Source organism: Methylocystis iwaonis (assembly GCF_027925385.1).
GTDB classification, from domain to species: domain Bacteria; phylum Pseudomonadota; class Alphaproteobacteria; order Rhizobiales; family Beijerinckiaceae; genus Methylocystis; species Methylocystis iwaonis.
Window position 1 is genome coordinate 57,672 of sequence record NZ_AP027144.1, and the last position, 57,671, is coordinate 115,342.

Annotated in this window: 31 protein-coding genes and 5 pseudogenes (2 of these 36 cut by a window edge); 16 read left to right on the top strand and 20 right to left on the bottom strand. The window is 60.0% G+C overall.

Annotation, left to right across the window (positions count from 1 at the left end):
- Together QMG84_RS19540 and QMG84_RS19545 are read right to left on the bottom strand one after the other, a co-directional pair.
- Positions 1 to 485 (bottom strand): annotated as a pseudogene (locus QMG84_RS19540) (Tn3 family transposase) (its annotated part extends 403 nt beyond the left edge of the window); the annotation flags it as partial.
- A gap of 22 nt (positions 486 to 507) precedes the next feature.
- The gene (locus QMG84_RS19545) at positions 508 to 1,122 is read right to left on the bottom strand and encodes a recombinase family protein (protein ID WP_281932671.1); all 615 of its coding nucleotides are present in this window, start codon (positions 1,120 to 1,122) and stop codon (positions 508 to 510) included.
- Between the two features lie 125 nt (positions 1,123 to 1,247).
- Here QMG84_RS19545 and QMG84_RS19550 point away from each other — a divergent pair.
- The 9 genes and pseudogenes from QMG84_RS19550 (at position 1,248) to QMG84_RS19590 (ending at position 15,331) form a co-directional block, all read left to right on the top strand.
- Positions 1,248 to 4,105 (top strand): annotated as a pseudogene (locus QMG84_RS19550) (Tn3 family transposase).
- Positions 4,106 to 4,715: 610 nt separating this feature from the next.
- Positions 4,716 to 5,732, top strand: coding sequence for a 2,3-diaminopropionate biosynthesis protein SbnA (gene sbnA / locus QMG84_RS19555; RefSeq protein WP_281932672.1), 1,017 nt, complete (start codon positions 4,716 to 4,718; stop codon positions 5,730 to 5,732).
- 39 nt (positions 5,733 to 5,771) lie between these two features.
- Positions 5,772 to 6,815: a 2,3-diaminopropionate biosynthesis protein SbnB gene (gene sbnB, locus QMG84_RS19560; protein ID WP_281932673.1), complete on the top strand. Its 1,044-nt coding sequence runs from the start codon at positions 5,772 to 5,774 to the stop codon at positions 6,813 to 6,815.
- 8 nt (positions 6,816 to 6,823) lie between these two features.
- Positions 6,824 to 8,599 carry an IucA/IucC family protein gene (locus tag QMG84_RS19565; protein WP_281932674.1) on the top strand — a complete coding sequence of 592 codons (1,776 nt, stop codon included), beginning with the start codon at positions 6,824 to 6,826 and terminating at the stop codon, positions 8,597 to 8,599.
- Complete coding sequence (locus QMG84_RS19570; RefSeq protein WP_281932675.1) at positions 8,596 to 9,762, top strand: MFS transporter; 1,167 nt, start codon at positions 8,596 to 8,598, stop codon at positions 9,760 to 9,762. The genes QMG84_RS19565 and QMG84_RS19570 overlap by 4 nt, the downstream gene beginning before the upstream one ends.
- Positions 9,759 to 11,480, top strand: coding sequence for an IucA/IucC family protein (locus QMG84_RS19575; RefSeq protein ID WP_281932676.1), 1,722 nt, complete (start codon positions 9,759 to 9,761; stop codon positions 11,478 to 11,480). Before QMG84_RS19570 ends, QMG84_RS19575 begins: the two co-directional genes overlap by 4 nt.
- Positions 11,477 to 13,306 (top strand): IucA/IucC family protein, encoded by a 1,830-nt coding sequence (locus QMG84_RS19580; RefSeq protein WP_281932677.1) that lies wholly within the window; start codon positions 11,477 to 11,479, stop codon positions 13,304 to 13,306. Before QMG84_RS19575 ends, QMG84_RS19580 begins: the two co-directional genes overlap by 4 nt.
- Positions 13,303 to 14,100 carry an HpcH/HpaI aldolase family protein gene (locus tag QMG84_RS19585; RefSeq protein ID WP_281932678.1) on the top strand — a complete coding sequence of 266 codons (798 nt, stop codon included), beginning with the start codon at positions 13,303 to 13,305 and terminating at the stop codon, positions 14,098 to 14,100. The genes QMG84_RS19580 and QMG84_RS19585 overlap by 4 nt, the downstream gene beginning before the upstream one ends.
- A 7-nt stretch (positions 14,101 to 14,107) precedes the next feature.
- On the top strand, positions 14,108 to 15,331 hold the full coding sequence (locus QMG84_RS19590) for a type III PLP-dependent enzyme (protein ID WP_281932679.1): 1,224 nt from the start codon (positions 14,108 to 14,110) through the stop codon (positions 15,329 to 15,331).
- A 357-nt stretch (positions 15,332 to 15,688) separates the two neighbouring features.
- Here the strand turns inward: QMG84_RS19590 and QMG84_RS19595 are convergent, their stop codons facing one another.
- Positions 15,689 to 16,870 carry a PepSY-associated TM helix domain-containing protein gene (locus QMG84_RS19595; protein WP_281932680.1) on the bottom strand — a complete coding sequence of 394 codons (1,182 nt, stop codon included), beginning with the start codon at positions 16,868 to 16,870 and terminating at the stop codon, positions 15,689 to 15,691.
- A gap of 66 nt (positions 16,871 to 16,936) precedes the next feature.
- Positions 16,937 to 19,090 carry a TonB-dependent receptor gene (locus QMG84_RS19600; protein WP_281932681.1) on the bottom strand — a complete coding sequence of 718 codons (2,154 nt, stop codon included), beginning with the start codon at positions 19,088 to 19,090 and terminating at the stop codon, positions 16,937 to 16,939.
- 302 nt (positions 19,091 to 19,392) lie between these two features.
- Here QMG84_RS19600 and hemP point away from each other — a divergent pair, with 302 nt between their 5' ends.
- The 5 genes and pseudogenes from hemP to QMG84_RS21605 form a co-directional block, all read left to right on the top strand.
- Positions 19,393 to 19,584, top strand: coding sequence for a hemin uptake protein HemP (gene hemP / locus QMG84_RS19605; protein ID WP_281932682.1), 192 nt, complete (start codon positions 19,393 to 19,395; stop codon positions 19,582 to 19,584).
- 119 nt (positions 19,585 to 19,703) lie between these two features.
- Positions 19,704 to 19,850, top strand: a complete 147-nt coding sequence (locus QMG84_RS19610; RefSeq protein ID WP_281932683.1) for a hypothetical protein — start codon at positions 19,704 to 19,706, stop codon at positions 19,848 to 19,850.
- Between the two features lie 132 nt (positions 19,851 to 19,982).
- Complete coding sequence (locus QMG84_RS19615) at positions 19,983 to 20,180, top strand: MotA/TolQ/ExbB proton channel family protein (protein WP_281932684.1); 198 nt, start codon at positions 19,983 to 19,985, stop codon at positions 20,178 to 20,180.
- A 240-nt stretch (positions 20,181 to 20,420) separates the two neighbouring features.
- Positions 20,421 to 21,216, top strand: a pseudogene (locus QMG84_RS19620) (IS3 family transposase); the annotation flags it as partial.
- A 156-nt stretch (positions 21,217 to 21,372) separates the two neighbouring features.
- Positions 21,373 to 21,499 (top strand): annotated as a pseudogene (locus QMG84_RS21605) (IS256-like element ISCARN68 family transposase); the annotation flags it as partial.
- A gap of 13 nt (positions 21,500 to 21,512) precedes the next feature.
- On the opposite strand, the gene QMG84_RS19625 reads toward QMG84_RS21605, so the two are convergent.
- The 15 genes and pseudogenes from QMG84_RS19625 to QMG84_RS19700 form a co-directional block, all read right to left on the bottom strand.
- Complete coding sequence (locus QMG84_RS19625) at positions 21,513 to 22,223, bottom strand: RNA polymerase sigma factor (protein WP_281932685.1); 711 nt, start codon at positions 22,221 to 22,223, stop codon at positions 21,513 to 21,515.
- A gap of 525 nt (positions 22,224 to 22,748) precedes the next feature.
- Positions 22,749 to 23,111 (bottom strand): site-specific integrase, encoded by a 363-nt coding sequence (locus QMG84_RS19630; protein ID WP_281929612.1) that lies wholly within the window; start codon positions 23,109 to 23,111, stop codon positions 22,749 to 22,751.
- Between the two features lie 303 nt (positions 23,112 to 23,414).
- Entirely contained in the window at positions 23,415 to 24,938 is a 1,524-nt protein-coding gene (locus QMG84_RS19635; RefSeq protein ID WP_281929614.1) for an efflux transporter outer membrane subunit, read from the bottom strand.
- A 3-nt stretch (positions 24,939 to 24,941) separates the two neighbouring features.
- Complete coding sequence (locus QMG84_RS19640) at positions 24,942 to 25,265, bottom strand: ABC transporter permease (RefSeq protein WP_281929615.1); 324 nt, start codon at positions 25,263 to 25,265, stop codon at positions 24,942 to 24,944.
- Positions 25,262 to 26,161 carry an ABC transporter permease gene (locus tag QMG84_RS19645; protein WP_281929617.1) on the bottom strand — a complete coding sequence of 300 codons (900 nt, stop codon included), beginning with the start codon at positions 26,159 to 26,161 and terminating at the stop codon, positions 25,262 to 25,264. The genes QMG84_RS19640 and QMG84_RS19645 overlap by 4 nt, the downstream gene beginning before the upstream one ends.
- A gap of 66 nt (positions 26,162 to 26,227) precedes the next feature.
- Positions 26,228 to 27,448 (bottom strand): ABC transporter permease, encoded by a 1,221-nt coding sequence (locus QMG84_RS19650; RefSeq protein ID WP_281932686.1) that lies wholly within the window; start codon positions 27,446 to 27,448, stop codon positions 26,228 to 26,230.
- Entirely contained in the window at positions 27,445 to 28,185 is a 741-nt protein-coding gene (locus tag QMG84_RS19655; RefSeq protein WP_281932687.1) for an ABC transporter ATP-binding protein, read from the bottom strand. Before QMG84_RS19655 ends, QMG84_RS19650 begins: the two co-directional genes overlap by 4 nt.
- Complete coding sequence (locus tag QMG84_RS19660; protein WP_281932688.1) at positions 28,182 to 29,399, bottom strand: efflux RND transporter periplasmic adaptor subunit; 1,218 nt, start codon at positions 29,397 to 29,399, stop codon at positions 28,182 to 28,184. Before QMG84_RS19660 ends, QMG84_RS19655 begins: the two co-directional genes overlap by 4 nt.
- A 403-nt stretch (positions 29,400 to 29,802) precedes the next feature.
- Complete coding sequence (locus tag QMG84_RS19665) at positions 29,803 to 31,053, bottom strand: PepSY-associated TM helix domain-containing protein (protein WP_281932689.1); 1,251 nt, start codon at positions 31,051 to 31,053, stop codon at positions 29,803 to 29,805.
- 76 nt (positions 31,054 to 31,129) lie between these two features.
- Positions 31,130 to 33,529: a TonB-dependent siderophore receptor gene (locus tag QMG84_RS19670; protein WP_281932690.1), complete on the bottom strand. Its 2,400-nt coding sequence runs from the start codon at positions 33,527 to 33,529 to the stop codon at positions 31,130 to 31,132.
- A gap of 672 nt (positions 33,530 to 34,201) precedes the next feature.
- The gene (locus QMG84_RS19675; protein ID WP_350356535.1) at positions 34,202 to 48,187 is read right to left on the bottom strand and encodes an amino acid adenylation domain-containing protein; all 13,986 of its coding nucleotides are present in this window, start codon (positions 48,185 to 48,187) and stop codon (positions 34,202 to 34,204) included.
- Positions 48,188 to 48,709: 522 nt separating this feature from the next.
- Positions 48,710 to 50,104, bottom strand: a pseudogene (locus QMG84_RS21505) (fatty acyl-AMP ligase); the annotation flags it as partial.
- A 46-nt stretch (positions 50,105 to 50,150) separates the two neighbouring features.
- A complete protein-coding gene (locus tag QMG84_RS19690; RefSeq protein WP_281932691.1) occupies positions 50,151 to 51,101 on the bottom strand; it encodes a cupin-like domain-containing protein in 951 nt (316 codons plus the stop codon).
- Positions 51,098 to 51,325 carry an MbtH family protein gene (locus QMG84_RS19695; protein WP_281932692.1) on the bottom strand — a complete coding sequence of 76 codons (228 nt, stop codon included), beginning with the start codon at positions 51,323 to 51,325 and terminating at the stop codon, positions 51,098 to 51,100. Before QMG84_RS19695 ends, QMG84_RS19690 begins: the two co-directional genes overlap by 4 nt.
- 57 nt (positions 51,326 to 51,382) lie before the next feature.
- Positions 51,383 to 52,867 (bottom strand): diaminobutyrate--2-oxoglutarate transaminase, encoded by a 1,485-nt coding sequence (locus tag QMG84_RS19700; RefSeq protein ID WP_281932693.1) that lies wholly within the window; start codon positions 52,865 to 52,867, stop codon positions 51,383 to 51,385.
- 250 nt (positions 52,868 to 53,117) lie between these two features.
- On the opposite strand from QMG84_RS19700, the gene QMG84_RS19705 reads away from it, so the two are divergent.
- Both QMG84_RS19705 and QMG84_RS19710 read left to right on the top strand, forming a co-directional pair.
- Positions 53,118 to 54,803, top strand: a complete 1,686-nt coding sequence (locus QMG84_RS19705) for a cyclic peptide export ABC transporter (protein ID WP_281932694.1) — start codon at positions 53,118 to 53,120, stop codon at positions 54,801 to 54,803.
- 44 nt (positions 54,804 to 54,847) lie between these two features.
- The gene (locus QMG84_RS19710; RefSeq protein ID WP_281932695.1) at positions 54,848 to 57,220 is read left to right on the top strand and encodes a penicillin acylase family protein; all 2,373 of its coding nucleotides are present in this window, start codon (positions 54,848 to 54,850) and stop codon (positions 57,218 to 57,220) included.
- Between the two features lie 408 nt (positions 57,221 to 57,628).
- On the opposite strand, the gene QMG84_RS19720 is transcribed toward QMG84_RS19710, so the two are convergent.
- Positions 57,629 to 57,671, bottom strand: partial view of an ISL3 family transposase gene (locus QMG84_RS19720; protein ID WP_434086002.1) — the 3' portion only. 1,586 nt of this gene lie beyond the right edge of the window; only the last 43 of its 1,629 coding nucleotides appear in the window; its start codon lies beyond the right edge, outside the window — the gene reads right to left on this strand; it ends in the stop codon at positions 57,629 to 57,631.

A 57,671-nucleotide genomic window follows, 5' to 3' on the forward strand; every position in this document is an offset into this window, starting at 1 on the left:
CGCTCCAGACGACCGATTTCCCGGAGTGCCTTGGCGAGCGCGTTTTGCCGCGGATAGGCGGCGAGCCGGCGCATGAGCGCCGAAGGCGCGACGGTTCCAGCCTTGATCGACGCGCCCGAGCGCAGGATTTCGTCCCAGTTGTCGCCGACGACACGCATGTCAACCGCGCCACCGATGATCGAAGTGAGCGCTTTGTATTCCGCGTGGGTGTCCAGGACATAGAGCCTTCTATCGGCGAGATCGCGGATGCGCGGCGCGAAGCGGAAGCTTAAGAGGCAGCACAGGCCGAACACGTGGTCGATGGCTCCGGCGGTGTCGGTATAGTGCTCGCGAATGTCGAGCGCGCTTTCATGATGCAGCAGGCCGTCGAGAATATGGGCCGCCTCGCTGGCGTTGGCGGCGATGACCTTGGTGTTGAACGGCGCGTAGCGATCGGAGACGTGGGTGTAGAACTTCACGCCCGGCTCCGAGCCGTATTTGGGGTCGTTTGCGGGAGGGGGCGGAATCCTACGCTAAGCCGAGGACGCGCTTTCCGTAATCTCTGAGTTCGCCGTTGGGGCCGACATATCGATAGAGGGTTACACGCTCGATCCCGAGTTCCGCGCAAAGGGCGGAGACCGAGGTGTCGCGTTCGACCATGGCGGCCTGAGCCAGGCGGACCTGGGCTTTGGTGAGGGCAAATTTCCGGCCGCCCTTGCGGCCCCGCGCCCTCGCCGCGGCGAGGCCTGTCAGGGTCCGTTCACGGATCAGATCGCGTTCGAACTCAGCCAGAGTGGCGAAGATGCCGAAGATCATCCGACCAGAGGAAGTGGTCGTATCGATCTGCGCCCCTTTTCCGGTGAGCACTCTCAGACCGACGTCCCGATCCGACAGATCCTGAACGGTGTTGACCAGATGGGTCAGCGTTCGCCCGAGCCGGTCCAGCTTCCAAACGACAAGCACATCGCCCGCCCGCAACGCGCGCAGGCAAGCCTCGAGACCGGGCCGATTATCGCGGCTCCCGGACGCGCGATCCTCGTAAATCTGGTCTTCTAGAACGCCGGCGACACGCAGGGCGTCGTGCTGCAGGTCGAGCGACTGCGAGCCGTCGGCTTTCGAGACGCGGGCATATCCGATCAGCATGTTTCACAAACGATGGTTTGGGGCGCCGGCGGCGCCCGAGCTGTTCTGGCGCCCAAATATGTATCTTAAGACGTATCTTAAACAAGGCGTCTTAAACCGCGAGCAAAATTGAAAAAGGAACACACATGCCGCGCCGGATCGTGCTGACGCCTCGGCAAAGAGAAGCGCTTCTGTGCCTGCCGACCGAGCCGGCGGAACTGCTCATCCATTACACGCTCAGCGACGAGGATATCGCTCACATCAAACGGCGACGGCGGCCCCATAACAAATACGGTTTCACGCTGCAGCTTTGCGCGCTGCGCTATCCAGGGCGCATTCTGGCGCCGGGGGAACTGATCCCGAAAGAGGTTCTGGAGTTTATCGGAGCGCAGCTCGGCCTGCGCGCCGACGATCTCGCCGATTACGCCGTGCGCGAGGAGACACGCCACGAGCATCTTGCCGAGCTGCGCAGGATTTACGGATTCCGTTCCTTTTCAGGGCGCATCGCCCGCGACCTGCGAGACTGGCTTGGCCGCGAAGCCGAGCTCGCGGCGTCGAACGAGGACCTGGTTCGCCGGTTCGTGAACGAATGCCGCCAATCTCGCACGATCCTTCCTGCAATATCGACGATCGAGCGCTTGTCCGTCGATGCGTTGGTCGAAAAGCCGAATAGCCGATCGGTTGAGCCCTGAGGTCCGGGAGCGATTGCTGCGTCTCCTCGAAGAGACGGTCGATGAACGGGTGACGCGCTATGTCTGGCTTCGGCAATTCGAGCCCGGCGCCAATTCGTCAGCCGCCAATCGACTGCTCGACCGTCTGGAATACTTGGAAGGCCTCCCTCTGCCGGACGGCCTTTTGGTCGGCGTGCCAGTCCATCGGGTTACGCGTCTGCGCAGACAAGGGGAGCGCTATTATGCCGATGGCATGCGCGACCTGCCGATGGATAGACGGCTCGCGATTCTCGCCGTCTGTGCGGCGGAATGGCTGTCCATGCTCGCCGACGCCGTTGTCGAAACGCACGATCGCATCGTCGGAAAGCTCTACGATCTTCAGAGCGGCTTTGCGAGGCAAAGGTCTCGGACGAAAAGAGCGCCATCCGCGACACGTTGAAAACCTTCGCAGAAATAGGCGGCGCCTTGGTTGGCGCGCAAGACGATGGCGCGTCGCTCGAAGAGGTCATCGCTGCGAAGCCGGGCTGGGAACGGTTCAGGTCTCTCGTCGCCACAGCGGTCGGGCTGAGCACGACGATGGCCGCCGAGCCGCTCGATCATGTGCTGGACGGCTATGCCCGCTTTCGCCGCTACGCTCCGAGAATGTTGGGCTTGTTGAAGATGGAGGCCGCGCCCGTCGCCGCGCCGCTCTTGGCGGCGGTGGACGTCTTGCGGAATGGGTCGAAACGCGAACGATCGACGGACTTCTTGCGCCGGGCTCAAAATGGCGCCGTCATCTGCGCGTCCAGCCCGACGGGGATTTCCGGCTGTGGGAGGTCGCCGTGCTGTTCCATCTCCGCGACGCCTTCCGATCCGGCGACATCTGGCTCGCGCGTTCACGCCGGTATGGCGACATCAAGCAAACCCTCGTCTCGACGCAAGCGGTCACGCAAGCTCGTCTCGTCGCGCCTTTGCGGCCCGAGGAATGGCTTTCAGACCGGCGATCACGGCTCGGAACGCGCCTGAAAGACCTCGGCCGCGCCGCTCGCGCCGGCGCAATTCCCGGCGGCGCCATTGAGAATGGCGTCCTCCATGTCGAAAGGCTCGAGGCCTCTTCCCCGGAGGGGGTGGATGATCTGGTCCTCGACTTCTACGGCCAAATGCCGCGCGCCCGAATCACCGATCTCTTGTTGGAGGTGGACGCCAGCACCGCATTCTCCGAGGCGTTCAGGCATCTCCGGACCGGAGAGCCCTGCGCCGATCGGATCGGCTTGATGAATGTCCTCCTGGCGGAAGGCGTCAATCTCGGTCTGCGGAAGATGGCCGAGGCCACCAACACTCATAGCCATTGGGAGTTGATCCGCTTGGCGCGTTGGCATGTCGAAGGCGAGGCCTACGATCGCGCATTGGCCATGGTGGTTGAAGCTCAGGCCGGGCTTCCGATGGCCGCCTTTTGGGGGAGGGGCGCATCTGCTTCGAGCGATGGACAGTTCTTTGTCGCCTCTGAACAGGGCGAGGCCATGAACCTGGTCAATGCGAAATACGGCAACACGCCAGGGCTCAAGGCGTACAGCCATGTCTCGGATCAATATGCTCCGTTCGCGACCCAGGTGATCCCTGCCACCGCCAGCGAAGCGCCGTATATCCTCGACGGCCTGCTCATGAACGACGCGGGCCGAGCACTTCGCCGACACCGGCGGATTCACCGATCACGTTTTCGCGGCATGCGCGCTTCTCGGCTACAAGTTCGCCCCTCGCATTCGTGACCTTCCGTCGAAGAGGCTCTATGTCTTTGATCCCGCCGAGGCCCCGGCCGAACTGCGTCCGTTGATCGGCGGCAAAATCAATCAGGCGCTCATCGAGCGCAACTGGCCAGACATACTGCGCATCGCCGCCACCATCGCAGCAGGGACGGTCGCTCCCAGCCAGATATTGCGGAAGCTCGCGTCCTATTCCCGACAGAACGAGCTCTCATGCGCCTTGCGTGAAGTCGGCCGCGTCGAGCGAACCCTTTTCATGATCGACTGGATCATGGACGCCGACATTCGGCGACGAGCGCAAATTGGTCTGAACAAGGGCGAGGCTCACCACGCCTTGAAGCGAGCCGTCAACTTCCATCGGCGCGGCGAAATACGCGACCGCTCTGGCGAAGGCCAGCATTACCGCGTCGCCGGCATGAACCCCTCGCCGCCATCATCATCTTTTGGAACACGATGAAGCTCGGCGAAATCGTGGGCGCGAGAACGCGCGAGGGCGCGCCCGTGTCACCCGATCTCTTGGCCCACGTCTCGCCGCTCGGGTGGGAACACATCAATCTCACGGGCGAATATCGCTGGCCAAAAACCTTAGCGTAGGATTCCGCCCCCTCCCGCAAACGACCCCAAATACGCGGATCGGCCGTATCGCGAGGGACGAGCATCCGCGCAATTCATGCGGAGGAAGGTGGTGCGTCGCGGCGAGTTCCTAAGCCGAAAAAGGTCGTTCATTCGAATGATCGGTGGCTGGCTTCAGGCATAGGGAATGATCCGCTTGGCCGCTTCATCGCCTGTCCGCGCCCCTGGCCAAAAGTCGGGATACTAATCGTTCCTCCCCCGTAATGATTCTATGCACCGTGACGTAAACTCCTTCACGCCACACTACTGGCGTCTGATCGCGAAGCGCATCTAAACTGAAACCCTTCTCAACTACTTCCTGTAAAGCTTCCAATTGAGCGTTTAATGCATTGACGCGCTTCAGCGCGTATTCGATGCTTTGTCGAGATCGATGGCGCTACACAACTGAACGCCCTCGGATCACCTAAATCCGCCCGCAACTGATTTCAGCTTAGAGAACATCAAGATGAATATCGTCTACAGCTCCTCATAAGTACTCATCTCCCTTAAAAAAAAACTCCGCTGAACTAGCGTGCCGGCAGCTCAGCCGAACGCAGCGACATTGTCTTGCGCCTTGCACGGAGCGCAGAAAATGATCCCCAATCTCTGTTCTTTCGTTGGTGACACGCCTCTCGTGGAGCTGGAAGTCCCTTTCCAAAATACGGCCATCAGGCTGTTCGCGAAGTTGGAAATGTTCAACCCCGGAGGCAGCGTCAAGGACCGGCCGGCATTGTTCATGATCCAGCAAGCGATAGCCGAAGGCAAAATCACCAAAGGTAGCCATTTGGTCGAGAGTTCGTCCGGGAATCTCGCCATCGCGATTGCAATGATCGCACGGCAAATGAAGCTGGAGTTTACGGCCGTCATCGATCCCAACATCACGAAAAGCAACCGCGATCTGATCGAGACTTATGGCGCCAAAATCGAACTGGTCGAAGAGAAGGACGAAGAAGGCGGCTATTTGCGATCGCGAATTCGGCGCGTACGCCGACTTTTGGACGAACTGCCTAACGCCGTCTGGCTGAACCAGTACGCCAATCCAAACAACCGACGATCTCATTACGAAGGCGTCGGAGCGGAAATTGTACGAGACATGCCGATCGAGCCGACACACGCCTTTATCGGCGTCAGCACATGCGGAACGATCATGGGGGTGGCTCGTCGACTGCGGGAAGCGTGGCCGACCGTTCGTATCGTGGCTGTCGATGTCGTCGGCTCTGTCATATTCGGCTCTCCAGGTGGAAAGAGACGGCTTCCGGGCATCGGCGCCAGCCGTGTTCCAGAACAACTCGACACGTGCGAGATCGATGAAGTCGTCTATGTGACCGATTGGGAGTCCATGCAGGGTTGCTATCGGCTCGTTCGCGAAGAGGGACTTCTCGCGGGCGGCTCCTCGGGCTCGATTATCGCAGCAATCGAAAAAGCGGCCCCTCGCCTTCCGCGAGGCGCCGTCATCGTCACGATCATGCCAGATCGTGGCGAGCGTTATCTCGACACTGTCTACAGTCGTAACTGGCTACCTGAGAGCGAGCGTGTGCGGCAACCTCTCCGCGAGTCGCACAAAATCCTCGCCAAGATCTCCGAATTGCAAAGCGTCACCCGATCTTAGCCGGCCAAAAATATCTTTCTCTTCCTGAGGTCTTCATCAATGAGCGCTCTCGACATCGCCCGGCATGCGCCGGCGACCACTCATGCATTGCGTTTTCTCTCCCGCACCGACATCGCTTCTCTCGGGGGCGATCGTTCCGGGCTCTACATGCAAGCGGTGGAAGACGGTTTCCGACTTCATGCTGCGGGCGACTATGCTCAGCCGCTGAAGCCCTACTTGCGCAGCCCCCGTTCCTCCCATATCGCCGACCGCATCATCGCCATGCCCGCCTGGATCGGCGGCGACGATCCGATCGCGGGGCTCAAATGGATCGGATCGAAACACGACAACCCCTCGGCCCGGTCAATCGAACGAGCCAGCGCCGTCATCGTCCTGAACGATCCCAGCACGCATTTTCCGATTGCAATTCTGGAGGCGGGTCGGATCAGCGCTCTGCGCACCGCCGCCGTCACGGGCGTGGCCTGTCGTCACCTCGCCAAACCGATATTCCATCGAGTGGCGATCATCGGTTGCGGCCCCATCGGACGCACGCAGATCGAGATGTTCTGCGAGCAATTCCCACATGTTCGAGAGATCCGTCTTCACGACGTCCATGCAGGAAACCTCAGCGAGGGAGTTCAATGGGCGCGGGCTACGTTTCCCGAAGTAAAATTCACGCCTGTCGAGCATCCTCGCGCCGCCATCGAGGGAGCGGAGGTGGTGGTGACCTGTACGGTAACCGATCGGCCATACCTGCAATTCGAATGGCTTTCGCCGGGAACGTTCCTCGCCAATGTCTCCATAATGGACGCAGAAAAGGAAGTTTTCCTGAGGGCGGACAAAGTCGTCGTTGACGACTGGGATCAATCCAACCGGGAAAAAAAGATCATCAATCAGCTCGTCGAGGCGGGCGCCTTCTCGAGGCGGCAGCTCCATGCCGAACTCGGCGAGATCGTCGTCGGCTCCAAGCCGGGCCGCGAGAGCGGCGAAGAAATTATTCTGCTCAACCCGATGGGGATGGCGATCGACGACATCGTCTGCGCGCGCGCGATTCTCCGCCGCGCCGAAGCAGAAGACGTCGGAACAATGCTCGATTTGTTCTGAGGTCGATCATGCGCCAGCCGCTCGTCGCTTCGGCCGACCCTATGCTCGCGGAGCTTCTGGAACTCTTGTGGATGGAGGATATCGCGGGCTTTCGCTCGCGGATTATGGTCGAAGCCCGAGACGGCCGAGCGCCGATCCGGTTGCGTCTCGGCGAGCACGAACTTTCGGCGGAGCTCGCCTGGGACGCCTGGCGCGAGGAGTTTCGCCCGGCGGCGGTCTTCGAGCGCTCGTCGGAGGACGTCCTTCTGCCATTAGACGCGAGAGCTCTGTTGTGGATAGTTCTTTCGAGTTTGCGCGATCTCGATCTCGCCACACTCGATCGCACCATGCGTCAACTCGACGATAGCGTTCGAAATTCCGAGCTTCTGGAGCAAGCCGCAGCTCGTCTCGTGAACGACAGCAAGCTCGCCCTCGCAAAGAACAACAACCCGATCTGGGAGCGGCTGGCCGCATGGCGCGACCGACCCTTCCACCCGCTCGCGCGCGGCAGGGGAGGCTGGGGACGAGATGAAATCGAATCCTATGGAGCGGAGTTTGGACGCTTATTCGCGCTGCGTTGGTGTGCGGTGTCGCGGCACCGTATCCGGATGTCTCCAGCCATGGAGCGAGGAGAGCCCGCGGATTTCGTCCTCGATCCATCCCAAGTGGAAGCATTGACAGAGGAAATGGCTCGAAACGGCCTTGCGGCGAGTCATATCGCGATTCCTGTTCACCCGTGGCATTTGGACACGGCGGTCGCTCTCGAATTCGCCTCCGAATTGGCCTCGGGCGAGATCGTCGCTCTTGCCTTCGTTGGCCCTCTCGTTTCTGCGATGTCTTCTTTGAGAACGGCCGCGATTGCTGCAAATCCTCATCGCCATATAAAGCTTCCCTTGGATGTCTGTACGCTGGGCGTGCGCCGGCTCATGAGCGCCCAGTCGCTTCACAACGGATTGATGGGCGCAGCCCTACTGGAGCAAGCCTGTTCGCGCAGACCGATCATCGCTGCGCGGGTTCTGATCGCCAACGAAACACGCTTCTGGACTTTCGACGAGACGTCACGCGACATATTCGCACCGCGCACGGCCGTTCTCGGATGCGCCATTCGCGACCTTCCTGTCCCCGCCGACGGCGCGGCGCTCGTCGCGCTGGCGAGCTTTGCCGTCGCGCCGTGTGCCGGATTGCCTCCGGCGATCGAACAGGCGCTCGAGATGCGGCCCGGAACAAGTGTGGAAAGCTTCCTCGAGGAGCTCTTTCGGCTCGTCATCGGCGTTGCCATCGAGGCGCTGCATTGCGGCTTCATGCCGGAGATGCACGGCCAGAACGTCTTGATCGAGCTGGTCCGCGGACAGCCTACCAGGATAATCCTGCGCGATCACGACACTGTGCGCTGCCTGCCGGAATGGCTGAGGAGAGCGGGTCTTGAGCCGCCGGCCTATCTGATCAAGGACCCCGGCCGCGCGACCATGCTCCTGGAGCGCGCGGAGAACCTGATCGCCTATGCGCAGACGCTGCTGTTCGATGTCGCCTTGCGGGCGATTTGCGAAGCGGTCGATCGTTCGGGGCGTCTCGAACTTCTCGCTTCGAAGCGCCTGCTCCGGCGCGTCACTGCGCGGGAGATCGAGACGCTCGACGCGCCGCCGGATATTCGCGAGCAACTGAGGATCGCTTTTCTCGATGATCGAGAATGGCCCTTCAAGCAGATTCTGACTCCTCTTCTCGCAACCACGCAACTCGGCCTCGGCATGCCGAGCGCGATCGGCCGGGCGAAAAACCCGCTCGCCAATGTTGAGCAGGTCCCATGAGCGCATCTTTTCAGCGCTCCCGACGCGCCTCGCTTCTCGTCGTGCAATTCGTGACGGCCGCTACGCCGCTCGCGGTCGTTCCCTTTCTGTCTCTGCAATTGGATCTGCTGACGCGAGGACGAACAGCGGAGGCTTCCTTCTGGACCGCGGTGGCTGCCGCCGCGCCCGCAGCGACCGCGGTGGTCGCGACGCCGCTCTGGGGCCGTTTTGCGCGCGGGTGCGGGATGTCTATGCTGCTGTTTTCGACTTGCGCCTTGACCGCCGCGAGCTACTTTACCATGGCCGTCGCCGATGGCGCCGCGACGTTTACGATTGGCCGCGCTCTGCAAGGCGCCGCCGGCAGCGGCATCATCCTGCTGCTGGCGATCGACTGCTCGAGCGCGCGTGCTACGCGCGGTTATGTCGACCTACAGCAAGCGTTCTCCGCAGGCTGCCTCGTCGGACCTATTCTCGGCGGCTGGGCTTTCGCGCATCAGCGTCTCTCGCTTTTGCTGTGCTTTGCGGCCGTCGCTCTGCTCGCGCTCGCGATTGCCTGCGCCTTGCTCTTCAGGACAGCCCGTTTCCATCCGCCCCAAGGGCGAGAAGGCGAGAACGGATTGTCCGAACCGGTCTTTGCACGGCGCGGTCGCAATCGCGTGCTGATCGTCGCCGCGCTGTTCGGGACGGCCGGCGCTTTCGGATTCACTCCCTTTTTTGCGGAATGGGCGGCGAGGCGAGACGCCGCCCATCTGGACCCGAGCACCGCAGGCATGGTCCACGCGTCGGCCTGGTTAGCCGCGATGATCATTCTCCCCATATGGAGTCGGGTTATCGAAAGCGTAGCGGCGACTCGTTCGATTGCGTTTTCATTGGTGGGGACGTCGGCAGCCTGCGCCGCGCTGTCCCTTTCGGCGACCCCGCCCTGGATAATCGCTTTTCGCGTCGCGCACGGAGCCTTTCATTCGGGACTCAATCCGGCCCTCTACGCCGGCGTCAGCCGATCGAACGAACACGCCGGAGAACTCGCCTCCGCCCGCACGGCTGTAACGCTTGGACAGATTCTCGGTCCTGCGTTATGCGGCGCCGTCGTTCCCTTCACCGGCATCGATGGCGCGCTCGCGCTCGCGGCGGGACTTCCCGCCATCGGACTGCTCGTTCTCTTCAGCATGCGAGGCGACCGATGACGACCGTGAACGAAGAACCCGCGGCCCTATGGGACCGTCTGGAACGAAACCGGCTGATCAACACCTGGGTGCGCGAGAGATGCCCCGAGCTCGCCGCGAGGATGGCCGAGAGATCGACCGAGGCTGCGGCGGCCGTCTGGGAAATTCCTGTCGGCAGCCAATCCCTGCTCGCCGTCTGCGGGCGCTACTCGCCCGGCGGATTCCACGACTGGAACGCAATCCGGCTCCATGATTCTCAGACGAGCGCAGACGAGATCGCGCCGTTCGATCTCGCCCGCCTCATGCTCGATTCGCTCCGTCAGGGAACTTCAGACGCGAAGAGCCAGGCCTGCGAACGGATCCTTCAATCGATCGAGTCGAGCCGCAGCCATGCCGCCTTCCTGTCGAAACAGAAACCTGTCTCGTCCGCCGAGCAAGCCGAGCGCAGTCTTTGGTTCGGACATCCTTTCCATCCGCTCGCAAAGAGCATCGTCGGTTTCACCTCCGCCGATTTCGAGAAATACGGGCCCGAACGGCACGCGCAATTTCAACTCTGCTGGCTTCTCGCCGAGCCGGATCGGGTCGAGAGCTACGTCTGCACGCCGGAGTTGATGTCGAGCGCCGACGCTGTGCTGGCCGAGGCGTCCGGATTGAGCAAGAGTGCGATCGCCGGCCGAACGCTCATCCCATGTCATCCCTGGCAAGCGGCGCGCCTGAGGAACATTCCGCATATTCGCGACGATTTGAACTCGGGAGCATTGTCCGTTTTCGGTCCGTCGGGCAACGCCGCCGTTCCGACGTCTTCGGTGCGGACCATCTGGTTCAAGGAGCACGGCCTTTTCGTCAAACTTCCTCTCGAAGCTCGTATCACTAATTTCTCACGCGTGAACACCGCAGAGCATCTGGCCCGCAGCGTAGCTGGCGCACGCGCGATCGCGGCGGCTGCAGAGCAGGTGCGCGCCGCAGGGCTCACCATTCTGCGGGAGGTGGGCGGACGAATCCTGCGCGACCGGCGGGATTCTCGCCGCAGCTACCCCGAGACTGGCTTTCTCTTGCGATTGGCCGACTTCGACGAAGGCGCCGATCCGATCGTCGTCGCCGGTTTCGTGGAGCGAGATCCCCGCACAGGTCGTCCGAACGTGTCGGCCATCGCAGGGCGGCATTTCGACGAACAGCAACGGACCTTCGAGTGGGTCGAAAGATACATGGAGGTCGTTCTGCTTCCACTCATCAGACTGTTCGCCACGACAGGTCTCTGCCTCGAGGCGCATGCGCAAAACAGCCTAGTCGGTTTCGAGAACGGCTGGCCACGGCGCCTTTTCGTGCGCGATCTCGAAGGGGTCGCCGCCGATCGTGAGGTTTTCCAGCGCGCCCGTCCCTCCGCTGTCGCCTGTCTCGACGAAGCCTTGTTCTACGAGCGCGACGTGGTTCGTCGGCGTTTTCTCTATTACGTCATCGTCAATCACGTCGCTCACGTCTTGTCCGCGGTCGCGGAGCTTTCCGGCATGAGCGAGGAAAGCCTATGGACGGCGAGCCGCAGTGTGCTCGAAAAGGAAGCGGGCGCAGCGAGAACAATTATCGAAGAGCTTCTTTCCGCGTCTTTTCTGCCCGCCAAAGCCAATCTCACGAGTTGCGTCGCCGGACGCGGTGAAACGCCAGATTACGTGATGATCGCCAATCCGTTCACCGCCGGATGCGCGAATATTCGTCCTAGAAAAGTTGAAGAGGCTTCGCCATGACCTCCTGCGAACCGAGCAAAGCCAGGACGCCCGGTAAAATCGATCTTTCCGCGTGGGTGGTCGCTGGCCGCCGAGTCGTCTCGCAATTGCTGACGGCGATCGTGAACGAAAACCTCACTCCCGACGGCATGATTTCGATCGATTCAGTCAATTCTCGAGAAGCAGAAATTGTTCTGGACGTCCTTCCGGGATCGCTTCGTTATAGGGCGCGGGCTCACCGTGCGCTCGCCTACGATCGCCTATTGGTGATCGAGAACTCGGTGCGCAGAATATCGGAGACCGAGCAAGGCGTTCAGGATCCGATGCGTCTGCTGGCCGATCTTCTTCCGGCGCTTCCAGGAACCGCAGAAACCCGAGCGCAGTTCATCGATGAAATTCTCCGTACCTGGTCGAATCACGCACAGTCGCTCAGCTTTGGCATAGCCAACGGCGCGAAGTTAGCGACGCTTCCGTTCGGGGAAGCCGAGAGCGCTCTTACGGATGGGCATCGGCTCCATCCATGCTTCAAATCCCGGATCGGCTTCTCGCCGAGCGACAATCTTGCTTATGGACCCGAATTCGCGAACGCCGTCCGGCCGATCTGGCTCGCGGTCCATCGGAAGTTGGTGACGAGCCGTGCTATTGGCGCGGCGAATGCTCAGGATCGCGCAGTTATCGCCGCGTCGATCGACAAGGCGAGCAGGCGAGAATTTTCCGCCGCGCTCGCCAGTATGGTCGACGAGCCAAACGCTTACCACTGGCTACCCGTGCATCCCTGGCAATGGGAAAGGGTCATCGAGCCGCGAACGGTCGCTCCGAGGGCAGATTCTCGCATAATCTTCCTGGGGACGTCACAACGCCGATATCTGCCACAACAATCGATCCGCACGCTGTCGGACATGAGCGAACGTCGCGCGCCTTCTCTGAAACTCTCTTTGTCCATACGCAATACGTCGACCGCGCGAACGCTCGCGCGCCATACTGTCTTGAACGCGCCTATCGTCAGCGAATGGCTCAGAACCATCGCATTCTCGGATTCGTTCCTCGCCCGCACGGGCGTAATTCTTCTCATGGAGCATATGGGCAGCGCCGTCGCTCTGCCAGAGGATGACGATCCGTTCGGAGGACTGACCGGCGCTCTCGCGGCGATCTGGCGCGACCCCATCGACATCTTTCTTACCGAAGGTGAAAGGGCCGCGCCTTTCGCATTGCTCACGCATCTCGATCACGATGGCAGGCCGGCAATCGAGGACTGGATTTGGCGACACGGCGCGGAAGCATGGATTTCGGCGTTGCTCCGTGCGGCGATGCTTCCTGTCGTTCACCTGCTTCTCGCTCGCGGAGTCGCCCTCGAGAGCCATCAACAAAACATGATCTTGGTGCATCGTGACGGATTGCCGATCCGCATTGCGCTGAAGGATTTCCACGATGGCGTTCGGTTCATTCCGAGCCTGCTCGATGCGCCGTGCCCGAGCCTCGCCTCGACGCCTGTCGAGCATGCGCGCGTCAATCCCAACTCCTATGTAGAGGCGAGCGATCCCGAAGACGTACGCGACTTCATGTTCGACGCCCTGTTCGGTGTCAATCTCGCCGAACTCGCATTCTTCCTCGATCGCCACTTCGATTTCGACGAGCATCGATTCTGGCTACTGGCGATCGACGTCCTTCGCGAATATCTGCGAGAAAACGACAGCGCGCGCGCGGGTGTGAAGACGTTTCGCTTTCTCGATCCATCGGTCGCCGTCGAGGATCTCGCGCGGCGCCGTTTGAAGCCCGACGTCACTTCGGGAAGGCTTGCACGCAATCCTCTCGCCAGTCTGGGCGGCGACATCGAGATGTTCTCATGAACGCGCGGCTGAGACTGCGAAGACTGCTCGATCAGGGCCAGCCCGCCGGAGGGCTTTTCCTTTCCCTGCCCGCCCCTGGAGTTATCGAGATCGCCGCCGTCGCGGGATTCGATTTCGTTCTGATCGATCTGGAGCACACGCTGATCGGCGGGAGGGAGCTGGAGGAACTGATCGCCGCGGCCGATCGCTCGGGAATAAGCGCTCTGGTGCGAGTCGCGGATGCACGCTCCGATCGCATTGTTCCGGTCTTGGACGCCGGAGCGGCTGGCGTCGTGGTCGCGCGCGTGTCGAGCATCGAGGACGCCAGAGAAGCGATCCGCCGAGCGCGCTACGCCCCCTTGGGGAACAGGGGATTGAATGCTGGCCGGCTTGGGCGTTTTGGAGATTGCGACCTGCCTGCGTTTCTTCGGCAGCTCGATCAAGAAACGCTCGTGATCGCGCTCATAGAGGATGCGGTCGGCCTCGTCGCCGCTGAAGAAATCGCTTCTCTGCCCGGGCTCGACGGCCTGCTCCTCGGAGCCGCCGACTACTCTCAGTCGATTGGCATCCCCTGGCAGACCACAGCAGAGCCGGTTCGGGCGGCGGACCGACAACTTGCCGCGATCGCCCGTCGAACCGGCCGCTATTTCTTCGCAATTCCGCGGCGCGACGACGACGTCGTCGATTATCTCCGCGACGGCGCGCTCGGGATCATCGCCGGTAATGACCGTGGCGTTCTGCGGCAGGCGCTTTCGTCAAAAGACCGCCTCTGGCGTGAGATCTACCGCAGGCAAGAATTAAAAGCAGGAGAATAGAGGACGAATGACCGCCTTCGCTCCATCCCTCGAAACGATAGAACATCTGGTTAGCCGCGATCGGCCGGTGTCGGCCTTCATCCATGATCTCGACGCGCTCGATCGTCACGCGCGTGGGCTCGTATCCGCTCTGCCGCCCGGGGCCGAGCTTTTCTACGCGATCAAAGCGAACAGCGATCCCGCCATACTCAGAACCTTGGCGCCGATCGTCGCCGGCTTCGAAGTCGCCTCGGCCGGAGAAATCCGCAAAGCGCGCGAGGCGATCGGGGTCGGCGCCCGCATTATCATGGGTGGGCCGGCAAGAACGGCCACGGATTTCGCCGCGGTCATAGACCATATGGTCGAACGTGTGCATATAGAGAGCATTCATCTTCTCCATCTCGCCAACGCCGTGGCCGAGTCGAGGAATGCGACGCTTCCGATTCTTCTTCGCGTCAATCTGTCAGGTCCGGTTCCCGGCGCGACGATCACCATGGGCGGACAGCCGACCCAGTTCGGAATAGACGAAGCCGAGATCGACGAAGCCGTCGCCACGCTGGCGGTCTGTCCGCATCTGCGCTTCGAAGGATTTCATCTTCACACCGTATCCAACAATCTCGACGCCGAGACTCATGCAGATTTTTGCCTCGAGGCTCTATCTCGAGCGAGACGCATCGCCGATCGTCACGGGCTCGATCTCCGCGTCGTGAATCTCGGCGGCGGTTGGGGCGTCGACTATGCGAGGATAGACTCTCTTTTCGATGTCGATTGCCTCGCAGGACGCCTGCGTGACGCGCTGGAGCCGGGTTCACCGCAAATTCAGTTCGAGTGTGGGCGTATCGTCGCTGCGTATTGCGCTGTCTATGTGAGCGAGGTCGTCGACGTCAAAACCAATCATGGGGAGGCCTTTGCGCTCCTGCGCGGTGGTTCTCACCATTTCCGCTTGCCCTCGGCGTGGCGCCACAGGCACCCGTTCGTCGTCATCAATAGGGAGAACTGGATCTGGAAATGGCCAAGGCGCGGCCACACGGATTGCCGGGTCACTGTGACGGGAGAACTCTGCACGCCGAAGGACGTGCTGCTCGAGGCAGAACCTCTTTCCGCTTTGCGCATAGGCGATCTCGTCTGTTTCCTCTTGGCCGGCGCCTATGGCTGGGACATTTCGCATCACGATTTCCTCAGCAATGCTCATCCGGAAAGGATTTTTCTGCCCGCTCGGCAGGTCGGCGCGGACAAGGAAATGAACATATGAGAACACAGCACATTCGCCTCCTCTCGCCCATGGAATTGAAGCCGCACGAGCAGACCGACAGTTGTCGCGTTCGTCATGTGATCGATCTCCTTTTGCGCGAGCAAGCATGGACGCGCCCGATCTGTGTCGAAGCGACAAGCCTTTGTGTCATGGATGGCCACCACCGACGCGTCGCCGCCATTCATTTGGGGCTCGCCGCCGTCCCTGTGATTGCCTTCACCTATGACGAGATCCGGCTTGGCGGCCGACAGCCGGGCATGAGCCTAGAGCCGGAGGAATTGATCGATTGTGCAATGCGAGGGCGTCTCTTCCCGCCCAAGTCCACGCGCCACGTCTTTCCGCCGTTCCAAATGGATGCTATCCCGCTCGAGAAGCTTCTCCCCTCACGGGCTTGCCTTCGAGCGTATCTGGAAGAGAGCCGAAGTCACCGGAGACTTGTCGGTGCGAGTTGGAATTCGTAAGCCTGCGAGCGCGCCTCTTGTTTCGCCACATCACAAAGCCCGTGACGAACAGAACGAGCGGCGCAAAGCCGGATGCGAATACCGCCAGACGACCAATCGCTCCGAAACTTGCGCCGTTGTGCAACCAGAGCTGCTCTGTAACGTATCGATCGCCCGCCGACATAACATCAGAGGTACGAGCGTGAACGATATCACCCGTCCAAGGATCGAGCCAAATCGCCCCCCGTGAACGCAGGGCCGGATCGGCTCCAGCCGGACGGAACAACACTCGCCAAGTGTTACGCGATTCGGTCGGAGGATTGAGGAGCGCGATGTCTGCACCCGGTTGCGCGGCGCGCGCGCGCTCGAGGATTTGATCAGCGGAAAGTTTGCGCGCGTTCTTGTCCAGCGGCGTTGCGACCTTCGGAGAAGGATAGGGCGTGCCGATCGAGAACAGGCTGATCACCGGCCGCATGACGTCGGGAAAAACGATTCCCACGCCGGTAGCTGCAATCATCGCCAGCACAGGCAAGGTCCACGTGCCGGCCGCATTGTGAATGTCCACGACAAAGCGCTGCGGCGAGACGCCCTTGCGGAGAGAGATCGAACGCCAGACGCGCCCCGGCCGCGGCCACCATAAGTATAGCCCCGACAGGGCCGAGCAGAGTAGACAGAGACCCAGGACGCCGACGAGCTCCCTCCCCCACCACTCGCGCAGCAACAGCGAGGAGTGCAATCGGTAGATCGTGAACGCAAACGCGTTCGTGTAGTCGCGCCGCCCGAGGACCGCTCCATTCGAGGGGTCGATCATCGTGGTCCAGAGGTCCGAATGAGACCCTTTGTCGGGCGCATGAATCGCGATCCAAACGGGCCAGGTCTTGTCGGGCGCGATGATGGATGTGATCGGCGCCGGGTCGGCCGCAGCCGCCGCTTGCATCGCTTCGGCGGCCGTAACATTGTGTTCGGAGCCGAGAGGATTGTAGAGCGCCGGATTCAGCGCAGCGTCGATCTCACGGTAGAAGACGTTGAAGCTGCCGGTGAGGCCGATGAGAACGAGCAGAGCGCCGGCGACGAGCCCGACCCATCTGTGCAGCAACATGAACGCCCCGCGTAAACGGGGCGTCCATGCGGCGGGAGGGCCAGCGACCACAGCGAGCTTCCTCTCTCAGAAGTCCACTGTGGTCGAAACCAGGAATGTGCGAGGCGCGCCTGCGGTGAGAAGACCACGTCCGGTCGTCGCCCAATAGTTGGTGTCGAGGACATTCTCGACACCGAGGCGCAGCGTCACCGGACGGCCCTCTATGTCGATAGTGTAGCGCCCACCGAGGTCCAGCCGTGTCCATTCTGGTATGCTCTGCGTGTTGGCCTGATCGTAAAACTGGGACGACGTGTAAATGACGCGACCGGTGAGTGTCGCAGTTCCCGGCGCAGACCAGAACGGCAGGTCGTATTCGCCGTATAGATTGAGCTGTACGTCCGGGACCCCGGCGGCGGTCTTGCCATTATTGGTTCCGCTGGCGGTCTTCGTCAGCACGCCGTCGAGCAGGGTGACGCCGCCGAGAAGCCGCACTCCCGGCAAAGGTTCGCCGAAGACATTGAACTCCAGACCGCGGTTGCGTTGCTCGCCATCGACCGAGAACCGCCGGGTCGTCGGATCGGTGAAGCTGCTCGGCTGAGTGATGTCGAAGGCGGCGAAGGTCAATCCGAGAACTCCGAAGTCGTATTTGGCGCCGACTTCGATCTGCCTCGCTATGAAGGCCGGAAACGCCTCGCCGGCGTTTATCGCATTCACCGGCGCGATGCCGCCCGAGGTCAACCCTTGCATATAGTTCGCGTAGAGCGACAGTTTCTCGAGCGGTTTCACTACCAATCCGGCCGCAGGGCTGAAAGCCTGATTTGTGGTGCTCGACGCGATCAGCCCCGTATTGGCGTTATAATTCTTGACGTCGATCTGCTGCCAGCGTCCGCCCAGGGTGAGGAGCACCCTGTCGTCGAAGGCCGACAATGTATCGGCGAACGCGACGCCGCGATTCATGCGTGCGGCCGTCCGCGGCGCGTCTCGCGGTAAACCGAAATCGCTTCGCGCAGGGACATAGAGAGGAACAAAAACGTTCGAGGTGATCACGCGGCCGACGGTCGAGTTGATAATCCCCGTGTCCTGCCACATACCGACAGCAGAAGCTGCGAGCTGATGCTTGATCGGACCCGTCTCGAAGCGGGTGCGTAGACCAATGTCGGTCGTATTGCTCTGCACGTCCTGCGGCGTGAGAGTGGGCGTCATGCGGAAGTCGCCGCGCGCGTTGAATATCTGCAGCACTCCTCCGAAAAACAGCTCGTCGAACCGGGAGTGGCCGAACGCCGCATAGACGGTGGCGTTTTCCGATACGTCATATTCAGCGCGCAATGCGCCGTGCCAATGGCGGGCGTTATAATATTCCCATGGCTGCTGCGGGTTGATGACCAGCGATGGCGAACTCGGAATCGGAAAGCCAGTCGATACGGTTTTCTGCCGCGTCGGCGCGTCGAGATCGCGCCTTTGGAGTTCGAGATCGGTGGTAACGCGCAATCTTTCGCCACGGTAGTCTAGAGCCAGCGCTGCGACCCCGAACTCTTCGCCTTGGAAGTCGATCGGCGCGCTGCCCTTGCGATAGGCGCCATTGAAGCGAATGCCCCACTCGTTATTCGGACCAAAACGGCGGCCGACGTCTACATGTGTGCCGAGCTGTCCGCGGGACGCGAAGCTCGTCGTAACGCGCGTGATCGGCGCGTCGGTCGCCCGTTTGGGAATGAGGTTGATCGCGCCGCCGATCGTTCCGAGCGGCGGCACGCCGTTCAGAAGAGCGTTCGGCCCCTTGAGAACCTCTATGCGCTCCATAGGCTCGATCGCCTGGCTGCGCCAATCGGCGACGCCATAGAGACCGTCGATTGCAAAATCGCCGGCGAATACGGGAAGGCCGCGGACCAGAAATCCATCGATTCCGCCATATCTGGGCGCGTTTGTGCGGATCGAGGAATCATTGTCGGCCACGTCCGTCATGCTTCGCGCCTGCTGATCGCGAACGAGCTTTTCCGTATAGCTGGTAAGGCTGAGCGGCGTGTTGAAGATATTGCGATTGCCGAGCAGGCCCACGCGAGCGCCGCTGCCAACCAGACCGCCGGCGTATGGCGCGGGCGGTTGCCCGATGACGCCCGTCGGCGGGGTTTTGTCGGCGGACGGACGAGGCGCCTCGCGCGCGCCGGCAGTCTCCGCTTGTATGTCGATGGTCGGAAGGGCTTGTTGCGCATCGGCCGGCAAAGCGCTGCAAGCGGCGACGAACAACAAAGAAGCAGCCCCGCGAGGCGCGTTGTGAGATATGCGACTCATGAAAAGCGAACCCCAGCTCAGTGCAACAATTTCGGCTGGCTGGCTCGGCGCGTCGGCCTGGCTGGCTTGCTACATATGTGCGCCGCCACTGGCGCGCATGTTGGAATGTCCACTCTTGTCTTAGCCGAGGCATGACCATTCGATCAAGGATTATGGCCGGTGACTACTTTGAAAGATTTCCAAGCGGCAAACTGCAATGCTTCCAATGAGACGCTTCGAGCATTGACCGGCGACATTGCTTTGTCGAGATTCTTTGCATGGCCGAATTCAACGATCATCCCACAAAACGGAATTTCGATCCGCAGCAGGCTTCAGAAAGCCGAGCCGTGACTCGCGAGCACCATGCGCGCGACCTCTTGGGCGAGAAAAAGGAAGCCACGATCGTCCACGCCGGAGAACGTTATCGCCTCCGCATTACTGCGAACAATAAGCTCATTCTGACCAAATGAGATGCGTACGGCCGGCCGCCAGTTCCTCGCGTCCGGAGCCGAATGTTTTCGTGGCAATGCGAGTGCAGGCGATCCGCTTTTGACGTCGAGCCTATTAACCCCGAGCACGAGCGCCAGTCATGGAATATACATCGATCTCACCTGTCACCATGTTCTTGAACGCCGGTCCGGTCGGCAAGATCGTGATGTCCATTTTGCTTCTCGCGTCGATTTGGACGTGGGCGCTGATCATCGAAGGCGCAGTCGCCGTCATTCGCATCTCCTGATCGGCGCGCATCGCGCGCAGCGGCGGACAGGCCGCTCTGCTGGCGCCGATCGAAGCGGCCGGCGCGCACGCCGCCTCCTTCGATCTGCCCGGCGAGTCGATCGGCGAGAAGCGCGAGCGCATCGCAGAGATCATGAGCCGCGTCGGCCGCGAGCTGCTCACGAGCGCCGAGGGCGGCCTGCCCAATCTCGCCGTCATTTCCTCGGTCGCGCCCTTCATCGGCCTGTTCGGCACGGTCTGGGGCATCATGAGCAGCTTCGCCGGCGGAATGCCACGCTCCGCACGCGCGGTGCGAACAACCTCCGCGGTAACCTTCCAACCGGACCGTTGAAGCACCCGACGGAGAAATTCGTCTCGCCCTTCCGCGTCCATCTCTGGCGCTCGTCTAACCGATCAATGGCGGTTGATTCATCGCCCTCACGATACGGTCGATTGACCGGTCGATCAATCCCACTTTGAGTGTCCAAAACACCTCTGGGAGTCCCGATTGAAATGCCTCGAGTGACACTTCAGTCTCACCCAAGTAATTGAAATCTAACAATACGGGAGTCCCACATTGAAATGTAAATCGACACGGCAGATGAAGGCGCTGGGGGTCGCCCGGAGCACCGTCTATTACAAGCCGCGGCCGGTTACGGCCGAGGACCTGAAGCTGATGCACCGCCTCAACGAATTGCATCTCGAACATCCTTTCGCCGGCGCGCGGATGCTGCGCGATCTGCTGCGGCGCGAGGGCGTCGCCGTGGGTCGCCGGCATGTCGCGACGCTGATGAAGCGGATGGGGATCGAGGCAATCTATCGTCGTCCGAACACGAGCAAGCCCGCGCCGGGACACAAGGTTTACCCATATCTGCTGCGCGGCGTGAAGATCGAACGGCCGAACCAGGTCTGGGCGACGGACATAAGCTACATCCCGATGCGGCGCGGCTTCGTCTATATCACGGCGGTCGTCGACGTGTTCAGCCGACGCGTGCTGGCGTATCGCGTGTCGATCACGATGGAGGCGGCGTTCTGCGTCGAGGCGCTTGAGGAGGCGCTGGCGAAATACGGCAAGCCGGAGATTTTCAACACGGATCAGGGCAGCCAGTTCACCAGCCTCGACTTCACCGGCGCGCTGCTCGATGCGAAGATCGCCATCAGCATGGACGGGAAAGGCGCCTGGCGCGACAATGTCTTCGTCGAGCGGCTGTGGCGCAGTGTGAAATACGAGGAGGTCTATCTCAAGGCCTACGACAATGTGTCCGAGGCGCGCGCCTCAATCGGCCGGTATCTGGCTTTCTATAATGGACGGGCACCCGCATTCGAGCCGTGACGGGCGCAGGCCCGACGAGGCCTACTTCGGCAAAGAGGAAACGGCGATGGCCGCACGACCGCCGCCGCCGATTTTATCGCAGCTTTGGTCGGGCTACGCCCTCCCGACGCCGCGACAAAATCGAAGAACCCCGCGTTCGGCAAACCCCGGCAGAGATCCACTTAAAATCCGCGGGGAGCTGTCCAAACAACCGGGGCCAGCTCTAAGGGCGAGAAAGCGAATGCGAACCACGAACGCCATCGAACGGGCGGTTCCGCGAAGCGCGCCGAAGAACCCGCCACATGATGGGCGCCTTTCAGGACAAGACCAGCATGGACCGCATCCTTTTCGCGGTCTTCACCAACAAGAAAATCACAAGGCGTCCGCTGCTCTTTCTCGCTGACCCAAACAATTTGACGTTATCCAAGCTTGATCATTTCGTCGTTGTGATCTCGCATACCGCAATGCGCCACACCGATTGCGCCGTTCGATATTTCGATCCCAGTTTCCAATAGCCTCCACTACGAATACGAACTTCTGTTGTAGGATTGGACTGAGATTTGAGTTTTTCTTCTGCGTCGCGGGCCCGTCAAGGACAGAATAGAGGTGTTTAGTCGCCAAACCAATGTCCCTGTTCACCGTCCTGACGGAAATTCCCAGTTTTGCGGCGATTTCGGCATTGTCTAGTTGGTAGACCCGACTGAGAAGAAAAATATCGCGACAACGACCAGAAAGTCGGGACAATTCCGTGAGAACGGCGTTAAGCGCGAGCCAATCGTCGAAGGGTGTGTCGCTCGTCATGTTAATTGTAGAGCATTCGTCAACCCTATCGGCTTCCACCAGAAAAGCGGCGCGTGTTCGCGCCTTGCGCAACCAGTCAACAGCGATATTCAACCCAATACGAAAAAGATAACTACGTGGGTCGGCTATGGTCTCGCGCCGTTCCATTTCGAGTAAGCGGAGGAACGCCTCTTGCGCAACGTCTTCCGAGTCCTGGTGGTTCATTTTCCGCCGAGTTACTCGACACAGAGATTTATGTTCATCTCGAAACAGGGTTTCAATCGCCGCATTAGAGAGCCGCATTCAAGCCTCCCATAAATTTGGAGCGCTAAAAACAGTTAAAAAGCCGATCTTCTGCACCAAGTTCAGTTCCGACTCATCGATCGTCGCCGAGGACCGCTTCAGAACGATGGGCGCAGAACTACATTCGCCAGCACGATCGTGCGGGACAAGCGAATGAAGAACACCACCGGGACACGATGCGCATCGAAAGTCGCGAGTGATCCAAATCAATCGCTTTTTTCACGGCGCTGATGGTGCAGATATGAAAAAATGCAATGTTAGGATTGGACCGGCGGCGCGCGGGGTTGGTGAGGCGATGAACTCGAACAATAGCGCCCAACAGGGAGTGACGCATTTAGCGTATGCGTGCGCGCTTCAACCTGCGTGCGCGTCGTGAACCCGCGCGAGATGGGACGTTGGAAAAGTGATGAGCACGAACAAGAGGTAAGGCAACAAACGCCATCAAATCGGCATGCGTTGCCGGAAGCCAACGGCGGCTCTTTTAAATTGTTGGTAGAGCATATTACGTCCTGAATACCCTGCTCGTTACGAGCTACGAACGGATTGGCAGACCCCAGCCCCAAAAAAGCAGACTGGGCCAATACCAGAAACACAATGAAAATCGTACGAAACATGAGAGAATGCCGCCGCGCAGTCCTCAACCAAATCTTTCCTATCTCCAAATAGGCTAGAACGCAACCGCGGGTCCATTTCACACCACGTCACGCGCCCCTGGCCGCCTTTAACGATCTCGACGTCGATCAACATCCGCGTGCTGTCGATCGAGGCGACCTTCAGACGCGTGATTTCTCTGACACGCAAACCTGCCACATAAGCGGTCGCCCGCGCGACGCGGTTGCGTAGTCCGTCAACCGCTTCCAGGAAGCGCACGACTTCCTCGGCGCTCATGACCGCGGCAAGCCTCTCAGGCTCGCGGCCGAAAACAATCCTTTCGATCGCCTCCTTCGTCCCACGGCGCCGTGTGAAGAACCGCTGGGCGCATGTGACTTGGTTGGCGTGCCTCAGGAATGCTTCTGGGCGACGAGATGAAGGATGAGGCCGATAGGCGGGGACTTTCCTCCATCCGGATCGAGAACCGGCGCGGTCGTTCCCGCAGGCGCCGGTCCGCTCCACAATGCCTGCCAGTTTGGCTTCCTGGCCGCTCGGCGTCCGACACAAGCCTGCCGAGGGTGCGGCGGCGACGAGGAGAGACTACGGCCAGGGTCCCTTTTCGGCTTCGTAGACTGCGTTCGCCTGCGCGATTTCGACGTCGCGGGTTGTTGGCGACCAACCGCCGCCCAGCGCCTGATAGACGCCGGTCGCAGCCCGGAAGCGCGCCAGACGTGCCTGCGCAAGGCGATCCTGGCTCTGGAAGAGCGAGGTCTGCGTTATGGCGAGCGTGACGGTGTCGATGGTCCCCTCGCGCAGCCGCGCCAACGCTGTTGCATAGGCGCGGCGCCAGGCCGTGACTGAATCGGCCTGCAGCATTACCTGACGCTCCGTCTCGCGCGCGGCGACGAGCGCGTTCTCGACATCCGTCAAGGCTGAGAGAATCTGCTTGCGGTAAAGGGTCGCGAGCTCCTGATATCTGCCTTTCTGCAACTCATATTGTCCCTGCAAGGCGTAGCCGTCGAATAGAGGTTGCGCCAGTTCCGACCCGAATTGCCAGGCGACGGCCTCGGGCCGCAGCACGTTTTTCAGAAGCGCGCTTTGCAAGCCATAGAGTCCGGTGAGAGTGATCGAAGGAAAAAACGCGGCGCGCGCGCGAAGCACGGAAAATTCCTGCGAGGCGAGTCTTGCTTCCGCCAGCGCAATATCCGGACGGCGCAGCAACACTTCCGACGGCAAGCCGGGCGCGACAGCCGGAACAGCGAGCTTCGCCAGCGATCCGCCCTCGAGCAGCAAGTCCTCGGGCGCGCGGCCGAGCAGCACCGCAAGGAGGTTTTCCGTCTGCTGCAAATTTTGCTCGAGCGGCGGAATCGAGGCGCGTTGATCCGCGAGGATCGCCTGCTGCTGCGCGACGTCCATCCCCGTCGCCGTGCCGACGCCGAACCGCAGCTTGATCGTCTCGAACACCTCGGTTGCGATCAGGACATTGTCGCGGGCGATGCGGAGACGGTCGCGCGCCGCCAGAGTCTGAAAATAGGCGTTCAGCACCGCGGCGATCGTCGTAATTTCCACGACGTCGCGGTCGAAGCGGCTGGCGTTGGCGAGAAGCCGCGCGGCGCTGGAAGCGTCCTGAATCTTGCCCCAAAAATCGATCTCATAGCTTGCGGTCAGACCAAGCTGAAAGAAGCCGAAGCTGACAGCCTGGAAATCAGAAGTGGCGAGGACGTCGGAACTCGCGGGCGTCAGTCCACCCGCGCCGGATGTGGGGACCAGGACCGTTCCCGGGGTGCGGTTCGTCTGGGCGATGTTATTCACCGATAGAGACGGCCGCAGCGCCGCGCTCGACACCCTCGCCTGCGCGTCGGCCTGCTCTATCCGGGCGACCGCCGCGCCGATGTCGAGATTTTGATCGAGCGCCTGGTCGACGAATCCGGTCAGTTCCCTTGATCGGAAGAGCGCCGCGAAGTCGCGCGCAGCGCGCAGCGGCGGCGCGGAACGTGGTCTGGCTGCGCGAAATCGTTCGGGCGGCGGCGCGCCAAGACCCGGCTTCTCCCAGTCGAGATTGCAGCCGCTTCCGGCGAACGCCGACAGCATCGCGACCAGCAGCGTGGGAAGCCGCAATCTCATAGTCTACTCCCACCTCAGCGCGTCGATCGGATTCAATCCCGCCGCCCGACGCGCCGGGAGATAGCCGAAGAGCACGCCGACGCCGACGGAGACCAACAGAGCCGCCACGACGCTCACCGGAGGGACAATGAGCGGCCAGTCCACCAGGAGCGCGACGAGCGCGCTTCCCGCGAGGCCGATACCAAGACCGATGATCCCCGCGAGGACGCATAGCGTGACGGCCTCGACGAGAAACTGCAGGAGGATATCGCGCTTGCGCGCGCCGATCGCCATGCGCAGCCCGATTTCCTGCGTGCGCTCGGTGACGGAGACAAGCATCATGTTCATGATCCCGACGCCACCGACGAAGAGCGAGATCGCGGCGGCCGCGAGAGAAGCCAGGTTAGAGAGGTTTGCGTCGTGTTCAGCAGCTCGACAAATCGGGTCGAGTCGAAGACGTTGAGCTTGTCCTCCTGAGCGCCGACGAGATGTTTGCGCTCGCGTAATAGCGCAAGAACCTCCTCTTTGACCTTCTCGCGGTCGGCGCCGGGCCTGACTTTCATGTCGATGGAGCTGATTTGCCGGGGGCTCGACAATGCGGAATTCGGCAGATGCGCGCGCGCCGTCGTGATCGGAAGATAGATGTAATTGTCCATATTCTCGCCGCCCATCGAACCGAGCCTCGTCCGCACGCCGATGATGCGAACCGGAGCGGCGCCGAGGCGCACGGTCTGATTCAGCGGCGACTCGTCCCCGAACAATTTTTCTTTGACGGTCGCTCCAAGAACGACCACTTTCGCGCCGGCGCGAACCTCTTCGTCGTCGAAGAATTGGCCCTCGAGGAGTTTGACGCCGAAAACCGTCTGATAGGTCGCCTCGACGGCATAATATTTGGTGTTCCAGCTCTTATCGCCGGCGACCACGGTGACGCCGCCGTTTATTTCTCGCGACAGATATTGCAGGTTGGGGATGACCTCACGAATCGCATTAGCGTCCTGATCGGTTAGAACAACCGCCACGCCGCGCCGGAGCGCATTCTCCACCTTGGTCGTGAATACGAAAAGCACATCCGTGCCCGCGCTGGCGATCTGCCGCTCGACGAGTTTATTCGCGCCCGCATTGGCCGCGCTCATGACGACGAGGCCGCTGACGCCGATGATGACCCCGATCGCCGTCAGGGCGCTGCGCAGCAGATTCGAGCGAAGCGCCGTGGCCGCCTCCTGCAGGAGCGTGCGCGGAGTCATGCCGTCGGCTCCTTTGCGAGCGCGCCGCGCCGTCGCTGCTTGCCGCCGCTGGAAAATCGCAAGGCGTTACTTCCTCCTCAAAGCGTCGATTGGATTCAATCCCGCCCCGCGGCGCGCGGGTAGGTAGCCGAATATGATCCCGACGCTGACAGAAACCAGAGTGGCCGCCGCTGCGCCCAATGGCGGGATAATGAGCGGCCAGTCCACGAGGCGCGCCACGAGAACGCTTCCCGCGAGGCCGATCATGAGACCGATCAGTCCCGCAACAACGGACAGCGTGACGGCTTCGGCCAGAAACTGCCGGAGTATGTCGCGCCGGCGCGCGCCGATCGCCATGCGAAGTCCGATTTCCCGCGTGCGCTCGGTGACCGACACGAGCATGATATTCATGATCCCGACCCCGCCGACGAGAAGCAGGATCGCCGCCGTCGCGAGGAGAAGCCGGTTCAGCGTGGATTGCGTCGTGTTCAGCAACTCAACCATCTGCGTGAGGTCGATCACATCGAGCTTGTCCTCCTGCGCGCCGCGCAAATGCTTGCGCTCGCGCAGAAGCGCGAGAACGTCCTGTTTGACCTTCTCGCGGTTGGCGCCTGGAGAAACTTTCATATCGATCAGGCTGAGTTGCCGAGCGGTCGACATTTCCGAGTTTGGGATATGCGCGCGCGCCGTCTTGATCGGAAGAATGATGAAATTATCCTCATCGACGCCACCGAAGGAGCCGCGCTTCCTGCGCACGCCGATGATGCGGACGGGTATAGTGCCCAGGCGGACTGTCTGATCCAGCGGAGACGCAGTTCCGAACAGCTTTCTTGCGACTGTTGCGCCGATGACGATGACCTTTGCGCCGGAACGCACCTCGGCCTCGTCGAAAAACCGCCCCTCGGAAAGCTTGACGCCCCAAACCTGCTCGTATGACGCGTCGACTCCCCAATATTCGGTGATCCAGCTGGAGTTTCCCGCGACAAGCGTCACTTTACTGTAAACCTCGCGCGACAGATATTGTATGTTCGGGACCAGTTCACGGACCGCATTCGCGTCCTGGTCGGTTAGGACGACCACCGCGCCGCGCCGGAGCGCATTCTCCACCTTGGCCGCGCGAACGGCGAGCGCATCCGTGCCCTGATCGGCGATCTGGCGCTCGACGAGCTTGTTCGCGCCCGAATTCGCCGCGCTCATCACGACGAGACTGCCGACGCCGATGATGACGCCGAACGCCGTCAACGCGCTGCGTAGCAGATTCAGTCGAAGCGCGTTGATCGCTTCTCGAAAAAGCGTCTGAAGCGTCACGCCGTTGGCTCCTTCGCACGCGCGCCGCTGCGACGCTGACACACGTCTTCGACAATTTCGCCGTCGCAAAAGCGCAGCAGCCGGTCGGCATAGGCCGCGATATCAGGCTCGTGCGTGATGACGACCAGCGTCAACCCTTCTTCGTTGAGCGACGAAAGAAGCGACATGATCTCATGCGAATTATGCGTGTCGAGCGCCCCCGTCGGTTCGTCGGCGATGACGATTTTGGGATCATTCACCAGCGCGCGGGCGATCGCGACGCGCTGTTGCTGTCCACCGGAAAGCTGATTGGGCCGATGGCTGAGTCTGTCGCCGAGCCCGACCTGCTGCAAGCGCGCGCGCGCGCACTCGAAGGCGTCGACGCCCGGTCGTGACGAATAGGCGAGCGGCAGCATGACGTTTTCGAGCGCCGACATCCGCGCCATCAGATTGAACTGCTGAAATACAAAGCCGATGCTAAGATTGCGCAAATGCGCAAGATCATCGCCCGTCATCGACGCCACCGCCTGGCCGTGGATCTTCAAGACGCCGGACGTCGGCGTATCGAGCGCCCCGATCAGATTCGCCATCGTCGATTTGCCAGATCCGGACGCGCCCATGATCGCGACAAACTCGCCGCGCGCTACGGAAAAGCTCACCCCGCGCAAAGCCTGCACTTTCTCGTTCCCAAGATTGTAAGTCTTGGTCAGCCCCACGCATTCGATGGCGGGATCTGGCGACGCGGAGGACACTGTCATTTCTCCGGCGTCGCGGCGATTGTCGCCCGCAGGATCGCCGCGTCGCCTGGCTTCAGATCGCCGTCGAGAATCTCGGTCGCCGCGTCACCCTTGACGCCCAGGCGAACGGATCGCGACTTCAGCGAATTTGTCGCGTCGAGAACCCAGAGGCGTGTCTGCCCCTCGCGCGGCGCGGCGTCGTCCCCAACGGCGGCGGAGGGATGAAACCGTAACGCTTCGTTTGGCGTGTTCAGCACATTCTCGCGTCGGGCCGTCACGATCCGAACCGTCGCCGTCATATCCGGAAAAAGCCGCATGTCCGGGTTTTGCGCGCGAACGACGACCGTGTAGGTCACGACGCCGCTCGTTTTCGTCGCCGCCAGCCGTATCTGCTCGACGACGCCGTAAAAGGTCTCGACGGGAAAAGTCTCGACGGTGAACTTCACTTCGTCGCCGACGCGGATGGCCCCGACATCCGCCTCGTCGACCTGCGCCAGAATCTGTATTTGCGACAGGTCCTGCGCGATCTGGAACAATACGGGCGTCTGATACTCCGCCGTCACGGTCTGCCCGCGCTGCATCCTTCGGTCGATCACCACGCCGTTGATTGGCGATCTGATCAAAGTGCGATCGAAATTGATCTGCGCTTGATCGCATTCGGCCTGCCGCAGCGCGACAGTCGCTTTCGCCGACTCGAGGTCAGCTTGCGCCGCGCTGAGTTCATGGCGAGTGGCGCCGCTCTCCGTTTGCGCCTGATCGAGCTGCTGGCGGGAGACGCCAGCGGCCGGCGCCAGCGCGCTGTAGCGCCCGACATTGCGATCGAGCAGACCGAGCTGCTTTTGCAGCTTCGCCATCGCCGCCTCGCGCCGCGAGACGTCCGCCCTGGCGATCGCGAGATTAGCCGAGGCGGCCTGCACTTTCGCGTCGAACGGCGCGCGATCGATCACGGCGATGAGATCGCCCTGTTTCACTTTGCTGTTGAAATCGACCTTCATCTCCGTGATCGGCCCGGAAACTTGCGAACCCACATCGACCGTCACCAGCGCTTTGACCGCGCCAGACGCCGTAACGCTCCGCTCGACGACGCCGCGGCCAAGGAGTTGCGTTTGGTAGAGGCGCGTCGCGTCGGCGTTTCCGCTACCGAAAGACCACCAGAGAGCCAGGCACAAAACCACCGCAGAAAAAACGAGCGCGCCGACGATCGAAATTTTCTTTCCCTTTGCGTCGATCCTCATTGGAAAGAAACTCCAGTAAACGCCAGTATACGACAAATCACGCGCGTGATCCTTGCCGCCGTACCCCGTTCGCGCGCTCCGATCGTTGTCGGTAATCTATTCGAGATTCGCGAGAGCGCATTTGAAAACTGATTGTCCCGGCCTAAAGAGAGCTGGCTCAGCGGCGCGACGAAGGAGCGTCCTTGCCCGTCCTCCTCGATCGTGAAACGGCACATGAGTTCATGATCCGGTCCGCCGTTGATGACGCCCGGAAGCATCAATCGCGGCGACGCCGAAAGGGAAACGAGCCGGTCGCGCAGAAACGCGATAAGCGGCGCGCGCGCATAGGCCAAAACGCGCCGGGCGCGAAATTCTGCGGCGGAGCAGTTGCATATCGATATTGCGGGAGCGCATAAATTCCTCCTTAGCGTAAAAGCCTGAAATACTCAGCGGGTCTCCTGCTCGCCGGCACACCCGCAAGCGTAGCTCCAGTTACGTGGCGCTTCCGCGCGCGCCGCTTCCGCCACCAGATGTAAACGCCCGTGCCGGACAGCATCGTTATGACGAGGCCGAGGGCGCAGACAAAAATCTTGTAAGGCATGCCGAACAGATTTGCGGTGTGAAGCTGTACGAGCCACGTCGTCACCGTCGTCCCGCTCTGCTCTCCCGTAGGGATTTTGACGCCGAGCAACTTTCCTTCGAAGGCGTCGAAATAAACCGACGTCGATCCATATTTGTCGCCAATGTCTCTTGACGAGCGCACGCGATACTCCCAGCCGCCGAGCTGCTTGGAATTGTATAGCGCGAGAACGCGTTCGATCGTTAAGCCGCGCTTGGTAGCCTCGGTCGCCATCAGGCGCTCTCCGGTCGCCAGCGCCTCGTCCCATGACATCGGCTCCCGGCCCGACGGCGCCGGCGGCTTGACGTCACTCCGCGCCCACATCGGCTGCTCATAATCGAGCACGAATTGCGTCACGCGCGTGTAAACGAAATTGAGATCCATATAGACACTGGACCAGGCGAATATCAGCAGCATGACCCAGAGCCAAAGTCCGAAGGCGCGGTGGAGATCGAAATTGACGCGGTAGGCTGAAGAGCCGCGCCACTTAATGAGCCAGGCCGGCTTCCAGCGCGCGAGAAACCCTTTGCGCGAATGGCCGGTTGGCGTTGGCAGCGTCAGGTAGACCCCGACGAAGCAGTCGACCGTCCATAAGAGCGCGACAACGCCAAGTATCCAGTCGCCGATTCCGCTCATCGCCAGATACATGTGTAGGGCGTAGACGAAGGGCATGATGTCGGTCTTCGTCTTCGGCAGTCCATGCCATGCCGCGCGCCCGCGTTCATGTCCGTCGATCGAATCGAGATGGATGTATTCAAAATCGAGCGGCGCGGCGCCCACACGCGCCTCCATGCCGATCATCACCGAGCCGGGATAGCCGAGATATACGGTCTTCGTTTGCGCCTGCGGAACGATCGCCTCGGCGCGGCGCGCCAACGTCGCGGCATCGAGCGTGATCCCGGGCCGATCGCCCGGATACATCTCCGGCGTCAGCCAATGATTAATTTCGAGCCAAAATGCCAGCAGGCTTCCCGTCAGCCCGACGACGATGAGAAAGCCAGCCATCACGAGGCCCGCCCAGCGGTGAAGCCAGACCCAGAACGCGCGCGTCAACATCAAAAGGCTCCTCGATACGAGAGGGGCTAAGAGACCGCCCCGTTTCGGGACGGCCTGAGGTCGCGAAGGTTCGCGCTCACCATTTGAAGCTCAGCGCTCCCACTGCCGTGAACGGACGAGCGGGAATCCTGAATTTGGGCGCCGTGTTGTAGTTGAACGTATCGTCGACAGCGTCGAAGTAACGTACATTGTTGATGTTTTGCAGGTTGAGCTGCGCCGTTACCCTGTGTCCGTAGAGTTCCGCCGTGTAGCTGGCGAATCCGTCGAGCCGCGCAAAACCGGGCATAACGAACGTATTCTGGAGATCGCCCCACCAATTGGTGGAGGCTGTCACGCCGCCGCCGGCGCGAAAGCCAAGACCGTTGTCCCCGAAGTCGTAAGTGAGAAACAGCTTGCCGCTGTGACGAGGCGCGAATTCGAGATGGTTGCCGAGAAAGCCGCCTTGTGCGCCGAACACCGCACTATCAAGAAGACCGAATGGATTCAGCCGGTTCGGCGCATTGTCGTCTATCACCTTCGCGTTAATATAGGCGTAGTTGGCGATAACCGTCATGCGATCCGTCAGCGCGCCGATCAAATCGAACTCGACGCCGCGGCTGCGCTGCAGACCTGCAAGCTGTGACACTCCAACTGTTCCGAGTAGCGCAGTTGCGACGTTGGATTTCGTGATCTGGTAGAATGCAAGCGTGGCGAGCAGGCCGGGAAGCGGCTGCGCCTTGAAGCCGACTTCCCATTGCAGGGCACGCTCCGGCGGGAGGGCGACGCTTTTGGCGTCGAAAGCGGCCTGTGGGCCGAAAGATCTGGAATAGCTGGCGTAGGCGCTGAGTTCGGGCAGAATGTCGAAGACGGCGCCGACGCGCGGGCTCCAGCCGGTAGAGATGGTGGTTGGCTGACGAAGGCGAGCCGCGATCGCCAGTTCCTTGTCGGACGCCAGAACCGGGAACAGATCGAAGTTGGATCGCGACTTGCCTCTCGTTAGGTCAGCTATGTCGTAGCGCGCGCCGATCATCAGATGCAGCCGGTCGAACCAGGTAATATAATCCTGAACGTACATTCCTTTCTGACGCGCCACGACCGAGGAGCTGGACTTGTAGCCGCGCCCGATGACTGAGTCATAGAACGCCGAGTTCGGCACGGTTCCGTAAACGGGGGCGTAGATGTTGATCGGATAATTATCGAACCCAAAATTATAGACATAGTCGTAACCTAGATTCGCGTAATCCAGCCCGAACAGAAAATTGTGCTTGGCGCCGAGCGCCTCGAACTTGCCGCTGAGGTCGATATTTGTCGAAAGATTGTACCTTTTAAAGTCCTGAAACTGCGTTTGCCTGTTCATCTGAAAAAACTGCTCGGGGTTGAAGCTCGTGTCGTAAGCAAACTGGCCAAAGCCCGCGTTCGACAACATGTTCGAGGCAGAGCGACTGTCCTGATAGAGAAAACGATTGGTCACCTTCCAGTCTTCGTTGAGATTCTGTCGGAAGTTATAGCTGACGAGATATCGATCGAAAGTGTCCTTCGGGTCGTTCGCCTCCTGGAACGAACGCGTGTGCGGGAGTGGCGCGATCAGGGGGCCAAAAAGCGAGCCGCTCGGAAGTCCGAGATCCTGCTGTATCCTGGAGGTCAGGAGTTCGGCCTCGGCCGTGAACTCTGTCCAGGCCGACGGGCTATAACGCACGACCGGGGCGAGAAACGCACTGCGTCCACCCTGAAACTGGCGAAACGAGCCATTATTCTGATAAGCGCCCGACACCCGGTAGGCGAGGCCGGGAACCTCGGCGATGGGCGCCGAGACATCCCACTGAGTTCTGTAGTGATCATAGGAGCCGACCTGCTGGTCGACGCGATAGAGCGGCTCATCAAGCGGCTGCTTGGTGACGATATTGATGACGCCGCCAGGATCCGCTCTGCCGAAAAGTATCGACGAGGGGCCCTTGAGCACCTCGACGCGCTCGACATTGGCGGTGTCCACAAGCATTGGCATACTGGTAAATTGCGACAAGGACAGCGCATTTCTGAATATGAAGTTCTGCCTGAATCCACGTATATGGAACTGCGCGCCGAGGCCCTCGAGATTGTTCGAGAGCACGCCGCTGGCATTGCTGACCGCGTCCTTGAGGTTTGTCACCTGTTGATCGACCAGCACCTGCCTGGGGATCACTTCGATCGATTGAGGAATCTCCTTGATCGGAACGTCCATCTTGGTCGCCGAATCGGCATTGCGAACGATATAGGCCTCGGTCGGCGTTTTCGGCTCGAGCCGCGGGCCGGACGTATTGAGCGGAACTGCCGTCGAAGGCTGCCCGACCGAACCGACCGAAGCAGCTTGGCCGCGTTGCGCTGGCGTGCGTGCAGCCGCCGCACGTCGCTGGCCGCCCACGTCGATCGTGGGCAGGGACTGCTGGGCGACGGCCCAGGTGGAGAACGCAAGAGTGAGCGCGCCGGCGGAAACGCCGCGCGTGAAGACCCTGAGAAGCATAGCCATATTCCTGATGCGGCGTTTGAGCCGCTAATATCTCAATGGGAGCGAGGCGCACGGCCTCGAACGGCGATGAGAGTCAGGAGGTACGAGGAGGGGCCAGCGCGGACCAGGAACTCAGCCAGCCAGTACGCTCAACGTCAGCAATACGAGTATCGTCAAAGATTCTGGGAACGGCAGGCTGATGATTTGAATAGGCTTGGTCGTCAATCCGTTTCGAGCGGGTGGGAGCCAAAAATTGGTCATCATCGCCGCCATGATGAAAAACACAGCATAGCGCAATTTGTTTACCTGCTGGAGGCGTCGATTTATCTGCAATGTCAATCGCCGAGCAGTTTGACAAGGGTTGTGACAACGACGAGTCAATCTGAGCGTGCGCCGAACCTGCTGGAAGATGTGAGAAGCAAAACCCGGCAAGCACCTGCAGAACGAATAGCCAAGCAGCCGCGCCGACGGCGAGCCGACTGGTCCAGTTCCCAGCCACCCCACGGGCCCGAATCGTCTTGGATGCCACCTTTCCTACCCCTGTGGTCGAATCTGGGAAGCGAGATTCACCGCGGCTCCGACGATGAAATCGTCGTCGAAACTACGGTAAAGTTCAAGAATTGAATCGAGCATTACGGAACCGAACTGCCACACTGTTGCAAAATTGTTACTCAGCCGCGTATCAAATCATTCCAGCATTGCTTCATGTTTCGCCGATGAGGCGTCGGCCGCGTGGCCACGCCAGATGGCGGTCAATGCATCTCGAATTTGCGCATGCAAGATCGGGTCCGACACGATCGAGGTATGGTCGCCGGCTACGATCTGAAATTTCAGACCGCTTTGCGTAATCTGAGACCACTCGGATTTTGTCGTTACGTCGGCCTTAAGCGACTGCTGTGCTGCCCAATAATGGATGGGCGCCCGAATTTTTTTTAGATCGTGTTCGCAAATCATTCTGATGGCGTTCACGGTATCCGTGTAAATGAAATCAATTAACTCGCTGGATACCCCTTGCCAGTAGCCCCGTTCTTGACCCCAGACCGCGATGTATCGGACTTGTTCCTTGGCCGATAACCGATCAGACATAGCCAAGAGATGCTTGCGATCTTCGTCCGTCAAGAGTTCATCCGGATTCTTGCCTTCCAATATAGCAAATTCTCTAAAACCGTCCAGAACGGCGGTCGGACCGTTTGCAATATCGACACCACCGCCAAAGCTAGGAAAATCAAGAAATGAATCGATTACCCCAACGAAAGCAACTTTTTTGCCGAGCGCTTCCAACTTCTCCGCGATTGCAACTGCTGTAACGCCAGCGCTGCTCCAGCCCAGTAGAAAATAAGGCCCTTGAGGCTGATAGTCACGAATCTGGCGAACGTAGCATTCAGCCATTTTCTCAATCGATTCGTCGATATGTCGATCATCAAATATGCGACGCGATTGAATGCCGTTAACCGGTGCGAGCCCCTGCAGCGAATCCGCGAACGCCTGATAACGAATTGGCGACCCTCCCGCAGGGTGAATGCAATAGATCGGCGGATTTTCTCCCCCCTTACACAGCGGAACAACGAGAGATCGATTATCGTTTTGATGACCGGAGATCATCTCCGCAAGCTCTCTCGCCGTTGGCGCTTGAAAGATCGCCATAGTGGGCAAGTCTCCGCTGATCTTGCGCCGAATTCCATCGATCAGCTTTATTGCTGTCAGCGAATGACCGCCGAGTTCGAAGAAGTTGTCATCGACTCCTATTGATTCCAGACCAAGAACATTCTTGAATTCCTTTAGGAGCAGCCACTCCGTGGTGGTTCGTGGCGCGACATAGGCCCGCGTCCCCTGCGCATCGAAATCCGGCGCGGGCAGCGCCTTGCGGTCGACCTTGCCATTGGGCGTCAGCGGCAACGCTTCGAGAAACATAAAAGCCGACGGGATCATATAGTCGGGCAGTCCGCTCATCAGCGACCCGCGTAGCTGCTCAATGTTCGGTTCGGCCCCATCTTTGCCGACAATATAAGCCACAATCCGCTTGTCGCCCGGCGCGTCTTCTTGCGCCAGCGCCACAGCGTCGCGCACCGTCTCCAGGCGCCCCAACGCGGCCTCGATCTCGCCAAGCTCAATCCGGAAGCCCCGGATCTTCACCTGGAAATCGTTGCGGCCCAAAAACTCAATATAGCCGTCCGACCGCCAGCGTCCCAGATCACCGGTGCGATACATCCGTCCGCCAGCCTCTCCCGAAAACGGGTCTTCAACAAAACGCTCCGCCGTAAGATCCGGACGGTTCAAATAGCCCCGAGCAACTCCCGCGCCGCCTATGTAGATCTCCCCATAAGCTCCGATCGGACAGGGCTCGCCAAGCGCGTCCAATATATAGATTCGCGTATTCGAGATCGGCCGGCCAATAGTTTCAATGAATCCTGCATCTCGCGTCATTCGCAACCATGTCGAGTAAGTTGTTGTTTCTGATGGGCCATAAAGGTTGACGACGTATTTGATCCTCGTTGTTCCAAAGATACGCTCGACTAAATCGGCACTCAAAGGCTCTCCCGCCAAGTTAATAGTCATTGTTGATTCGGGCATCGAACGCGCCTCCAGCAAAGCTTTTGCTGCCGACGGTACCGTATTGATAATAGTTGCTTGCAAATTCACGCGCGTCAACTCGACTGTATCTCTTACTAATAAGATTGTTGAGCCACAACTAAGTGCAGTAAAGCACTCATACACAGATAAGTCGAAATTTATTGAAGTCCCAAAAAGAATTTTAGAGCGTTCTTCGTGAGAAAACTCCGTTAGCGACCAGGAGAGCAAGTTAACAGCATTCTTATGCTCTACCATGACGCCTTTTGGTTTACCTGTCGATCCTGAGGTGTAGATGACATAAGCGAGGTTTTGGGGACGCGCGAGATTTTTGGGATTGTCCGCGCGGTTTGCGGCGATGGACGGCCAGTCGGCGTCGAGGCGCAGCGTCCTGGCGACCTCCGGCAGACGCTGGCGCAGGTGATCTTGCGTCAGCGTCAAGAGCGGTCGCGCGTCGGCGAGCATGAACGCAAGCCGATCGGCCGGATAATCGGGATCGAGCGGCAGATAGGCGCCGCCGGCCTTCAACACGCCGAGCAGGCCGACGATCATCTCCAGCGAGCGCTCGACGCAGACGCCAACCAGCGTCTCGGGGCCAACCCCAAGTCGACGCAGATGATGCGCCAACTGATTGGCCCTGGCGTTCAAGTCGCCATAGGTCAAACTTTGGTCTTCGAACACGACCGCAACAGCTTCAGGCGTCTTCGCCGCCTGCGCCTCGAACAGATCGTGAATGCAGCTATCCTTCGGATAGTCGGCGGCCGTGTCATTCCATTCGACAAGAAGCTGATGACGCTCCGCTTCGCTCAGCACATCGATTGTCAGAGCCGGCCTCTCGGGAGCCGTTTCAAGAGCCGCCACAAGGCCTTCGAGCGCGGTCTGCATATAGCCGCAAACGACACTCGGATCGAGTGGATGCTGCGTCTGCGCTTCCAGGCGGAAACCGTCCCCAAAGTCGTCAACCGACAGCGTTAAGGGATAGTTGGTGCGTTCTTGGGCGTAGAGTTCGGTTACGCCTTCGAACGCCGTTGACGATTCCGTCTCCGGCGCGCTGTGGCGATAGTTCAGCAACGCCGAGAACAAGGGGGCCGGCGCTTCGATGCCGCTGCAGCGCTGCGCCAACGCCAACGGAGCATGTTCGTGCCGCAAAAGCGTCGTCAAACGATCTTGCACGAGGCGCGCGCTGTCCCTGACGCTCTCCTGACCAACCCGCACGCGGATCGGCAGCGTGTTGATGAACAAGCCGATGGCCCGGTCCGCCCCCTCGCCGCCATGCATGCGGCCGAACAGAACCGTGCCGAACACCACGTCGTTGCGCCCCGAAACGCGCGCCAGAACTTGCGCAAAGGCCAGATGCCACAAGCTCGCAACGCTCACGCCAAACGCGCGCGCTGCAGTGCGCGCGCGCCGCGCCAGCGCCAAGTCGACATCTAGCCGAGCTTCCTCGACGCCAGAGCCGTCGCCCCACACGTCCAATAACCCGAACGGCGTGGTCGGCTCCGTCACGTCGCCAAGCATCGCATTGAAAAACGCTTCATGCTCCGCTTGGCTCACGCCAAGACGCGCTAGCGCAACAAAATCCCGGAATGGCGTCGGCGCTGGCAAAGAGTCGCTCCGCCCGGAAAGCTGCGCCTCCGCTTCTTCCTTTAGAATTTCAAAGGTAGAATGGTCAAAAATGAATTGATGCGCCAGAAGCAATAGCAGCCAGCGGTCGTTGACCGTGTCGTAAGCCCAGAACACTCGCATCATCGGCGCCTTCCGGACGTCAAGACGGAACTGACGCGGATTGAAGCGCTCAAGTAGTTGTTGGGCGACATCGCCCGCCCTCGGACCGAATTGCACTTCCTCAATAATCAGTGCAGCCTTGCGCAACACCACCTGAACCGGTTCGCGCAATCCTTCCCACATCACGGCCGTACGCAAGATGTCGTGTCGGGCGATCACCGCCTGTAGCGTCTGACAGAAACCCTCAAGCCGCGCCTGCGTATCGAACCCAAGCAGGACGGGGACTATGTAAGGATCGCCTTTTTCCGCCATGAGATGATGGAAGAGTATACCCTCCTGCAGCGGGGTCAGCGGATAGATGTCCTGCACGTTTGTCGCGCCGCCCGGAACCGCCGCGACAATGCGGTCGATCTCCGCTTGAGTAAGATCCGCCAGCGTTAGCATCTCGGGCGTGATCGCGTCGCAGCCAGCAGGAATGAGATTGGGCGGAACGACGATCGCGCTTTCCCGTCCGACGACGACGGCCAGTCCAGCTGGCGTCGGCTGGACGAAGAGCGAGCGCACATCGCTGCGCAATCCTTCACGCCGCATCTTCTCGATCAGGGTCATCGCCAACAGCGAATGTCCGCCGAGTTCGAAGAAATTGTCGTTGACGCCGACCCGTTCGAGCCGAAGAACGTCTGCCCAGATGCGGCACAGCGCCGCCTCGATCGGCGTGCGCGGCGCGACATAGGCGCGCGCCGCCAGCGCGTCGAGGTCGGGTTCGGGCAACGCCTTGCGGTCGATCTTGCCGTTGGGCGTCAGCGGCAGGGCGTCGAGGAAGACGAAAGCCGACGGGACCATATAGTCCGGCAGGTCGCGCGTCAGCGACGCGCGCAGCTGCGCAACGCTCGGTTCCGCTCCGCCCTCGCCGACGACATAAGCCACAATCCGCTTGTCGCCCGGCGAATCCTCCCGCGCCAGCGCCACCGCTTCACGCACGGCCTCCAGGCGCCCCAGCGCCGCCTCGATCTCGCCAAGCTCAATCCGGAAGCCCCGGATCTTAACCTGATGATCGGTGCGGCCAAGGTATTCGATGTTCCCGTCCTGACGGTAGCGCGCCAGATCGCCCGTGCGATAAAGTCGCTGCCCGGGAGCACCAAACGGATTGGGGACAAATCGTTCCGCCGTGAGGTCGGGCCGGTCAAGATAGCCACGCGCGAGACCCGCCCCGCCAATGTAGAGCTCTCCAGAAACGCCAACCGGAACAGGCTCAAGAGACCCGTCAAGAAGATATATTTGCGTGTTCGATATCGGGCGGCCAATCGGAACGGAAACCGCCTTTTCCTCCCGGCTCTCACATTGGTGTACCGTACTCCAAACGGAGCACTCAGTCGGTCCATATTCATTGTAAAGCCTGACATGCGCGAGCTCACTAAAATGCCGGAACACCAGATCGCTTTTGCACTCCTCGCCAGCAACGATGCAGACTTGCAAACTAGAACCGCTATGAGGCCCGAGAGATTCCAAAAATGCGGAGAATAAAGAAGGAAGACATAGCAAATGCGTTATCTGTCGCTCGGCAACCAATTGCGCAAGTGCACGCGGATCGCGGCGTCTTTCTTCCGAGGTGATATGCAGCGCTCCGCCTTGACAAAGAGTTCCGAATAGTCCCGCGACGGAGCTGTCGAAGGCGAATGACGAGATCAGCAGAAAGTTTTGAACGGAAGCGCCGTAATAATGAGAACGGGAAGACGTGGACGCAACAACACTGCTATGTGAAATCGGCACCCCCTTAGCGCGCCCAGTGGAACCTGACGTATAAATCACGTAGGCCGTATTTTGTCCGTTTGCCCGTCGCGGCGGCGCCGATCTTGGAAGTGACCCAAGCTGAAGTGAGTCGATTCCCATGGCGACATTTGGATCTGGCAAATGGGCGAGGCTGCCGGCAACCTCTTCCGAGGCCAGAATCAACTTTAGGTTGGCGTCCTTCAATATGTATCTGGTACGCTCTAAAGGGTACAATGGGTCGATTGGAACGTATCCGCCATCGGCCTTGAGGATACCAAGAATTGCGATAACGAAGTCGGCTGATGGCGTCATGGACACGCCAACCAGCGACTCGGGCCCAACGCCAAGACGACGTAGATGATGCGCCAGTTGATTGGCTCGGGCGTTCAGTTCGCCATAGGTCAGACTTTGCTCCTCGAACACGACCGCGACAGCTTGAGGTGTTTTCGCCACCTGCGCCTCGAACAGTTCGTGAATGCAACCATCCTTCGGATAATCTGCCGCCGTATCATTCCATTCGACGAGAAGTTTATGGCGCTCCGCTTCGCTCAGCACATCGATTGTCAGCGCCGGCGACTCGGGCGCCGTTTCAAGAGCCGTGACAAGGCCTGTAAGCGCGGCCTGTATATAGGCGCAGACTGCATTGGGATCGACCGAGCATCGAGTTTGGACATTCAAGCCGAAACCGTCGCCAAAATCGTCGACCGAAACATCAAACGGATAGTTGGTTCGCTCGTCCCAATAAAGTTCGGTAGCACCTTCCAGCCCCTGCGAGGCGAGCATAGACGCTCCCTCATGCGCGCTGTGGCGATAGTTCAGCAACGCCGAGAACAAGGGGGCCGGCGCTTCGATGCCGCTGCAACGCTGCGCCAACGCCAAAGACGCGTGCTCGTGCCGCAGCAAAGCTGTCAAGCGATCATGCATGCCGCGTGCGCTTTCCCCGACGCTTTCCTGTCCGATCCGCACGCGGATCGGCAGCGTATTGAGGAACATCCCAATCGCCCGGTCCGCGCCTGCGCCGCCGTGCATGCGGCCGAACAGAACCGTGCCGAACACCACGTCGTTGCGCCCCGAAACGCGCGCCAGCACTTGCGCAAAGGCCAGATGCCACAGGCTCGCAACGCTCACCCCAAGCAGACGCGCGGCCCCACGAAGGCGTCTCGAGAGACGCGGATCGAGATCGAGCTCGGCCTCCGCGACGCCAGAGCCGTCGCCCCGCACGTCCAATAACCCGAACGGCGTGGTCGGTTCCGTCACGTCGCCAAGCATCGCATTGAAAAACGCTTCATGCTCCGCCTGACTCACCCCCAGCCGGGCCTGCGCAACAAAATTGCGGAAGGGAATCGGAGGCACCAGTTCGTCGGCGCGGCCCACCACATAGGCTGCGATCTCGCCAAGCAGGAATTCCTGAGCCGCATGATCCAGGACCAAGTGGTGGACAAGCAATTGCAATACGACTCGGTCGTTTGCCGCATCTTTTGCCCAGAAGACACGAATCATTGGCGCCTGACGAACATCGGCTCTAAATTGGCGAGGACTGAAGCGCTCAAGCAGTTGTTGCGCAGCATCGCCCGCCGCCCAATCGAGGCTAACTTCCTCCACGGCAAGCGAAGCCTCCCGCCACACAACCTGCATCGGCTCCCGCAAGCCGTCCCACATCACCGCCGTACGCAATATGTCGTGGCGCGCGATGACTGCCCGCAGTGCGTTGCAAAACGCATCAAGACGTTCGCGGCTATTAAAGGCGAGGATAGTTGGGTATAGATATGGATCCCCCTTGGTCGCCATGAGATGATGGAAGAGTATACCTCCCTGCAGCGGGGTCAGCGGATAGATGTCCTGCACGTTTGTTGCGCCGCCCGGAACCGCCGCGACTATGCGGTCGATCTCCGCTTGAGTAAGATCCGCCAGCGTTAGCATCTCGGGCGTGATCGCGTCGCAGCCAGCAGGAATGAGATTGGGCGGAACGACGATCGCGCTTTCCCGTCCGACGACGACGGCCAGTTTAGCTGGCGTCGGCTGGACGAAGAGCGAGCGCACATCGCTGCGCAATCCTTCACGCCGCATCTTCTCGATCAGGGTCATCGCCAACAGCGAATGTCCGCCGAGTTCGAAGAAATTGTCGTTGACGCCGACCCGTTCGAGCCGAAGAACGTCTGCCCAGATGCGGCACAGCGCCGCCTCGGTCGGCGTGCGCGGCGCGACATAGGCGCGCGCCGCCAGCGCGTCGAGGTCGGGTTCGGGCAACGCCTTGCGGTCGATCTTGCCGTTGGGCGTCAGCGGCAGGGCGTCGAGGAAGACGAAAGCCGACGGGATCATATAGTCGGGAAGCGTTTGCTGCAGATGGCGCCGCAGTTCGTCGATCTCAATGGCGCCGGCCTGTGCGACAACATAAGCGACGAGTTGATAAACGCCCGGCGTGGCCGCGCGCGCAATGACAGTTGCGGTTCCAACTCCGGGATGGGTCAGAAGAGAGGCGGCGACTTCGTCGGGTTCGATGCGATGGCCGCGGATCTTCACCTGATGATCGACACGGCCAAGGAAGTCGATCACGCCGTCATCTCGCCAACGTCCGAGGTCGCCGCTGCGGTAGAGCCGGCTCCCAGGTGGCCCAAAAGGATTGGGCGTAAACGCCGCCGCCGTGAGATCGGGCCGATGCAAATAGCCGCGACCAACCTGAACGCCGCCAATGCAAATCTCGCTCGCGACGCCGGCCGGCGCCGGCTCCAGCCAGCGGTCGAGCAGATAGATCTGCGTATTGTCGACCGGCCGTCCGATCGGCACGCTCAGATCATCGCCCGCGGGCGGCGTTTCGATCGGAAAGTAGGAGACATCGTCGGAGCATTCGGCCGGGCCGTAGGCGTTCAGCAGACGCACCTGCGGATAGCGCGCCATGAAGCGCCGGCACAGTTCCGGTGCGAAGGCTTCGCCGCAAGGCAGCAGCCAGCGCAACCCCGCAAGCGGCATCTCATCGTCAAAGGTGAGATCCAGCAGCGCGCGGATCGTCGAGGGCACCGCTTCGAGGATGGTGACGCCGCGAGCGGCGATCTCAGCGCCGAGGCGTCGCGGATCGCGCGAGATCGCATCGGGGAATATCTCGACGCGCGCGCCGATCGCGAGCGCGGTGAGGAACTGCCACACCGAAATGTCGAAGCATTGCGACGCCGTCTGGGCGATGACGTCGCTCGTCGTCAAACCCAGCGCAGGAACCTTCGTGATCAAATTATTGAACATTCCGCGATGCTCGACCATCGCGCCCTTCGGTTTGCCCGTCGAACCAGAGGTGTAGATGATGAAAGCAAGATTATCGGGGCTGTGACAACGGGGCGGGTTGCTCGTCGCGCCGCGCTTATTTTGAAGCGCTTCGAGAGCCAGAAGCTGTGGCTGTTGCTGCTGCGCGGCGTCCGACAGCCCCGACACAATCGTCTGTCCGCGCGCCAGCATGTCGCGCCCGACAAGCAAAAACGTAGCTCTGCTCTCCTCCAGCACCTGTGCGATGCGACCGTCCGGATGCGCTGGATCGAGCGGCAGATAGGCCCCGCCCGCCTTGAAGATCGCCAGCAGCATCATCAGGAAATCGAGCCCGCGCGCGTCGAGAAGCGCCACAATCACATCCGGCCCGCCCCCCTCTCGGATCAGAACATGCGCAAGCTCGTTCGCGCGCTTGTTCAGTTCTCCATAGTTCAGCGACACGCCTTCACAACGCGCCGCAACAGTCTCAGGCTTACGAAGCGCCTGCGCCTCAAAACGGTCGACCAAGTCGAGAGGAGAACCGTAGTCAAAATCGCGTCCACCCGATATCTCCAATAGTGTGGAATGTTCCTCCCGACTCAGCAATGAAACTTCGCCGAGCGGGCCGTCGAATTTGGCTGCAAGTTCCTCGACGGCGCGTTTGAAGCGTTCGGCGACGGTTTCGATGAAGGCGGGGTCGAAGCGCTCGCGATCGTAAGTCAGCCGTAATGTGAGATCGCCGTCCGGAATCGCGACGAAAGTGAGCGGATAGTTCGTGTGAACGCGCAGCTGCAGAAGATCGATATCCAGAACGTCCTTCTCACTACGAAGCGATGGATCGATTGGCGCATTCTCGAAAGTCAGCAGATGTTGAAACAGCAGGCCATCCGCGCGCGAGATCGCGCTGCAGCGCTGGATGGCCGGTTGAGACAGAAACTCATGCTGGCGCATTTCGAGATTGTCAGAGAGGATGTCTCTCAGCCAATCGACCACCTTCATGTCTCGCCGCAACTTGACGCGCAGCGGCAGTCCGTTGATGAAGAGCCCCAGCGTCGACTCGACACCAGGCAGGTCGATGGGGCGTCCGGAAACGGTCACGCCGAAGACGACCTCCTCGCGCCCCGAGAGGACGCTCAGTAGCAGAGCGAGCGCTCCCTGGACGAAGGTGTTGACCGTAAGCTGGCTCTGCTGTGCGAGAGTCTTCAGATTTTCGTAGCTCTCAGGAGAAATGCGAACGATCGCGTCGGCGACATTCTCGGCGGCGTCCTGCGAAGGGACGGTCGCGCCGACAAGGGGCGTCGGCTCTGAGAACCCCTCGAGATAGCTACGCCAGAATTTCTCCGCTGCCGCGACGTCGCGGATGCGTAGCCACGCGATGTAATCATGGAAGCGCCCTGCGGGAGCAGTATGCGGTGCCTCGCCGCGCAAGGCCGCTGCATAATGCTGACGCATGTCGAGAAGCAGCGGCGACGTGCACCAGTCATCCATGATGATGTGATGGAAGCTGCGAACGCAGATGTGGCGGTCAGCCGACAATCTGATGATTCTGATGCGCACGAGAGGCGCTTGCGACAGGTCGAAACCCTCGGCGCGTTCAGCCTTCAACTGGTCGTCGACATAGGCATCCTGTTCGTCTGCAGACAGGTGATCAATCGCGTCGACCGTGACGTCAAGGCGCGCCCTGCCGAGCACGATCTGATGAACGCGACCATTGGCGGCGGCTCTAAACGACGTGCGCAAATTCGGATGCCGATCGACGACGCACTGCCAAGCTTCGGCGAATTTCGGGATATCGAGAGCGCCTTTGATCTCGTAGCGCTCCTGCATATGATAGAGGCCGGTGCCGCTATGAGACAGAGCGTGGAAATACATGCCTTCCTGCATAGGCGTCAGCGGATAGGCATCCTCGACGTCGCCAAATTCGAGGCGGAGGCCGGCGATCTCCTCGGGATTGAGTTCGGCCAGCGCGAAATTTGGCGCGAGCGCCTGCAAAGCCCGCCGGTCATTCTCGACTTGCGCGTCAGCGTCGCCCAACCGTCGCAGCGCCGGCGCGAGCGCCACGGCAGTCTGCCGTTCGAACAATTGACGGGGAGTAACCTCGTAGCCGGCTTGCCGCAATCTCGCGGCGACCTGAATGGCCCTGATCGAATCGCCCCCGAGGCGGAAAAAGCCGTCATGCGCGCCGACGCGCTCGAGACCCAGCGCATCGGCGAAGGCTTCGACGACTGCCTCTTCTTCCCTGCTGGCCGGGGCGACATACTCGCCGGCGGACGAGGCGACAGCCCTATGCGCAGGCAAGGCCTTCCGATCGATCTTGCCATTCCGCGAAAGCGGCATCTCATCGAGAGCGACGATGAAATGAGGAATCATGTATTCGGGGAGGCAGCGTTGCAGACCCATCCTGATCTGGTCGACGTCGACGCCGGCACCAGTGACGTAAGCGACGATGACCCTGCCGCCACCATGCGCGGGCGGCACGACCGCCACAGCTTGCGCGACGTTGTCCAGAGCCGAAAGCGCCGCTTCGATTTCGCCCAGCTCGATCCGGAATCCTCTGACTTTGACTTGATGATCGCTTCGCCCGAGATATTCGATTTCCCCATTTGCTCGATAGCGTGCGACGTCGCCGGTGCGATAGAGTCTTCCGCCCGGCTGATCGAAGGGACTGGGGACGAAGCGGTCCGCCGTAAGATCGGGACGCCTCAGATATCCTCGGGCGAGACACACCCCGCCAATATAGAGATCCCCTGCGACGCCGATCGCCGTAGGCTCAAGATTCGAATCGAGGACATAGAGCGAGACATTGGAGACCGGCCGCCCAATCGGGATGCGGTGGCCTTCGCATGGCGAACATTGGTGGGCGCTAACGTCGATGGCGGCTTCGGTCGGTCCATAAAGATTGTGTAGTTCGCAATTCGACGCGGTCTGGAAGCTCTTCACGAGAGTCGCGGAGAGCTCCTCTCCGCTGCAGAAGACTCGCTGGAGAGAGGGCGCGTCGCGAAGGTCGACCGCGCTCAGAAAGGCCTGCAACATGGACGGCACGAAATGGAGCGTTGTCACGCCGTAGCGATTGATCGCCTGCAGGACTTGATATGGATCACGATGCGCGTCCGGAGAGAGGAGTATAAGGCGCGCGCCCGTAGATAAGGCCCAGAAGAACTCCCACACCGAGACGTCGAAACCGAAGGGCGTTTTCTGCAATACGGCGTCTGCCTCACTGAGCCCATAACGCTTCTGCATCCAGTGGAGCCTGTTCACAATCGCCTGATGCGCCATGCCGACGCCCTTCGGCTTCCCAGTGGAGCCGGAGGTGTAGATGACATAAGCGAGATTGAGTGGGCGCGCGATCGCTTCGAGGTTGTAACCACCTTCGCTCGCGAAGCTCGCCCAGTCGCCGTCGAGCGCTAGGGCGTACACCTCGCCCGGCAAACGAGGCTTTAGCGCGGTCGACGTCAGAACGAGTGCGGGAGCCGCATCATCGATTATGAACGCCAAGCGCTCGTCGGGATTGTCGGGGTCGAGAGGGAGATAGGCGGCCCCCGCCTTCAGGACGCCGATTATCCCGACGACCATTTCGATCGATCGATGGAGGCATAAACCGATGGTCGCTTCCGCTCCGACGCCGAGACGTCGCAGGCCATGCGCAAGCTGGTTCGCCTTCGCGTTCAATTCGCCATAGGTGAGCGTTTGGCCTTCGAACGCCAGCGCGAGAGCGTGCGGCGCGCGCGCCGCCTGCGCCTCGAAAAGCTGATGCAGTGCGAGATTACGTGGAAAGTCGTCAGCGGTCGCATTCCAGTCGACAAGGATCTGCTGCCTCTCGGCGTCGTCGAGCAGACGATAGCGTGCGATTGCGCCATCCGGATCTCGGCAGATTTCGTCCGTCAACGCTTTGAAATAGCGGGCAAAGCGTTCGACTATCCCAGCGTCGAAGGCTTGGGTTCGATATTGGAAGGAGAGAAGGAGCTCGTCGCCAAGCCTGGCGCCCATAACTTTCAGATCGAAAAGTTCAACGCGGTCGAGCAATTTTACGGTTCTGGCCTCACCCGCTCCAAGCGAGACGGAGGCCCCTGCTTCTCCGAGCGCCAGCGCCGCGTACTCGGCCGGAAGATCGGCGTTCGCTTCCTGAAGGACGAACCAGGTCTGGTAGATTGGCAAATGTCCGCCGTCGCGCTCGGGCTGCAGGCGTTCGACGATGACGGGGAATGGCATGAGCTGATGCTCAAGTACCTCCCTCATTTCCATACGGGCGCGCCGCAGCACGTCCGTGAAGCGATCGCTCCCGTCGAGCGCGAGGCGAATTGGAACAGGGTTGACGCAGTTTCCGATCAGCCGCGCGGAACGGCGGTCGAGTCTGCCGCTTGTCGGCGTCCCGACGATCAGATCCGTCTGACCGGTCAAGCGATGCAGCAGTACGAAATAGATCGAAGCGAGCAGCGTATGCAGGCTCGCGCCGTTCTTTCTGGCAAGCACTTCGAGGCGCCGAGTCGTCCCGGCATCGAGACGAAGCGGAACCGATCCGCCGCTATAGTCCGGCGCGCCTTGCGTGGCTTTGCGCTCCGGCAACGCAAGAACCGGTAACGGTCCCTCGAGGCGCTTCGACCAGAAGGCCCAGTCCGCCTCCGCGGCTCGTGAGGAGAGAAATTCCTGTTCGCGGGCCACGAAATCGCTGTAATCCTCGGCGATCGTCAGGTCAGAGCCTGCATCTGACCTCAGCGCGACGTCGAGCTGTTTCAACAGCAGGAGCAGCGACCAAAGATCGATCGCGATATGATGCGCGACAAACAGCGCCATCGTCGGCCTGCCCGGCCGATTATAGACAGTGACGCGCAGCGGCGGGCTTCTCTCCAGATCGAACGGCTTGCGCGCCTGTGCGGCCATCGCGCGCTGGAGGTCGGCGTCGGACACGTCGTCTGCATTTTCTTGCGTCAGCCATGCATTCGACGCGTCAGAGGGAAGAGCCTTTTGAACGGCGCCCAGAGGCGCGGGCGCGTAAACCGACCTCAGCTGGGCATGACGCTGCACGACATCGCGGAGGGCAGAACTGATCTGCGCGCCGGAAAGCTCTCCCTTCAGTTCGAGCGCGAGGTGCAAATTATAAGCATTGCTCTCGGGATCGAGATGATGGATGGTCCACATCGCGGACTGGGCGCGCGACAAAGCCGCCTTCTGCGAGAACGGGGACGGACTCGCTTCGGTTTCCGTCGGGACCGAACTCAGACAATCCGCGAGGGCGGACGCAACAGAGGAAATCGGAGAGTCTGATAGAAGCAGACCGATCGGACTTTCGATTCTCAACGTCGCGTCGAGGCGATGCTTGAGTTCGATCGATCGGATGGATGACAAGCCCGCCCCCGGCAGCGTCGCCGATGGAACGATCATGCTTTCGGGCGTCTTCAGAAGGGCGGCGGCGCTCGTTATCAGCAAGCGCGTCAGCGCTTCGACTTGCTGATCGCGGGGCAGATGTGGCAACGCCTTCGCGATGAATGCCTCGGGCGACCATGCCGGCGGCTCCACTCCGGCCCCCGCGGCCAGAGCCAGTCTGGCCGAACGCGCCAGAAGCTTCAATTCGCCCGCAAGAAATCTTCTCCGGCATTCCGACCGTCGGACTTTTCCGCTCGACGTCTTTGGCAGGGAGCCGGTCAGGATAAGCGCGATGACGCTCGGCTCTATGTCGACCGCTTCGACCACGCAGCTTCGAATCCTAGCGAAAAAGTCCTGCGCGCCGCCTTTTTCCAAAGCGCCCGCAATGCTTCGATCAGGTTCGAGAATGACCGCGAGAGCTTCCTGGTCGTCTTGCGTAAAAGAAAACGCGACCGAACAGCCGGGCCGAACGCCGGGGGTCCGCTCCTCGATAACGCTTTCGATGTCCTGGGGATAGAAGTTGCGTCCGGCGACGATGATGAGATCCTTCAGTCTTCCCGAGATGAAACAGTCGCCGCCGCTGAAAAAGCCGAGATCGCCAGTGCGCAGATATTGACGGCCTTCGTCCCCGTGGATCGTCGCTTCAAATGTCCGCGCGGTCTCCTCCGGTCGCTGCCAATAGCCTTTCGCTACGCCGGGGCCTTTGACCCAAATTTCACCAATTTTGTTTTCCGAACAGCGGACAAAAGATTCTGGATGAACAACCTCGACATGAGTTCCCGACCAGACGTGTCCACATCCGACGATATCGACAGATTTAAGGCTGTCGCTCGGCGCAACATTAAGCGACTCGAGGGCTTGGCGGTCGACTTTCAATACGGGAGCCAGCTCGCCGCGGCGCGGCGCGGTGACAACGAGCGTCGCCTCGGCCAAACCGTAACACGGAAAGAAGCTCGTCCTTGAAAAGCCGACATCCGCAAAAGCGGCCGAGAAACGGTCAAGCGTCGACGCGCGAACCGGTTCGGCGCCGCTGAAAGCGATCCGCCAGCAACTGAGATCGAGTTCTTTTTTTCCTTCTTCCTTTACTTTACGAACGCAAAGATCATACGCGAAGTTTGGTCCGCCGCTTGTGTGGGCTCGGTATTTCGAAATTGCCTTAAGCCAGCGCACTGGTTTTTCGAGAAACGCCATCGGCGACATCAGGTAGGCAGTGGCGCCGACATAGAGCGGCTGCAATACGTTACCGATCAAACCCATGTCGTGATAGAGCGGCAGCCATCCGACAAGATCGCAAAGATCGTCATGCGCGAAACTTTTCTTGATGAGCTCTTCGTTGCTCAGCAGGTTGGCGTGGGTGATCATCACGCCGCGCGGATCGCCCGTCGACCCTGACGTATATTGCAAAAATGCGATTTGATTGGGATCTGGCGTATATCCGTCCCAGGACTCCGCTTCTTCGACTGCTATCTCGTCTGTCGCCGCCCAACCGCAGGCAATAGCGGAAAGCGAAGACTGCGCTTCTGTTTCGAACCGATCGCGCAACGCCGCCGTCGTAAGGATCATCGATGGTGTCGCATCGCGGAAGATCGACTGTAGCCGCTGGATATGGCGCCCGGACGGCGGATAGGCCGGAACCGCGACGACTCCGGCATAAAGGCAGCCGAAAAAGGCTTCGATATAGGGGAGGCCCTGAGGATAAAGGAGTAGGACTCTCTCGCCTCGAAGGCCAAGAGAGGTCAATCGCGCGGCGATCGCGCGCGCGCGGCGATCAAGATCCGCGTAGCCGAGACGATCCCCTTCCCTTTCGCCATCTTCCAAAAAGACGTAGGCAAGCTTCGAAGCCTGCTCGACGGCCCGCGCTTTGAGCAGATCGACGAGATTGTCGGCTGCGTATGGCGACAGCTGCTTCGAAGATGCTTCGAAGGAAAATGTCATGTTGGAAGCCCCTGCTGCTTTCGTGAATGTCGCGCGCTGCGCGCCATCACGAGACGTAATTGAGATAGGACCGGTAATACGGGAAAATCCGGTCCCGACGCACGCCGGTCCAAAGTCCGAATGCGATGAGCGCGTTGTAGTAGACGTTCTTCAGCGGCATACCTTGCGTTAAGGCGAGAATGCCTCTGGCTGCGCTACTCTTCGTGTGCCAGTCGACATTCAACGACATGGCGGCGTCGAGACTGCGCACATGGTGCAGCATTCCGGATGGCATGAAGAAGACGTCACCCGGCTCGACGATGACCTGCTGCGGCCTCGCGTGACGAAAAAGTGGATGCATATCGAAATCAGGGGACTCGGGATCGACGGCGGACCACCGCCAATCATGGACGTAACAATAGTTCCGCTGATCGTAATCCAACACAGTGAAACACTTTCTTCCGCGCAGTTGGAAGAAGAGGTTGTGTGTCAACAGACAATCGAAGTGCAGCGGCGTATAGCTCCAGGATGGGCCCAAAAAGAACTGTGCGAAGTCCGTCCAACTCGCGCCGTACCAGCTCGGAAAGAAATTCTGCGGAAACGCCGCAAGGCCCGCGGCGGCGTCCGGAAAGACGCTCGTCAACGGCATATCATGCAGATAAGCCGGTCTTCTTGCGCGATCGTCGCCAGCCGACCGTCTCATTTCATATTGTTCGATCTCGTCGAGATATGCGGCGATCTTCGATTGTCGCGTCAATATCGCGCCACCTGTGCGCCAATCCTTCAGCAAAACGGTGTTACCGCCGGATTGTTCCCGGAGACGATCGAATGTCCAGCTTTTGAACGCCACAGTGTCCGCAAGGGCGCGTTTAATGAGCACCGGCCGGTTCTTCGCCACATAGCGATCGGCGAATTCCACGCTAGTCAGATGCGGCACCGTATCGACGCCGTGCCCGTCAATTTCATCCTGCGCGGCGATGTGACTGCGCGACTGCGCTGTCTCGGTCGTAATGCTCATTGCGCGGAGCCTCGCGCGTCGGCGTCCATCTGCTTGCGCAGGCTCAAGGGGCGCATATCGGTCCACACTTCCTTGATGTGAGCGAGGCACTCGGCCTTCGGTCCGGACTTGCCGACTGTGCGCCAACCAGGCGGTAACGGCTTGTATTCCGGCCAGATTGAATATTGCTCTTCGTCGTTGACAACGATCGCGTAAATTGTTTGATCTTCTTCGTCCCACGCCATATCGCCCTCCTGCTCATTATTCCCAGCAGCAATTGCCGCAACCCTCGCCGCAATTTGCTACTGACGACGCGCTGCGACGACAGATGCGCCGAACCGCTCGAGAATTGCATCGATCTCATCCTGTGCGATGATCAGCGGCGGCAAGAATCGGACGACGGCTCCAAAGCGGCCGCCGAGCTCCAGAATCAGGCCACGCCGCAAGCATTCGTGTTGGATTGTTTTAGCGAGCGTTGGCGCGGGATCAGGCGCCGGCGCGTTCGTCGCGTCTCCATCGACAATCTCGACCCCCACCATCAGGCCGCGTCCGCGCACGTCGCCGATGCATGGATGCTCCTCCGCAATAACCCGAAGACCCGCCATGAGACGCTCGCCCATCTTCGCGGCGTGCGAATCGAGAGAATTCTGTCTGACGTAGGAAATGGTCGCCGCGCCGGTCGCGAATGCGAGCTGATTGCCGCGGAATGTTCCTGCATGCGCGCCCGATTTCCATTGATCGAGGTCGCGATGATAGACCACCACTGAAAGTGGGAGACCGCCGCCGATCGCCTTCGAGAGAACGACGACATCTGGCTCGATTCCGGCATGTTCAAAGGCATAAAGGCGGCCCGTTCGGCCAAGCCCGGTCTGAACCTCGTCAACGATGAGCGGGATTCCACGCGCCTTAGTGATGTCCCTTAGTTGACGAAGCCATCCGTCCGGCGCCGCGATCACCCCGCCTTCGCCCTGAATCACTTCGATTATCATTCCCGCGGGCGTCAGAACGCCGCTATTCGGATCGTCGAATAGGGTCTCGATGTATCTCGCGCTGATCGCCGCGCTCGCCTCGCCGCCGATACCGAAAGGACAACGATATTCTGAAGGGAATGGGAGAAACTGCACCTCTGCTCCTAGGCCCCCAACGGCGCGCCTTGGCGTCGGCTCCCCTGTTAGGCTTAGGGTCGCGTGCGTCATGCCATGATACGCCCCGCTAAACGAAACGAGCCCTCTCCGGCCAGTCGCTGTTTTCACCAATTTTAGCGCGGCTTCGACTGCGTCAGCGCCCGAGGGGCCGCAAAACTGGATCTTGTAATTTTCCTGGAATGCCGCCGGCAGACTGTCAAAGAGTTCACGCGTGAACCGATCTTTTAAGGGAGTTGGCAAGTCCAGAATTTGAAGCGGCGGTTCTTCCGCCAGAGCGGACTGAATCGCCTCAATGACGACCGGGTGGCTGTGACCAAGTGCGAGCGCGCCGGCGCCGGCAAGACAATCGATAAAGGTTCGCCCTTCTGTGTCTTCGACGTAAATTCCCCTGCCCCGTTTTAGCGCAAGGGGAATTTTGCGCGGATACGTCCTCGCATTGGATTCGATCTCAGCCTGACGCGTCAGAAGGTCGTTTCCGAAGGATGAATATAAGGGAAATTGCGCCTTGTCGGCGCCGATCTGCAAGTCTCGATCGAGTTCATCGATCGATCCTGCCTGCACGCCCTGGGGGTTGAACGTCGACTTCAAATCACCTGAACGCGGCGCATCACCGCCTGCCAGCGTTTGCGCTCCTTCCGCCATGGCGCACCTTCTTTCACACTTACCGGCTGACGCAAGATGACGCCCCCTATTGGGTGAGACGATTTTCGACGACATTCACGCCAAAAAAAATCAGGATGGGCTTTCCGAGCTGACGACGCAGCTTGCGGGCTGGGCGCGCTGGTTGACGCTCTGAATTAATTTGGCCGGATTCGGTCGCTCGAAACGTCTCTCTTAGCGAGAAGAGAAGCGGCGCTACGCGTTTGTGCCGCGAAAGTGCTGGGAGAGGCGCTTGTTCGACGAAGCAGCGGCAACGAGCCCGGCCTCCGTGCTTGGCCTTATGCGCGTTTTCGCAGCGTCCAAGCTCCTATTCTTATCTTCTGTCGCGACCGGGTTGATCGGCGGCTCCGCCAGCGCATGGCTATTGGCCCTTGTCACTCAAACGATTGAGTCGCCTCAAAAAGAGACTGTGGATCTTGCGTTGTCGTCCTTTGCGCTCTGCTTGCTCTCTCTTGCTTCCAGCGCCGCTTCGCAGATTCTCTTGTCTCAAATCGCTCAAGAAAATCTTTTCAAAATCCGGCTCTGGCTCAGCCACAGCGTTCTCGCCGCGCCGCTTCGCAACATTCAGATACTCGGGCCCCACAAATTGATGGCTGCGCTGACGACCGACGTTGATAATGTCGTGACCGCTCAAGAAGTCCTTCCGACGCTTTTCATCGAGGGTTCAAAAGTTCTAGCCGTCTTTGTCTATCTTTGGTCCGTCTCGCCGCCGTTCCTCCTATTTGTCTTCGGCTTTGTCGCGTTGAGCGTGTTTATTCTATATGTCCCGCAGAAATGGGCATGGTCATTCCTGGATCGCGCACGTCTAACGGAGAACGCTATATTTGGGCACTTTCGCGCCGCCACGGAAGGCGGCAAGGAGCTCAAGATGAGTGCGGAGCGTCGGCGCGCTTTTCTCGACGATGAATTGCTCCGCTCCGCTCATGCGTTGAAGATGCAACGCATGAAGGCCTTCGTTATTTTTGTGTTGGTTGATCGCTCGGCGGAAATGTTATTTTTTATTCTTCTCGGCGTGATGCTCTTCATTGCGCCGCGTTACGCTTCCGTTTCGCAAGGCACTTTGACGAGCTTCGTGCTCGCCATCATTTTCTTAGGCGGTCCGCTTACCGCGGTCGGCGGCGCGCTTCCTACAATAGGGAAAGGCGTCGTTGCTTTACGTAACATTGAGAGACTGGGTCTAAGCCTCTCCAAGGAGACCGATGTTAACTTTCGTACAACGCCCACCTTTGCGCTCACTCGGCCTGCGGCCCTGGAGCTCAGCAAAATTACGCATCTCTATCGGAATGAAGAATCTGAAGTGCGTCATCAACTCGGCCCGATCAACCTTCGCATTGACCCTGGCGCGCTTCTGTTCGTGACGGGCGGCAATGGGAGTGGAAAAACTACGCTGGCGCTGATTTTACTTGGCTTGTTTCCCCCCGATGACGGCGAGATCAAACTGGGTGGCCGCCGGGTTACGGACGAAAATCGCGAATCCTATCGCCAGAATTTCTCGGCGGTGTTTGCGGACGCATACGTGTTCGATTCCCTTCTTGGCTATTCCGGCATCGAGTCGCAGGCGCGGGCGCAGGAAATGCTCGTTGCGTTGAAGCTCGAAAACAAACTTCAGATCAGTGACGGCCGATTCTCAACGACGGAGTTATCGCGGGGGCAGCGTAAGAGACTTGCGTTGCTAACGGCGTATGTCGAAGATCGACCGTTTTATTTGTTCGATGAATGGGCAGCCGAGCAGGACCCGCAGTTCCGAGACGTTTTTTACCACCAACTGCTGCCGGAGCTCAAGGCGCGTGGCAAGACCGTGATCGTCATCACCCATGACGATCGCTATTTCCATATTGCTGATCAGGTATTGCGAATGGACGCCGGCAAAATCGTATCTTTTGCCGAACAACCTCGAGCGACCGAGTTGCAATCGTGATAAGCGCCGCTAGTAGAACCATGCTTCGGAGAAGCGCGCTTGTCGTGTTTGGCGGCACCGCCTCCTTGGTTATCGCCTGCTACGCCGCAGTGTATTCTCTTCCATCTATTCAATTTCCCTCTGGACCACGGAACGCGCCCGGGCTTAGCGCGGCTGTTTCCATCAATCTGGATCATTACGGCGTCCCGCATATCGAAGCGCGAACACGCGAGGACGCCTTTACAGCTCTTGGCTACATGACGGGCCGGGATCGTCTTTTTCAAATCGACATCATGCGCCGCAAGACCGTCGGCCGGCTCGCGGAGATTCTCGGCGAGCCGCTCGTGGAAGATGATCGCTTGAACCGCACCTTCGGCTTTTCGCGTCTGGCGGAACAGATCCTTGCGCGGCTGCCAGAGTCACAACGGACGGTGCTCGCCGCTTACGCGGCGGGCGTCAATCAGGCGATGGACGATCTGTTGACGTTGCCGTTCGAATTCTGGGCGCTCAATTACAAACCGGAACGATGGTCGCCCAAGGACAGCATTCTCGTGGCGCTCAATCTTTCAACGCTATCTTACGCCGTCGAGGAGGAACGCATGGCGAGCGTCATGCGTGAAGCGCTCCCGGCGGCTGTCGTTTCGTTTTTGACGCCGGATAGCGACTGCTACAATGAAAAGGTCGCTCCAAGCGGCGCAAACATTTGCGCCGATACTTCGCGCCCTCCTGATGAACTGCGCACGCTCCTTCATCAATCGACCAAAAGAGCCACCAAATCTGGTGCGATCCGAGAGATGAGAGCTGCGCGCGGTTCAAACGCCTGGGTCATTGGCGGCGGCAAGACACGTGATGGTCGCGCAATAGTCGCAAACGACATGCATCTCACTCTTGGATTGCCAAACATCTGGTACCAAGCCGATCTCCGCTACGGCCCGCATCGCATGGAAGGGCTTTTTCTGCCAGGCTTGCCGATGATGATCGTGGGATCCAATGGTCATATCGCTTGGGGGCTCACCAGCGTGGACGGCGATTTTTCGGATCTCGTCCGGCTGCGTAAAGACCCCGGCGACAACAATCGCTATGCGACGCCGAAAGGCGTTCAAGCATTTTCTTCCCGGTCGGAGAGCATCGCTGTAAGAGGCAAGGAGAGCGTCTCCGTCGACGTTCGGGATACGATATGGGGACCCGTTCTACCTCAACCGCTTCTCGGGGAAGAAGTCGCGGTTGCATGGTCGATGTTGGACGCCTCGGCGACGAATCTCAACCTGTTGCAATTGGATGAGGCGCGGACAGTTCGTGAAGCTCTGTCGATCCTGCAATCCGCGGGAACCCCGCCGCTAAATGGTTTGGTGGCTGACGACCGGGGGTCGATTGGCTGGACGCTCATGGGCAAAATCCCAGCGCGGCGCGGGCTTCGAGGAATTTATTCGGAACATTGGGACGCCAGCGAAGTTGGTTGGGACGGTTTTCTATCGCCTTCGGCGCTTCCAACGATTGTTGATCCTCCAGAGGGTTATATCGTCAGCACAAATCAGCGCATGTTGCCAACCTCAGTGTTTTCGACGCGCTTGAGTCAAGATTATCCGGGCGGATTTCGCGCTTGGCGCGTTGACGACGCTCTCAGGGGTTCATCGAAGCTCGGCGTCGCTGAAATGGTCGCCTTGCAGCTCGATACAAAGACCGATTTCTATCGCTTCTATCGGGACATTGCCCTCAGAGCGCTAAAGGGCCCTGCTTCACAAGGCCAGCCCGAAGCCGCGCGGCTTCTCGCGGCCTTGGAATCTTGGGACGGTCGCGCAGAACCCCCAAGTAAGGGGTTGGCGTTGATCACGGAGTTCAGGCAAACTCTGCTCCAAGAGATATTGTCTCCAATTTTCGAAGATTGCCGGCGGTTGGATCCGGGTTTCACCTACAGATGGTCCAACTCCGACGTCCCGTTGCAAGCCATCATTCGCAGCGGCGATCCGTCATTCCTGCCACAGTCAGAAAATTCGAGCGATTGGACCAATTTTCTGCAAGCTGCGCTGGCCGAAAGCGCGAAGCGCCTTGAGGCGAAACACGGTCGTCCAATATCGGAAATCAGTTGGGGCGACATAAACCAAGTCGCGATCGCTCATCCATTTTCGAGGGTGGCTCCATTTCTGTCAGCACTTCTTGATTTGCCGCGTTCGCCCGTCGCGGGCTGCCCGCAATGTGTGCGACTATATGAGGTTGCCGACGGCGAGGGAGTCGGTGCCACCGCCCGAACCGTCATCGTTCCCGGGGAGGAACAAAAAAGCGTGATCCAATTCGCGGGAGGCCAATCCGGTCAGTTCGGCTCGGCGCACTACTCTGATCGGCAGCAGGACTGGGTTTCCGGCCGCGCTACGTCTCTGCGCTCTCAGGAAGTCGTTTCCACGATCCTGTTGACGCCGGCGGGCGCTCGCTACAATCAATAGCGGCTTGGAAGCGCGGCACTGAAACCAGCCGATGTTTGAGCGCGATCGAAAGTCCCTGTCGCTATACTGTTTTCCATGCGCCGGCGGGAGCGCAAACTCGTTCCTGCGATGGCACCCGAGTCTTCCGCCATGGATCAGAATTCGTCCGGTCGAGCTACCGGCTCTGGTGCAAACGGTGGGAGAGGGGCATACTCGCTCGATACGAGGATCGATATCGCCGGGGTGAGCACGATGCTGAGCGTCGATGATCTTTTCAAAGGCCGCCATTTCGATCGCGAGATCATCACTCTCTGTCGGGAGCCATTTTGGCGTGACAATACGCATTTAAGAAAATCACGTACTTAGTCATAGCCATCATGCTTGAGAATATCCATTTAATTGGGTCTTCCTCACTTTCTGTTGCAGTGGTTACACAGGAAGAAGGCGCGCACGGAGGAGTTCTGGGCCCGCG

Excerpts from the sequence above, each read along its gene's own strand:
- QMG84_RS19615 (WP_281932684.1), top strand. The coding sequence starts at position 19,983 with ATGAGCCGCGTCGGCCGCGAGCTGCTCACGAGCGCCGAGGGCGGCCTG.
- QMG84_RS19640 (WP_281929615.1), bottom strand. The coding sequence starts at position 25,265 with ATGAACATGATGCTTGTCTCCGTCACCGAGCGCACGCAGGAAATCGGG.
- QMG84_RS19660 (WP_281932688.1), bottom strand. The coding sequence starts at position 29,399 with ATGAGGATCGACGCAAAGGGAAAGAAAATTTCGATCGTCGGCGCGCTC.
- QMG84_RS19695 (WP_281932692.1), bottom strand. The coding sequence starts at position 51,325 with ATGGCGTGGGACGAAGAAGATCAAACAATTTACGCGATCGTTGTCAAC.
- QMG84_RS19670 (WP_281932690.1), bottom strand. The coding sequence starts at position 33,529 with ATGCTTCTCAGGGTCTTCACGCGCGGCGTTTCCGCCGGCGCGCTCACT.
- QMG84_RS19655 (WP_281932687.1), bottom strand. The coding sequence starts at position 28,185 with ATGACAGTGTCCTCCGCGTCGCCAGATCCCGCCATCGAATGCGTGGGG.
- QMG84_RS19545 (WP_281932671.1), bottom strand. The coding sequence starts at position 1,122 with ATGCTGATCGGATATGCCCGCGTCTCGAAAGCCGACGGCTCGCAGTCG.
- QMG84_RS19610 (WP_281932683.1), top strand. The coding sequence starts at position 19,704 with ATGGAATATACATCGATCTCACCTGTCACCATGTTCTTGAACGCCGGT.
- QMG84_RS19665 (WP_281932689.1), bottom strand. The coding sequence starts at position 31,053 with ATGTTGACGCGCGCGTTCTGGGTCTGGCTTCACCGCTGGGCGGGCCTC.
- QMG84_RS19595 (WP_281932680.1), bottom strand. The coding sequence starts at position 16,870 with ATGTTGCTGCACAGATGGGTCGGGCTCGTCGCCGGCGCTCTGCTCGTT.
- QMG84_RS19570 (WP_281932675.1), top strand. The coding sequence starts at position 8,596 with ATGAGCGCATCTTTTCAGCGCTCCCGACGCGCCTCGCTTCTCGTCGTG.
- QMG84_RS19635 (WP_281929614.1), bottom strand. The coding sequence starts at position 24,938 with ATGAGATTGCGGCTTCCCACGCTGCTGGTCGCGATGCTGTCGGCGTTC.
- sbnA (WP_281932672.1), top strand. The coding sequence starts at position 4,716 with ATGATCCCCAATCTCTGTTCTTTCGTTGGTGACACGCCTCTCGTGGAG.
- QMG84_RS19590 (WP_281932679.1), top strand. The coding sequence starts at position 14,108 with ATGACCGCCTTCGCTCCATCCCTCGAAACGATAGAACATCTGGTTAGC.
- QMG84_RS19585 (WP_281932678.1), top strand. The coding sequence starts at position 13,303 with ATGAACGCGCGGCTGAGACTGCGAAGACTGCTCGATCAGGGCCAGCCC.
- QMG84_RS19700 (WP_281932693.1), bottom strand. The coding sequence starts at position 52,867 with ATGGCGGAAGGAGCGCAAACGCTGGCAGGCGGTGATGCGCCGCGTTCA.
- QMG84_RS19580 (WP_281932677.1), top strand. The coding sequence starts at position 11,477 with ATGACCTCCTGCGAACCGAGCAAAGCCAGGACGCCCGGTAAAATCGAT.
- QMG84_RS19565 (WP_281932674.1), top strand. The coding sequence starts at position 6,824 with ATGCGCCAGCCGCTCGTCGCTTCGGCCGACCCTATGCTCGCGGAGCTT.
- QMG84_RS19675 (WP_350356535.1), bottom strand. The coding sequence starts at position 48,187 with ATGATCGTTCCATCGGCGACGCTGCCGGGGGCGGGCTTGTCATCCATC.
- QMG84_RS19575 (WP_281932676.1), top strand. The coding sequence starts at position 9,759 with ATGACGACCGTGAACGAAGAACCCGCGGCCCTATGGGACCGTCTGGAA.
- QMG84_RS19645 (WP_281929617.1), bottom strand. The coding sequence starts at position 26,161 with ATGACTCCGCGCACGCTCCTGCAGGAGGCGGCCACGGCGCTTCGCTCG.
- QMG84_RS19625 (WP_281932685.1), bottom strand. The coding sequence starts at position 22,223 with ATGCGGCTCTCTAATGCGGCGATTGAAACCCTGTTTCGAGATGAACAT.
- QMG84_RS19630 (WP_281929612.1), bottom strand. The coding sequence starts at position 23,111 with ATGAGCGCCGAGGAAGTCGTGCGCTTCCTGGAAGCGGTTGACGGACTA.
- hemP (WP_281932682.1), top strand. The coding sequence starts at position 19,393 with ATGGCCGAATTCAACGATCATCCCACAAAACGGAATTTCGATCCGCAG.
- QMG84_RS19690 (WP_281932691.1), bottom strand. The coding sequence starts at position 51,101 with ATGAGCATTACGACCGAGACAGCGCAGTCGCGCAGTCACATCGCCGCG.
- sbnB (WP_281932673.1), top strand. The coding sequence starts at position 5,772 with ATGAGCGCTCTCGACATCGCCCGGCATGCGCCGGCGACCACTCATGCA.